The organism is Aeromonas sp. Lyrl_2 (genome assembly GCF_051948815.1).
GTDB classification, from domain to species: Bacteria; Pseudomonadota; Gammaproteobacteria; order Enterobacterales; family Aeromonadaceae; genus Aeromonas; species Aeromonas veronii.
Genome location: NZ_JAYJLJ010000005.1, coordinates 114,639 through 172,309 on the forward strand (window position 1 = coordinate 114,639; position 57,671 = coordinate 172,309).

At 60.7% G+C, this 57,671-nt stretch carries 52 protein-coding genes (1 of these 52 only partly in view); 42 read left to right on the forward strand and 10 right to left on the reverse strand.

Annotation, left to right across the window (positions count from 1 at the left end; genetic code table 11):
• Positions 1-175 precede the first annotated feature (175 nt).
• Entirely contained in the window at positions 176-778 is a 603-nt protein-coding gene (locus tag VF684_RS06060; protein ID WP_005337701.1) for a peroxiredoxin C, read from the reverse strand.
• A gap of 146 nt (positions 779-924) precedes the next feature.
• Between VF684_RS06060 and VF684_RS06065 the strand changes: the two genes are divergently transcribed.
• The 3 genes from VF684_RS06065 (at position 925) to VF684_RS06075 (ending at position 2,966) form a co-directional block, all read left to right on the forward strand.
• Positions 925-1,833, forward strand: coding sequence for a hydrogen peroxide-inducible genes activator (locus VF684_RS06065; RefSeq protein WP_139408883.1), 909 nt, complete (start codon positions 925-927; stop codon positions 1,831-1,833).
• Between the two features lie 195 nt (positions 1,834-2,028).
• Entirely contained in the window at positions 2,029-2,478 is a 450-nt protein-coding gene (locus VF684_RS06070; protein ID WP_234663711.1) for a C40 family peptidase, read from the forward strand.
• Positions 2,479-2,789: 311 nt separating this feature from the next.
• The gene (locus VF684_RS06075; protein ID WP_005337704.1) at positions 2,790-2,966 is read left to right on the forward strand and encodes a hypothetical protein; all 177 of its coding nucleotides are present in this window, start codon (positions 2,790-2,792) and stop codon (positions 2,964-2,966) included.
• Between the two features lie 168 nt (positions 2,967-3,134).
• Here the strand turns inward: VF684_RS06075 and dsdC are convergent, their stop codons facing one another.
• Positions 3,135-4,079, reverse strand: coding sequence for a DNA-binding transcriptional regulator DsdC (dsdC, locus tag VF684_RS06080; protein ID WP_128835412.1), 945 nt, complete (start codon positions 4,077-4,079; stop codon positions 3,135-3,137).
• A gap of 223 nt (positions 4,080-4,302) precedes the next feature.
• Here dsdC and dsdX point away from each other — a divergent pair, with 223 nt between their 5' ends.
• The 3 genes from dsdX (at position 4,303) to VF684_RS06095 (ending at position 7,473) form a co-directional block, all read left to right on the forward strand.
• Positions 4,303-5,640 carry a D-serine transporter DsdX gene (gene dsdX / locus VF684_RS06085; RefSeq protein WP_139439877.1) on the forward strand — a complete coding sequence of 446 codons (1,338 nt, stop codon included), beginning with the start codon at positions 4,303-4,305 and terminating at the stop codon, positions 5,638-5,640.
• A 16-nt stretch (positions 5,641-5,656) separates the two neighbouring features.
• Positions 5,657-6,988, forward strand: a complete 1,332-nt coding sequence (locus tag VF684_RS06090) for a D-serine ammonia-lyase (RefSeq protein ID WP_376898616.1) — start codon at positions 5,657-5,659, stop codon at positions 6,986-6,988.
• A gap of 308 nt (positions 6,989-7,296) precedes the next feature.
• Positions 7,297-7,473 (forward strand): hypothetical protein, encoded by a 177-nt coding sequence (locus VF684_RS06095; protein ID WP_005337712.1) that lies wholly within the window; start codon positions 7,297-7,299, stop codon positions 7,471-7,473.
• Between the two features lie 72 nt (positions 7,474-7,545).
• Here the strand turns inward: VF684_RS06095 and icd are convergent, their stop codons facing one another.
• Positions 7,546-8,799 carry an NADP-dependent isocitrate dehydrogenase gene (icd, locus tag VF684_RS06100; RefSeq protein ID WP_005347179.1) on the reverse strand — a complete coding sequence of 418 codons (1,254 nt, stop codon included), beginning with the start codon at positions 8,797-8,799 and terminating at the stop codon, positions 7,546-7,548.
• A gap of 156 nt (positions 8,800-8,955) precedes the next feature.
• The gene (locus tag VF684_RS06105) at positions 8,956-9,831 is read right to left on the reverse strand and encodes a helix-turn-helix transcriptional regulator (protein ID WP_162516068.1); all 876 of its coding nucleotides are present in this window, start codon (positions 9,829-9,831) and stop codon (positions 8,956-8,958) included.
• Positions 9,832-9,960: 129 nt separating this feature from the next.
• Between VF684_RS06105 and manA the strand changes: the two genes are divergently transcribed.
• From manA to VF684_RS06125, 4 genes are all read left to right on the forward strand, one after another.
• Positions 9,961-11,160 (forward strand): mannose-6-phosphate isomerase, class I, encoded by a 1,200-nt coding sequence (gene manA / locus VF684_RS06110; protein ID WP_376898618.1) that lies wholly within the window; start codon positions 9,961-9,963, stop codon positions 11,158-11,160.
• Between the two features lie 503 nt (positions 11,161-11,663).
• Positions 11,664-13,556, forward strand: coding sequence for a PTS fructose transporter subunit EIIC (locus VF684_RS06115; RefSeq protein ID WP_376898620.1), 1,893 nt, complete (start codon positions 11,664-11,666; stop codon positions 13,554-13,556).
• A 233-nt stretch (positions 13,557-13,789) separates the two neighbouring features.
• Positions 13,790-14,542 carry a DNA/RNA non-specific endonuclease gene (locus VF684_RS06120; RefSeq protein WP_005353183.1) on the forward strand — a complete coding sequence of 251 codons (753 nt, stop codon included), beginning with the start codon at positions 13,790-13,792 and terminating at the stop codon, positions 14,540-14,542.
• A gap of 299 nt (positions 14,543-14,841) precedes the next feature.
• Positions 14,842-15,945 (forward strand): YdcF family protein, encoded by a 1,104-nt coding sequence (locus VF684_RS06125; RefSeq protein WP_058058856.1) that lies wholly within the window; start codon positions 14,842-14,844, stop codon positions 15,943-15,945.
• 82 nt (positions 15,946-16,027) lie between these two features.
• Here the strand turns inward: VF684_RS06125 and VF684_RS06130 are convergent, their stop codons facing one another.
• Positions 16,028-16,402 carry a DUF805 domain-containing protein gene (locus tag VF684_RS06130; RefSeq protein ID WP_005337730.1) on the reverse strand — a complete coding sequence of 125 codons (375 nt, stop codon included), beginning with the start codon at positions 16,400-16,402 and terminating at the stop codon, positions 16,028-16,030.
• Between the two features lie 367 nt (positions 16,403-16,769).
• Here VF684_RS06130 and VF684_RS06135 point away from each other — a divergent pair, with 367 nt between their 5' ends.
• Both VF684_RS06135 and VF684_RS06140 read left to right on the forward strand, forming a co-directional pair.
• The gene (locus tag VF684_RS06135) at positions 16,770-18,695 is read left to right on the forward strand and encodes an NAD(P)-binding protein (protein WP_236272112.1); all 1,926 of its coding nucleotides are present in this window, start codon (positions 16,770-16,772) and stop codon (positions 18,693-18,695) included.
• The gene (locus VF684_RS06140; RefSeq protein WP_376898623.1) at positions 18,692-19,897 is read left to right on the forward strand and encodes a c-type cytochrome; all 1,206 of its coding nucleotides are present in this window, start codon (positions 18,692-18,694) and stop codon (positions 19,895-19,897) included. Before VF684_RS06135 ends, VF684_RS06140 begins: the two co-directional genes overlap by 4 nt.
• A gap of 88 nt (positions 19,898-19,985) precedes the next feature.
• On the opposite strand, the gene VF684_RS06145 is transcribed toward VF684_RS06140, so the two are convergent.
• From VF684_RS06145 to VF684_RS06155, 3 genes are all read right to left on the reverse strand, one after another.
• Positions 19,986-20,321 (reverse strand): DUF3634 family protein, encoded by a 336-nt coding sequence (locus VF684_RS06145; RefSeq protein ID WP_058058867.1) that lies wholly within the window; start codon positions 20,319-20,321, stop codon positions 19,986-19,988.
• Positions 20,322-20,427: 106 nt separating this feature from the next.
• Positions 20,428-21,396, reverse strand: a complete 969-nt coding sequence (locus tag VF684_RS06150; protein ID WP_376898625.1) for a nucleoside hydrolase — start codon at positions 21,394-21,396, stop codon at positions 20,428-20,430.
• Between the two features lie 222 nt (positions 21,397-21,618).
• Entirely contained in the window at positions 21,619-21,912 is a 294-nt protein-coding gene (locus VF684_RS06155; protein ID WP_005353197.1) for a hypothetical protein, read from the reverse strand.
• A gap of 212 nt (positions 21,913-22,124) precedes the next feature.
• On the opposite strand from VF684_RS06155, the gene VF684_RS06160 reads away from it, so the two are divergent.
• The 14 genes from VF684_RS06160 (at position 22,125) to VF684_RS06225 (ending at position 36,357) form a co-directional block, all read left to right on the forward strand.
• The gene (locus VF684_RS06160; RefSeq protein ID WP_376898627.1) at positions 22,125-23,570 is read left to right on the forward strand and encodes a coniferyl aldehyde dehydrogenase; all 1,446 of its coding nucleotides are present in this window, start codon (positions 22,125-22,127) and stop codon (positions 23,568-23,570) included.
• An 11-nt stretch (positions 23,571-23,581) separates the two neighbouring features.
• The gene (locus VF684_RS06165) at positions 23,582-24,202 is read left to right on the forward strand and encodes a TetR/AcrR family transcriptional regulator (protein WP_201945934.1); all 621 of its coding nucleotides are present in this window, start codon (positions 23,582-23,584) and stop codon (positions 24,200-24,202) included.
• On the forward strand, positions 24,183-24,701 hold the full coding sequence (locus VF684_RS06170) for a hypothetical protein (protein ID WP_201945932.1): 519 nt from the start codon (positions 24,183-24,185) through the stop codon (positions 24,699-24,701). Before VF684_RS06165 ends, VF684_RS06170 begins: the two co-directional genes overlap by 20 nt.
• A gap of 18 nt (positions 24,702-24,719) precedes the next feature.
• Positions 24,720-25,904, forward strand: a complete 1,185-nt coding sequence (locus VF684_RS06175) for an iron-containing alcohol dehydrogenase (RefSeq protein ID WP_201945930.1) — start codon at positions 24,720-24,722, stop codon at positions 25,902-25,904.
• A 204-nt stretch (positions 25,905-26,108) separates the two neighbouring features.
• Entirely contained in the window at positions 26,109-26,369 is a 261-nt protein-coding gene (locus tag VF684_RS06180) for a GNAT family N-acetyltransferase (protein WP_005337747.1), read from the forward strand.
• Positions 26,356-26,946: a nucleotidyltransferase family protein gene (locus VF684_RS06185; protein ID WP_201945929.1), complete on the forward strand. Its 591-nt coding sequence runs from the start codon at positions 26,356-26,358 to the stop codon at positions 26,944-26,946. The genes VF684_RS06180 and VF684_RS06185 overlap by 14 nt, the downstream gene beginning before the upstream one ends.
• 71 nt (positions 26,947-27,017) lie before the next feature.
• Positions 27,018-28,841: a SulP family inorganic anion transporter gene (locus VF684_RS06190; protein ID WP_021230679.1), complete on the forward strand. Its 1,824-nt coding sequence runs from the start codon at positions 27,018-27,020 to the stop codon at positions 28,839-28,841.
• 121 nt (positions 28,842-28,962) lie between these two features.
• A complete protein-coding gene (locus VF684_RS06195) occupies positions 28,963-30,324 on the forward strand; it encodes an MATE family efflux transporter (RefSeq protein WP_376898630.1) in 1,362 nt (453 codons plus the stop codon).
• Positions 30,321-30,932: a hypothetical protein gene (locus tag VF684_RS06200; protein ID WP_376898631.1), complete on the forward strand. Its 612-nt coding sequence runs from the start codon at positions 30,321-30,323 to the stop codon at positions 30,930-30,932. Before VF684_RS06195 ends, VF684_RS06200 begins: the two co-directional genes overlap by 4 nt.
• 276 nt (positions 30,933-31,208) lie before the next feature.
• Positions 31,209-31,424, forward strand: coding sequence for a YdcH family protein (locus VF684_RS06205; RefSeq protein WP_005337763.1), 216 nt, complete (start codon positions 31,209-31,211; stop codon positions 31,422-31,424).
• A 162-nt stretch (positions 31,425-31,586) separates the two neighbouring features.
• The gene (locus VF684_RS06210) at positions 31,587-32,780 is read left to right on the forward strand and encodes a sugar ABC transporter substrate-binding protein (RefSeq protein WP_139439893.1); all 1,194 of its coding nucleotides are present in this window, start codon (positions 31,587-31,589) and stop codon (positions 32,778-32,780) included.
• Complete coding sequence (locus VF684_RS06215) at positions 32,777-34,915, forward strand: diguanylate cyclase domain-containing protein (RefSeq protein ID WP_139439894.1); 2,139 nt, start codon at positions 32,777-32,779, stop codon at positions 34,913-34,915. Before VF684_RS06210 ends, VF684_RS06215 begins: the two co-directional genes overlap by 4 nt.
• Before the next feature lie 139 nt (positions 34,916-35,054).
• Positions 35,055-35,714 (forward strand): YceH family protein, encoded by a 660-nt coding sequence (locus VF684_RS06220; RefSeq protein ID WP_005337766.1) that lies wholly within the window; start codon positions 35,055-35,057, stop codon positions 35,712-35,714.
• Positions 35,715-35,799: 85 nt separating this feature from the next.
• Positions 35,800-36,357: a HutD family protein gene (locus VF684_RS06225; protein WP_139439895.1), complete on the forward strand. Its 558-nt coding sequence runs from the start codon at positions 35,800-35,802 to the stop codon at positions 36,355-36,357.
• Positions 36,358-36,472: 115 nt separating this feature from the next.
• Here the strand turns inward: VF684_RS06225 and azu are convergent, their stop codons facing one another.
• The gene (azu, locus tag VF684_RS06230) at positions 36,473-36,913 is read right to left on the reverse strand and encodes an azurin (protein ID WP_005337768.1); all 441 of its coding nucleotides are present in this window, start codon (positions 36,911-36,913) and stop codon (positions 36,473-36,475) included.
• 335 nt (positions 36,914-37,248) lie between these two features.
• Between azu and VF684_RS06235 the strand changes: the two genes are divergently transcribed.
• The 16 genes from VF684_RS06235 to VF684_RS06310 all read left to right on the forward strand — a co-directional run bounded on the left by VF684_RS06235 (position 37,249) and on the right by VF684_RS06310 (position 56,831).
• On the forward strand, positions 37,249-38,295 hold the full coding sequence (locus VF684_RS06235) for an FAD:protein FMN transferase (protein ID WP_201912274.1): 1,047 nt from the start codon (positions 37,249-37,251) through the stop codon (positions 38,293-38,295).
• A 159-nt stretch (positions 38,296-38,454) separates the two neighbouring features.
• Complete coding sequence (locus tag VF684_RS06240; RefSeq protein WP_164536450.1) at positions 38,455-40,101, forward strand: tetratricopeptide repeat-containing response regulator; 1,647 nt, start codon at positions 38,455-38,457, stop codon at positions 40,099-40,101.
• Positions 40,102-40,167: 66 nt separating this feature from the next.
• Positions 40,168-41,130, forward strand: coding sequence for an ion channel (locus VF684_RS06245; protein ID WP_069555464.1), 963 nt, complete (start codon positions 40,168-40,170; stop codon positions 41,128-41,130).
• Positions 41,131-41,244: 114 nt separating this feature from the next.
• A complete protein-coding gene (gene xthA, locus VF684_RS06250) occupies positions 41,245-42,051 on the forward strand; it encodes an exodeoxyribonuclease III (protein WP_376898634.1) in 807 nt (268 codons plus the stop codon).
• Between the two features lie 134 nt (positions 42,052-42,185).
• A complete protein-coding gene (locus VF684_RS06255) occupies positions 42,186-42,617 on the forward strand; it encodes a PPC domain-containing DNA-binding protein (RefSeq protein ID WP_108541988.1) in 432 nt (143 codons plus the stop codon).
• Positions 42,618-42,625: 8 nt separating this feature from the next.
• Entirely contained in the window at positions 42,626-43,204 is a 579-nt protein-coding gene (locus VF684_RS06260) for an ECF transporter S component (RefSeq protein ID WP_139439898.1), read from the forward strand.
• Complete coding sequence (locus VF684_RS06265) at positions 43,204-43,905, forward strand: energy-coupling factor transporter transmembrane component T (RefSeq protein ID WP_107682297.1); 702 nt, start codon at positions 43,204-43,206, stop codon at positions 43,903-43,905. The genes VF684_RS06260 and VF684_RS06265 overlap by 1 nt, the downstream gene beginning before the upstream one ends.
• Positions 43,902-44,720, forward strand: coding sequence for an energy-coupling factor ABC transporter ATP-binding protein (locus VF684_RS06270; protein ID WP_139439900.1), 819 nt, complete (start codon positions 43,902-43,904; stop codon positions 44,718-44,720). The genes VF684_RS06265 and VF684_RS06270 overlap by 4 nt, the downstream gene beginning before the upstream one ends.
• Positions 44,707-45,459: an energy-coupling factor ABC transporter ATP-binding protein gene (locus VF684_RS06275; protein ID WP_139439901.1), complete on the forward strand. Its 753-nt coding sequence runs from the start codon at positions 44,707-44,709 to the stop codon at positions 45,457-45,459. Before VF684_RS06270 ends, VF684_RS06275 begins: the two co-directional genes overlap by 14 nt.
• A gap of 205 nt (positions 45,460-45,664) precedes the next feature.
• On the forward strand, positions 45,665-46,864 hold the full coding sequence (locus VF684_RS06280; RefSeq protein WP_139439916.1) for an efflux RND transporter periplasmic adaptor subunit: 1,200 nt from the start codon (positions 45,665-45,667) through the stop codon (positions 46,862-46,864).
• A 9-nt stretch (positions 46,865-46,873) separates the two neighbouring features.
• Positions 46,874-49,996, forward strand: coding sequence for an efflux RND transporter permease subunit (locus VF684_RS06285; protein ID WP_376898637.1), 3,123 nt, complete (start codon positions 46,874-46,876; stop codon positions 49,994-49,996).
• A gap of 104 nt (positions 49,997-50,100) precedes the next feature.
• Entirely contained in the window at positions 50,101-50,853 is a 753-nt protein-coding gene (locus VF684_RS06290; RefSeq protein WP_107682293.1) for a substrate-binding periplasmic protein, read from the forward strand.
• A 57-nt stretch (positions 50,854-50,910) separates the two neighbouring features.
• Positions 50,911-51,411, forward strand: coding sequence for a hypothetical protein (locus VF684_RS06295; RefSeq protein ID WP_107682292.1), 501 nt, complete (start codon positions 50,911-50,913; stop codon positions 51,409-51,411).
• 296 nt (positions 51,412-51,707) lie between these two features.
• Entirely contained in the window at positions 51,708-53,231 is a 1,524-nt protein-coding gene (locus tag VF684_RS06300; protein ID WP_376898639.1) for an efflux RND transporter periplasmic adaptor subunit, read from the forward strand.
• A 73-nt stretch (positions 53,232-53,304) separates the two neighbouring features.
• The gene (locus VF684_RS06305) at positions 53,305-56,433 is read left to right on the forward strand and encodes an efflux RND transporter permease subunit (RefSeq protein WP_376898641.1); all 3,129 of its coding nucleotides are present in this window, start codon (positions 53,305-53,307) and stop codon (positions 56,431-56,433) included.
• A gap of 44 nt (positions 56,434-56,477) precedes the next feature.
• Positions 56,478-56,831: a copper-binding protein gene (locus tag VF684_RS06310; protein WP_151287267.1), complete on the forward strand. Its 354-nt coding sequence runs from the start codon at positions 56,478-56,480 to the stop codon at positions 56,829-56,831.
• Positions 56,832-56,949: 118 nt separating this feature from the next.
• On the opposite strand, the gene VF684_RS06315 is transcribed toward VF684_RS06310, so the two are convergent.
• Positions 56,950-57,671 carry the 3' portion of an ABC transporter substrate-binding protein gene (locus VF684_RS06315; protein WP_376900324.1) on the reverse strand. The gene runs 196 nt beyond the window's last position, so the window shows 722 of its 918 coding nt (coding positions 197-918); its start codon lies beyond the right edge, outside the window; it ends in the stop codon at positions 56,950-56,952.

The window sequence follows — 57,671 nt, forward strand, 5'->3', positions numbered from 1 at the left end:
GCCATAGGGGTCAACATCTCATCCCGAAACGACGAGTACGCCAGCGAACGGCAGCTTGGAATAACGAGGGGCTAAGGGCGAGAAGAGTGTGACCGCTATGTCAGGTGATAGGTGAATCGCAGGTATAAAAAAACCGGCGCCAAGGCGCCGGTTCTTCACGCAGAGTGCGACCCGATTACAGGGAGTCAGCATTCTCGGACAGGTACTTGGCAACGCCATCCGGAGAGGCTTGCATACCTTTTTTGCCTTTTTCCCACTGAGCCGGGCACACTTCGCCGTGCTCTTCGTGGAATTGCAGGGCATCAACCATGCGCAGCATCTCGTCGATGTTGCGGCCCAGCGGCAGATCGTTGACCACCTGGTGACGAACGACACCGTTCTTGTCGATCAGGAAGGAGCCACGGAACGCCACACCAGCTTCCGGATGTTCAACGTCATAGGCTTTGCAGATTTCGTGTTTCACGTCGGCGATCAGCGGGTACTTGACCTGACCGATACCGCCATCTTCCACTTTGGTATTGCGCCATGCGTTGTGGGAGAACTGGGAATCGATGGAAACACCGATCACTTCCACACCACGCTTCTGGAACTCTTCATAACGGTGATCAAAGGCAATCAGCTCGGACGGGCAGACGAAGGTAAAATCGAGCGGATAGAAGAAGACAACGGCAGCTTTGCCTTTGATGTGGGATGACAGGTTGAATGAATCAACGATCTCGCCATTACCCAGAACAGCAGCGGCGGTAAAATCGGGTGCGGGACGGCCTACCAATACCATATTCAATTCCTCTTTATGTGAAGTGAACAATCCGGTGAGGATTGGGCTACCTAGAGCCAAGTCCATCTAATTCAAGCGACAAACTATAGACCCGGTGGTAGATTAGTTAAATCAAATTAAATAGATAGCATCAATCGGGTTTTTCTATGCAACGTTGGCCCAGCCTCAAACAGCTGCAATATCTGGTCGCTCTCGATGAGCACAAGAACTTCAACCGCGCCGCCAAGGCCTGTCATGTCAGCCAGTCGACCCTGAGTACCGGGATCCAGACGCTGGAGGACATGATGAACCTGCAACTGGTGGAGCGGGACCACAAGAGCTTCATTATGACCCCGGTCGGCATGGAAATCGTCGAGCGCGCTCGCAATTTGCTCTCCGATGCTCGGGATCTGATGGAGCTCGGGCAACATCAGGGCGGCGTGATGCAGGGGACGGTACGTCTGGGCTGCATTCCCACCATCGCCCCCTTCCTGCTGAGCAAGCTGCTCAAAGAGTGCAGCAAGACCTATCCTGACCTCGAATTGTTGCTGCGCGAAGACACCACCAGCAATCTGCTCAAGCAGCTGGAACAGGGTCAGCTCGATCTGCTGATCCTCGCCCTGCCCATCGAGATCGGCGGTTTTCACTGCAAGACCGTCGGCCAGGATCCGTTCCACATGGTGATGCCCGCCAGCATGGCGGCCGGTCTGCATACCCCGTTCGACTACAAGGAGCTGCCCAACCAGAGCATCTTCCTGCTGGAGCGGGAGCACTGCCTCACCGAACATGCGGTGAGCGCCTGTCGCCTGCGGGACAAGAGCAAGATCAACCCGTTCGCCGCCACCAGCCTGCACACCCTGGTGCAGATGGTGGAAGCGGGTCTCGGCACCACCTTCCTTCCGCAGATGGCCATCGATGCCGGCATTCTTGCCAACTCCGATCTGGTGGCCATCCCGCTGCCGGGAGAGACCCCCTATCGCGAGATCGGTCTGGTCTGGCGCCCCAGTACCACCCGGGTGCAGACCTTCTACAAGCTGGCCGAGCTGCTGACCCCGCTGGTCAGCCACTGCAAGTGACAACAAACGCCAGCCCTCGGGCTGGCGTTTTTCAATCCCCCGCCACATTTTTCCCTCCAGAGACTAGGTATGAAGCCAGATCCCTGTTTATGATGGAAAAGTTGTCGCGCCAGCGCCTGTAGCCAAAACGGTGTGGCAGAAACTGGCGCGCGATGAATGTCTCGTTTGGTAGATCCGTCCGTGGAGAGAGCCCCGATGTATCGCACGCTGCTGCTATCCCTGCTGACTCTGTTGCTGGCCGCCTGCTCCAGCACGCCGGAGCCGCCTCCGGCCCCCCGGCAGAGCAGTGCCTTTGATGGTTTCTACCAGCAGTGGCACGGTGTCCCCTACCGGATGGGCGGTGCCAGCCGCGCCGGGCTCGACTGCTCCGCTTTTACCCAGCTAGCCTACAGTCAGGTGCTGGGCTTCAACCTGCCAAGAACCACCGAATCCCAGGCCAGCATTGGCAAACCGGTGGATCGCTACCGGCTGCAACACGGGGATCTGGTCTTCTTCAAGACCGGCTGGCAGCAGTACCATGTGGGGGTCTACACCGGTGCCGGCGAGTTTATCCACGCCTCCACCAGCAAGGGGGTGATCCGCTCGCGCCTCGACAACGTCTACTGGAACAGCCGCTACTGGCAGGCGCGTCGGGTGACCCAGTAACGGCTCACACGCCTGCTCGTGGCACAAGTTGCGTGCCGATACTCTCCGTCAATCCCTGTCGTTATGTCGGGACACTCAGCCCATGCTTATAACTCAATTGGCCCCAAAGCCTGCATATCACACCATTTTGTGATAAGGTGGTGGCCAATTTTTAACACTTTCGCCGCTTTCTCATACGCTCTCTGTCCTGATTAACAACAAGCGAGGCGATAACAAGCAGCGCGCGGCGAAAGTGGAGTGTGGCGCAACACTGCCGGACGGGTGTCCCACAGCTGCAGTATCAAGGGTTAAATAGATAAGGAGATCGTGCAATGAAACAGTATCAAAGCTGGCTGGGGCAATACCTGATGAGTCGCCGTGACGGTGACCACGCCATGGCATGCGAGATGGCGAGTTCCATCTGCGAGTTCTGGCAGCAGCAGGGTGATGAAAACGAACTGGACAAGTGGCAGCAGATTTACCAGAACCATCTGGAAAAGACCACCTGATCCCGACCGTTTCCTTGCTGCCAGCCACCCGGTGTTGGCAGCAAGGCCACTCGCGACCAACCACTATCAGCCAACCCCTCTCCCCCTATTTTCCCGCTACGTTAAACCGCTACCTTCGTTCACTCGCGCTTTACCATCTTCATTTTGCTCTTGCGCACCGGCCTCTGTTCATTCCATCTCGGCAGCCATTTCCTGCGCCCAGTCGATAAAGGCCTGGATCTTGGGACACGCCCGATTGGGCAGGGTCGCCATGTAATAACGCTGCTCGCACTTGATCTCCAGCCCGGCAAAAGGGGCCACCAGCTCGTTGCGTGCCAGTCGCTTGCTCACCAGATTCTTGCGCCCCATGGCGATCCCGGCGTGATTCATGGCGGCGATGATGGCGAGATCCGAGCGATCAAAACCCATGCTCAGCTGGCATGCCTCGAGGCTGACCCCGGCGTGGCGAGCCCAGCAGCTCCATTCGTCGGTATCCGAGTCAAATCCCCATGCCTGCCGATCATGGAGCAGACGGCACAAGGACAAGTTGGCGGGATTGCCGACAAGCCCGTGCTGCTCGGCATATTCCGGGCTGCAGACCGGCAGCATGTACTCATCCATCAGCGGGTGGATGGCAAGCCGCTCCGGGCTCTTCTCATCGAAATAGAGGGTCAAATCGATGCCATAACCATGCAGGTTGATGGTCTCGTTGCCGGTGATGATATTGAGCTCGATCTGCGGATGCAGGCGGGAGAAATCCGCCAGCCTGGGCACCAGCCAGCACTGGGCGATGGAGGGACGCGAATAGATGGTCAGGGTACCGGAGAGCTCCTGATTCTTGATCTCCAGGATCTCCTGATTGATGAACTCCAGTGAGGATTTGAGCGCCCAGAACACCCGCTGCCCATCCGCCGTCAGTACCACCTTGCGGTGGAAACGCTCAAAGAGCTTGAACCCCAGCTCCTCTTCCAACGCGCTGATCCGGTGACTCACGGCACTGGGACTCAGCGACAGCTCATCGGCCGCCATGGCAAAGGATCCGTGGCGGGCGGCCGCCTCGAAGGTGTGCAGCTTGGCCAGCTGGTAGCCACTCAGCAGCTTGTTGCGCGATATGTAATTATCCCCGTTATACATTCATACCCCTCTTCGCAATGGCCGCCGATGATACACCCACCGGCCACCTTCAGGATGAAACCAAAAGACCCAAAGAGTGTGATTTCGATAAATTGTGACCAATGTAGCGCCTTTGCATCATCTCATTTCATCCAAGTGGTCGATTTCATCATTTGTCAGCCCCACCTCATTTTCATTCAATAAGCGCATAAACAATCACACACAACAGATGTCGAGGCGCAGTATGAGTTCAGAGGTATGGGTCATCGCTACCTTGCTAAGTAGCATCGTTCTTATCGTGGTCACCATAGTGAAGGGCAAGGTGCATCCTTTCCTTGCCCTGCTGCTGGCAAGCTTCTATGTGGGCACCCTGATGGGGATGGAGCCCCTCAAGATGGTCAGCGCCATGGAAGCGGGCATTGGCGGCACGCTAGGCTTTCTCGCCGCCGTCATCGGTCTTGGCACCATACTCGGCAAGATGATGGAGGTGTCGGGGGCTGCAGAGCGCATCGGTCTCACCCTGCAAAGATGCCGCTGGCTCTCGCCTCAGGTCATCATGGTACTGGTCGGTCTGGTGTGCGGCATCACCCTCTTTGTCGAAGTGGGGGTGGTGCTACTCATTCCGCTCGCCTTCTCCATCGCCCGCAAGACCAGAACCTCGCTGCTGACCCTGGCCATTCCGCTCTGCACCGCCCTGATGGCCGTGCACTGCATAGTGCCGCCCCACCCTGCTGCCCTCTATGTCACCAATCAGTTGGGCGCCGATGTGGGTTCTGTCATCGTCTATGGTCTGGCGGTCGGCCTCTTTGCCTCGCTTATCGGCGGCCCGCTGTTCCTCAAACTGCTGGGCAACCGGCTCCCTTTCAAGGAGGTGCCCGCTGCCTTTGCCGACATCAAGGCTCGCGATGAAGCAACTCTCCCGACCTTAAGCGCCTCGCTCTTTACCGTGCTGCTGCCCATCCTGCTGATGCTGGCCAAGACGGTCGCCGAGCTCAATATGGAGCACGCCAGCCACCTCTACACCGTGCTGGAGTTTATCGGCAACCCCATCACCGCCATGTTTATCGCCGCCTTCACCGCCTACTACGTGCTGGGGATCCGCCAGCAGATGAAGATGGAAGGGCTGCTCAACAAGACCGAGGAGTGCTTCTCCTCCATCGCCAATATCCTGCTCATTATCGGAGCGGGCGGCGCCTTCAACGGCGTACTCAAGGCGAGTGGGCTGGGCGATAGTCTGGCCACTATCCTCTCACAGCTGGATATGCACCCCATTCTGCTCGCCTGGCTGGTGGCTATCGTGCTACACGCCGCCGTGGGCTCCGCTACCGTTGCCATGATGGGCGCCACCGCTATCGTCTCCCCCATCATGGTGCACTACCCGGATATCAGCCCGGAGATCATGACCCTGGCCATCGGCTCCGGCGCTATTGGCTTCACCATGGTGACCGATTCCCTGTTCTGGCTGGTCAAGCAGTATTGCGGCGCCACCCTGAACGAAACGCTCAAGTACTACACCACCGCCACCTTTGTTGCCTCCCTGATGGCGCTGGCCGGTACCTTCCTGCTCTCCTTTATCGTGTAACAAGACCGAGAACACTATGAAAAACATCGACGTCCAACAGCTCACAGCGCAATTTCCACTGGTGCAATCCCTGATCGCGCTTGAGCCAGTCACCTGGTTCAACCCCAACACCACCACTCTGGCTGCCGGTCTGCCCTATGTGGGGCTCAATAACAACAATGTGGCGGACGCTTCCGCTCGGCTGGCCCGCTTCGCCCCCTACATGTGCGAAGCCTTCCCCGAGACCCGCGCCAGCAACGGTATTCTGGAGTCCGAGATCGCCGCTATTCCGGCGATGCAGGCTACGCTCAACCAGCGCTACGGGGTTGAGGTCACCGGTCGACTGCTGCTGAAAAAAGATAGTCACCTGCCCATCTCCGGCTCCATCAAGGCGCGAGGCGGTATCTACGAGGTGCTGACTCACGCCGAACAGTTGGCGATCAAGGCGGGACTGCTCTGCGAAGAGGATGACTACCGCAAACTGTTCAGCGACGAGTTTCGCCAGTTCTTCAGCCAGTACAGCATCGCAGTGGGGTCCACTGGCAACCTTGGCATGTCCATCGGCATCATGAGCGCCAAGCTGGGCTTTACCGTTACCGTCCACATGTCAGCCGATGCGCGGGAGTGGAAGAAGCGCAAGCTGCGCGAGCACGGTGTCATCGTGGTCGAATATGCCGAGGATTACGGGGTGGCGGTGGAACAGGGGCGCAAAGAGGCCGAGCGCGATCCCAACTGCTTCTTTATCGACGACGAGAACTCCCGCACCCTGTTCCTCGGCTACTCGGTTGCGGGCGAGCGGGTGAAAGCGCAGTTCGACCAGATGGGCATCAAGGTGGATGCCGACCACCCGCTGTTCGTCTACCTCCCCTGCGGCGTGGGTGGCGGCCCGGGCGGCGTGGCCTTTGGTCTCAAGCTCGCGTTCGGAGACAACGTCCACTGCTTCTTCGCCGAGCCCACTCACTCCCCCTGCATGTTGCTGGGGGTCCACACCGGATTGCATGATGCCATTGCGGTGCAGGATCTGGGCATCGATAACCTCACCGCAGCCGACGGCCTCGCTGTAGGTCGCGCCTCCGGCTTCGTCGGCCGCACCATGGAACGACTGCTCGATGGCTTCTACACCCTGAACGATCAGGAGATGTATGACCTGCTCGGACTGCTGGCGCGCGATGAGCAGATCACACTCGAGCCCTCCGCTCTGGCTGGTATGGCTGGCCCGTGGCGGGTGGCAGCCAATCCCGAGTGGCTCACCGGGCGCGGTTGCGATGCCGCAACCATGGCACAGGCAACCCATCTTGTGTGGGCCACCGGCGGTGGCATGGTGCCCGCCGAAGAGATGGCAAAGTACCTGGCCAGCGCCAAGATCTAGGCTTTTTTGCCACTTTTATCTGCAAATCAACCCGCCATCACGGCGGGTTTTCTGTTTTGGGAACAAGGGGATGGGGCAGTTCTGTCGCAATCCATGGCGACAATTTCCCCAAGTTGGTCAGTTTGTGCTAAAATGGCGCTCATTTTTTGACATCTCGCGTCACGTTCGCCGCCAGATGGCCCATCGGGCTCTCTGCCCGGGTCGTGACTTTGCACCATCATGCCTGATGATGTTCTCCCCAGGATGAGCCGACAGGCTCCCGTCAAGGTGGGCACCCTCAAGGGCACATGAGATAAGGAGATCGGGTAATGAAACAATATCAAAGCTGGCTGGGAGATTATCTGATGAGTCGACGTGACGGAGATCATGCGATGGCTTCGGAACTTGCCAACACCATCTGCGCCTTCTGGAAGGCCCAGGGTGATGAAGCAGAAACCAGCAAATGGCAGCAACGCTATCAGCAACACGTAGAGCAGGCGCAATAAGCCCCTTCACTCTTTCGCGATAAAAAAACCGGCGCACATGGCGCCGGTTTTGCGTTTCTGGCAAGCAGCAGATTACATCTGGTCGATCATGTCCTGAGCAAACTGGGAGCAGGAGCGCAGGGTGGCCCCTTCCATCAGACGCTCGAAGTCATAGGTGACGGTCTTGTTGCGGATCGCCGCTTCCATCCCCTTGATGATGAGATCGGCCGCTTCGACCCAGCCCATGTGGCGCAGCATCATCTCGGCGGAGAGGATCAGGGAGCCCGGGTTGACCTTGTCCTGACCGGCATACTTCGGCGCAGTACCGTGGGTCGCTTCGAACAGGGCCACGCCGTCACCGATGTTGGCACCCGGCGCGATACCGATACCGCCTACCTGAGCGGCCAGCGCGTCGGAGATGTAGTCGCCGTTGAGGTTCATACAGGCGATGACATCATACTCGGCCGGACGCAGCAGGATCTGCTGCAAGAAGGCATCGGCGATGACATCCTTGATGACGATGGTCTTGCCGGTTTTCGGGTTCTTGAAGGAGCACCAGGGGCCGCCGTCGATCAGCTGGGCACCGTACTCGTTCTGAGCCAGAGCATAGCCCCAATCCTTGAAGGCACCTTCGGTGAACTTCATGATGTTGCCCTTGTGCACCAGGGTCACGGAGTCGCGATCGTTGTCGATGGCGTACTCGATGGCGGCACGCACCAGACGCTCGGTACCGGCTTTGGACATCGGCTTGATGCCGATCCCGCAGGACTCGGGGAAGCGAATTTTCTTCACGCCCATCTCGTTTTGCAGGAAGGCGATCACCTTGTTCGCTTCGGCACTGTCGGCCTTCCACTCGATACCGGCGTAGATGTCTTCAGCGTTTTCGCGGAAGATCACCATGTCGGTCAGATCAGGACGTTTCACCGGGCTCGGGGTGCCGTCGTAGTAACGCACCGGGCGCAGGCAGATGTAGAGATCCAGCTCCTGACGCAGGGCCACGTTGAGGGAGCGAATACCGCCACCGACCGGAGTAGTCAGCGGGCCCTTGATGGCCACGCAATATTCACGAATGAAATCCAGGGTTTCGGCCGGCAGCCAGGCACCTTCGCCATAGACATGAGTCGATTTCTCGCCGGTATAGATCTCCATCCAGGCGATCTTGCGCTCGCCCTTGTAGGCTTTCTCGACCGCAGCATTCACCACATTCAACATGGCCGGGGTTACGTCAACACCGATGCCATCCCCTTCAATAAACGGAATGATCGGATGGTTGGGAACCTGCAGCTTGCCGTTGGCATCGACTGTGATTTTCTGACCCTGGGTCGGGATTACTACTTTGCTTTCCATCGGCATCTCCTAACTTCCGTTTGTTATCAACTTGTTTGTTGCGCGCGGCCATCTTAGCCCATTCATTTTCATAATAAAACGACAAGAAAGCATGTCAGACCAAAGAGGTAGCCACCCGCCAGTGCGCCGTCACCACGCCTTCCCGACCCAGCCCCGTTATCCCTCCAGCTCGCTGGCCACCGCCTGCGGCTGACTCAGGGAACGATACTGGGAAGGGGTCAAGCCGGTCTTCTGTTTGAACACCCGGCAGAAGTAGTTCACGTCACTGTAACCGCAGCGACTGGCCACCTCTTCAAGACGAAAGCGGTACTTTTTCAGCATGAATTTGGCCCGATCGATCCGCACCCAGCTGATGTAATCGGCAAGGCGCATATGACCCTGCTCGCGGAACAGGTGGGAGAGATGGCTGGCTGAAACGTTGAAGCGGTGGGCAATGGAGTCACGGGTGATGGGACGGTGAAAGTTCTCCTGGATATAGATGCAGATCCCGTGAAAGAGCTCTGCCCCCCGTGGCCGATCCGTGGCGGACTCCAGCAACAGCTGACGGGCACTCGCCAGCAGGGCCTGCAGCAGGTGATCATCGGTGGGGGAGCGACCAGGATCCTCGGTCAGTACGTTCAGCGCCGCCAAAATGTGTTCGATCACATGGCCCGCCCGCGCCATGATGCTGTGCTTTTGCACATCGAAGAAATCGGGATCTTCACGGCGCTTGCTCACCAGACTGAACCCCAGCTGGCGTTTACCAAACAGCAGGCTCAGCACCGAGCAGTCGGTGGTCCAAAGCGGCTTGTTCCAGCCGTTGGGGGGAATGTAGAGCGCCTGCCCCGGCAATACGCTGATCTCTCTGACCCCCTCCTCCTTGTCCCAAATTTGGTTGAGATACTCGCCACTAAAGACCAGCTCGAGGCGGGGAAAGTTGACCTGATAGCTGAAACTGGGAGGCACCCCCTGTTCACTGGCAAACCAGATTTGGTCAAATGGAACCTGTTCGCTCAGGGCTCCGTCGAGCAGTTGGCTGAAGATGAGAGACATGGTGATCCTGATCAAGAGAGAGGCAAGCGGTTGCGGCACGCACGACCGCCCATGTTATAGTCCGGTCCACAGCAGTAATGCCACCCTTTTCTGCACCCGATTTTCTTCAAACTAGACGAGGCGTCCCTTATGAGCAGTAGCGATCTGCCCTCCTTTCTGTTGATGCAAAACCCGATTCAAGGCTATGACTGGGGCAGTCATGACTCCCTCACCACCCTGTTTGGCATTCCCAACCCACAAGGCAAACCCCAGGCCGAGCTCTGGATGGGCGCCCACCCCAACGGCTGCTCCGAGGTGACGCTGGCGGGCAGTGTGCAAAAGCTCTCTTCGGTGATCGACAAGGCTCCGGCCGCCGCGCTGGGTGAGGCCACCTTCGCCCGTTTTGGCAGCCTGCCGTTCCTGTTCAAGGTGTTGTGTGCCGAGAAGGCTCTCTCCATTCAGGTGCACCCGAGCAAGGCTCAGGCCGAAGCGGGCTTTGCCAAAGAGGAGGCCACAGGCATCGATATCAAGGCGAGCAATCGCAACTACAAGGACCCGAACCACAAGCCCGAGCTGGTGTTTGCCCTCACCCCCTATCAGGCGATGAACGGCTTTCGCGCCATTCCCGCCATTCTGGCACTGTTCGAGCGGGTCAATCTGGCGGCCATCACCGATCTGACCGCAGCCCTTGCCGCCAGCCAGAATGAAGCGGGCCTGCAGCACTTCTTCCACCAGCTGCTGGTACTGGAAGGGGCGCGCAAGGAGGAGGCGCTGGCAGGGCTGCTAACCTATGCCGCCGCCCATCAGGATGAGGAGACGTTTGCCCTCATCACCAGTCTGGCGGCCCAGTACCCGGAAGATGTGGGCCTCTTCTCGCCGCTGTTGCTCAACGTGGTGACCCTCCAACCCGGTCAGGCGATGTTCCTCGATGCCTGTACCCCGCACGCCTATGTGCGCGGCACGGGTCTCGAGATCATGGCCAACTCCGACAACGTGCTGCGCGCCGGCCTCACCCCCAAATACATCGATGTGGCAGAGCTTTTGGATTGCACCCGCTGCTTGCCCAAGCCGGACGACCAGATCCTGCTGTCCCCCCGCTGTGATGGTGCGGTACAGCACTTCGACGTGCCGGTACCTGACTTCACTTTCAGCATCTACCCGGCAGGCGAGCACCAGCTCACCACCGCCAGCGCCGAGATCCTGTTTGCCATCGATGCAACCGTGCTCCTCAAGCGCGGCGATGAGACGCTGCGTCTCGAGAAGGGCAAGTCCGCCTTTATCCCGGCCACCACCGGCAGCTACCAGCTGCTGGCCGAAGGGCGGGTCGCCCGCGCCGGCAACCGCTGCTAACGAGCACATCCCGGGCGATGCCCCCACCCGAACATGCGCAAGGGCCATCAATGATGGCCCTTGTTTTTTATCCCCATCCATCCCCTTTCATCGCTTCACAACACGGTTGACCAGACTCTCAGAGTTATCTCCCTCCCAATTAATGACAATAAAATCACTTGAGGCGCCTGCTATTTGCCAACCAGCTCACACTATTGACCCATAACAAATCACACAAATATCCATTCCATCACAGAAAACTCATCATCGACTTGGACACTCAGATAAGATTTTGCACGAACAAAACCAAAATAAGCGATTGATATTAAATGATTAAATTCATGTTCACATAGAGTTTAATCATCACACCAAAACGAGATGAGAGTCACAGCTCATTCTTGCCAGCACAAAAATCCAGTAAACGGCACATTTGTCCGATTTCGGCACCGCGCCAACGGGAGAACAATATCCAGGTCAATTGTTCCCCCCATCATGCGGCTCGGCAACGGAGCCAGGAGAGTAATATGTTACCCACCATGACCAACGGCAGACTCATCTGCCTGGAGTTGAAGGCCACCAGCAAGGAGGCCCTGTTCGACGAGATGGCACAGATGCTGGCTCGCGATGGCGCCGTGTCTGATCAACAGCAATTCGTCAAGGATATCTGGGCCCGCGAACAGCTGGACTGCACCGGCTTCGAGCAGGGTGTCGCCCTGCCCCACGCCAAGAGCAAGGCGGTCAGTCGTCCGGCCATTGCCATCGGTGTCAGCCGCCAAGGTATCGAGTACGGCGCCGAAGATGGCAAACCGACCCAGCTGATCTTCATGATTGCCTCCCCGGATGGCGGCGCCAACCACCACATCGAAGTGCTGGCGGAGCTCTCTACCCGTCTGCTGGAACCCGGTTTTATCGAGCAGATGAAGGCGGCCACCACTGTCGAGCAAGCCCTGACCCTGCTCAAGCAAGGCCCGAAAATGGAAAAACCGGCGGCAGCCGCCAAATCGGCTGCCACTGCTCCGGTTGAACCCACCGATCGCACCTTCAAGGATCGCCTCAATACCATGAAGCAGCACCTGCTGTTTGGTACTTCCCACATGATCCCCTTCATCGTGGCGGGCGGTGTGCTGCTCTCCCTGTCAGTGATGATGAGCGGCAAGGGCGCCGTGCCGGAAGCGGGCTTCCTCAAAGACATGGCCACCATGGGTATCGCCGGTCTGACTCTGTTTACTGCCGTACTGGGTGGCTACATCGCCTACTCGCTGGCTGACAAGCCGGGCCTGGCCCCGGGCATGATCGGCTCCTGGATTGCCGTTCAGCACTATCAAACCGGTTTCCTCGGCGCCATTCTGGTGGGCTTTATCGCAGGTTTCGTGGTCAATCAGCTCAAACGGATCAAGCTGCCTGACTCAATGACCTCCCTTGGTTCGATCTTCATCTATCCGCTGATCGGTACCTTCCTGGTGTGTGGCATCGTGATGTGGGGGATCGGTGCCCCGATCGCCGCCATGATGGAAGGGATGAACCACTGGCTCTCCAGCATGGCGGGCTCAGGTAAAGTGATGCTAGGTGCCATTCTGGGTGGTATGACCGCCTTCGATATGGGCGGCCCGGTCAACAAGGTTGCTACCCTGTTTGCCCAGACTCAGGTCAACACCCAGCCCTGGCTGATGGGCGGTGTCGGCATCGCCATCTGTGTGCCGCCGCTCGGTATGGCACTGGCGACCTTTATGTCTCCGAAGCGTTACAAGAAAGAGGAGCGTGAATCCGGCAAAGCGGCCGCCATCATGGGCATGATCGGTATCAGTGAAGGTGCCATCCCGTTTGCCGCTGCTGACCCCATGCGTGTTATCCCGGCCATCGTCGCAGGCGGCATCGTCGGCAACATCACCGGCTTCATGATGCACAGTATCAACCACGCCCCCTGGGGTGGCTGGATTGTCCTGCCGGTTGTTGAAGGCAAGATGGGCTACATCCTGGGTACCATCCTCGGCGCCCTGACCACTGCCATCATCGTCAACCTGCTGAAAAAGCCAGTGAGCGAAGAAGATGACGTCACTACCACCCAAACCAGCTTCGAAGTCATTGAAGCGGAAGGGGAAGCAGACGTACTGGCCATCACTGCCTGCCCGTCTGGCGTGGCCCACACCTTCCTCGCCGCCAAGAGCCTGCAGAAGGCCGCTGCCCAGCAGGGGATCAAGATCAAGGTCGAGACCCAGGGCGCCAACGGCATCATCAACCGCATTACCGCCAAGGATGTCGCCAACGCCCGCTGCGTCATCTTCGCCCACGACGTGGCTATCAAGAACCGCGAGCGCTTCACCGATATCGAGGTCATCGACGTGAAGACCAAGGAGGCGATCCACAATCCGGAAGCACTGCTGGCCCGCACGCTGGGCAACAAGGCAAACGCCGCCTGATAGCAGTCAGACCAACCAGCACCAGGGGCCCATCGCGGGCCCCTTTTCGTTGTCTGCCGAGCAACCGCACATCATCCCACCGACCAAGCCACTGATTTAAAACATATTAACCAGTCACATCACGGATCTTGGCGAGCCGTCACAGAACGGTGACGTGTAAAAAAACAGCAATTGAAGCGCTGGTCAGATCTCATGTCAAATGGCTCCGCCTACTAAACTGGAGCATCACAAAAATGATAAAAATCAATAAATTGGTTCTGGCTGTTACCCTCACCCTCACTGCCACCCCCTTGCTGGCCGCCCATTGGGAGTGCGGTGAGCACGTGCGCTTTGGTCTGCCCTCCGAATCGGATCAGAAGCTCTGCCGTGAAGGGTATGCCGTCGGCTACAACTACGACTACAAGGTGGCGGACTGGGTCTCCTACCGAATGACCGCCCAGAGCGCACAGGGCACAGTGCCCCGCAAGGATGCCTTCGCCGAGGACAGGGAGATCCCGGTTGCCTACCGCGCCACCCTCTCCGACTACAAGGGCTCGGGCTACGACCGTGGCCATCAGGCCCCAGCGGGGGACATGAAATCGAACAAGAACACCATGAAAGAGAGCTTCCTGCTGAGCAACATGACACCTCAGATCGGGGTGCTCAACCAGAAGGCGTGGCGCGTGCTGGAGGACAAGGTGAACAAGTGGGCGGTTTCCCGCAAGGATGTGCAGGTGATCACCGGCCCCATCTTTACCGGCTCTGAAGAGTCCATTGGTCAGGGTGTGGCGATCCCGAGCGCCTACTACAAGATCGTGATGGACCCGGCCAGACTGCAGGCCATCGCCTTTATCATGCCGCAGGAAGAGGTGCCCATCAGCCAGATCGCCGACTACCGGGTCTCGGTACGTGAGGTGGAGGAGCAGACCCAACTCAACTTCTTCAGCGATATGCCCGAAGAGCAGCAAGAGACGCTGGAAGCTCGCGTCTCCCCGATGTGGAACTGACCGCGAACACTCGCCAACAGATGGATTGACACCCCATCTGTCTTGCATCGCAACAGAGGGAGGGGGAGTCACGCTCCCCCTGTCCCTTTCAGATGGCAGCTGACCCGTTGCGGCCATTTTTGCGGCCACTGGTGTGGCATCACCCGACGACCCGCCCCGACTCACAGTTTGCCACGCCGTTAGCTGCTATATTGCCCTCTCTTTGGCACTAACAGACTGAATTGACGCACATTTGCCTCGTCGCATCGGCCCGCAAACCGGAGCCCACGGCGCGATTCAGCCCGACAGAGGACCTTTTGATGAAACAGACCCTTCTTGCCCTCACCCTCGGCGGCCTGCTGGCGCTCTCGCCCCTCGCCCTGCAAGCGGCCGAGAGCTCGATGCAAATGGAGCACGACCTCAATACCCTGGTCAGCAAACGCCAGGCGGTGGACATGTTGCTCGGCGAAGCGCTGCAAATCTACAAGTCGCCAGCCAAAATCTCCCACGCCGGTTTTACCGCCAAGATGCCGAGCAATATGGAGCTGGTGACCGAGCGGCTGCTGGCCGCCTACCAGCTTGAACCCTACCGCACCGACCTGCTCATCTCGGCGGCCAACGCCCAGATCTACAACGGCAACCTGAGCCGCGCCATCACCTTGCTGGAGCAGGCGCAAGCCGTCGCCCCCGATGATCTCGACATCAACAGCTATCTCGCCATCTGGCAGCTGGTAAAGGGTAACAAGGAGGCTTCCCGCAGCTATCTGGCGAAAGTGGCGGATCGCAACGGCGGCCGCGCCGCCGATCTGGAGGAGATCATCGCCCGGGTGCAGCGGATCACCGCCGCCCCGCTGCAGACCGAACTGACCGAGGATCAGGTCAAGGCCAGCAGGGAGGGCAAACGCGCCATCGTCACCCTGGGCTACGCCCTCAATCCCGACGGCAGCATGGACAAGATCCTGCTGGGCCGTCTGCAAACCACCCTTGATCTGGCCAAAGCCGACCCGGAAGCGCTGCTCATCCTGACCGGCGGCGTGCCCCAGAACCGCCAGACCGAGGGCAAGCTGATGGCTGACTGGCTGGCCAACCACGGCATCGACCGCAGCCGCCTGATTGAAGAGAACTACGCCACCAGCACGGTGGACAACGCCCTCTACAGCGCCTATGCCCTCGCCCGCCACCAGATTGACTATGCGGTGCTGGTAAGCTCCGCCAGCCATGTACGCCGCGGCCAGACGGTGCTGGAAATCGCCTGCGACCAGATTGGTCCGGCCAACATCAAGGTGGCGAGCGTCAGCTACCCCGACAAACCCCTCGAGGAGCTGGCCACCCCGAGCGAGAGCGAGCTGCTCGGCATCTACCGCGACGCCCTGCGCACCTACGGCATGTGGAGCTACCGCTCCGCCCCGCTGATTGAGCGTTGATCGGCCATCAACACGAAAAAGAGAGGGAGGCGTGATGCCTCCCTCTCTTTTTATTGACCGATGATTGGCCAAGCCGCGCCCGTTAGCTGACGATAAAGCCCTGCGAGGGGGCCGCTTTGGGATCGTCACCGAAGCGGTTTGGCCCCTGCTGACCGTTGCAAACCATAAAGTAGATAAGCACCAGGGTGCCGATAATGGGGATAAGCCCGAGCAGCAGCCACCAAGCGCTGCGGTCGGTATCGTGCAGACGACGGGCCGCCACCGCCAGCGATGGCAGCAGCACCGCCAGCGAATAGATGGAGCTGATCAGCTCATTGTCGCCGCCGATCAGCTTGTCCACCATGCCGAGCAGCAGCATGACGATGACGTTGCACAGCACGAACATCCAGTATTCGGTGCGACGGGCCCGCCCGCTGAATACCGCATATTGCTTGAGGACCGAGATGTACCAGTTCATTGCGCCTCCTGAGTGGCCTTTATGCCTATGAATAAAAAAGAGAGTCGATAAAACAAGTAGTTAAGAGCTTAGCGCGATCATCCCCCCGAGTCGACAATGATGCCCGAACGTCTCCCAAACTAATCAGCTGCGGCAATCATTGACCGACCGAGCCGGAAGATAATTTGCCCTGCGACAGGGCAAATCCCCCCCATCAGCGCATCACTCTCGTCACAAGCAGGAAAATGGTGCTTAATAATCCATTAGCAATCGTATGGACTCAGCGTGAGGATAGCGGTAGATTCGGCGCCCAATCCTGAACAGGGTCTGTGTCTCCCCCCCATAATGAATCCACTTATTCATTACTTCTCCTAACACAGGGATAGCCATGAGTATTACACGCAGAGATTTTCTCAACGGCGTTGCCATCACCATTGCGGCAGGCGTAGCCCCCATCAATCTGCTCAAGGCTGCCGAAGGCGGCAGCGCGCTGGCGGATAAAACCCTAGCCTACCCGCCCGCCCTCACCGGCCTGCGCGGCAACCACCCGGGCTCTTTCGAACCGGCCCACAGCATCGCCCGTGACGGCAAGCAGTATGATTTTGCCAATATTCCCCTAGAGGGAGAGTACGATCTGGTGATCGTCGGCGCCGGGATCAGCGGTCTGGCCGCCGCCTGCTTCTATCAACAACTGCTCGGCGCGGATAAAAAGATCCTGCTGCTCGACAACCACGACGACTTCGGCGGCCACGCCAAGCGCAACGAGTTCACTACCCCCGATGGCCTGCGTCTGGGTTACGGCGGCAGTGAGTCCCTGCAATCACCGCGTTCGGTCTACAGCCCGGTGGCGCTCGGTCTGCTCAAGGCGCTGGAGGTCAACATCGACGAGCTGGCTGCCGGTTTCCAGCAGACCTTCTATCCGGATCTGGGGCTAAGCCGCGGCGTCTATTTCGACGAGAAGCACTTTGGCGTCAACAAGATAGTGAACGGCGATCCGGGCCACAACGTGGCGGACGATATCCCGCGCGATCGCCTGAACGGCCGGCCACTGGCAGAGTTTATCGGTGACTTCCCCCTCGATGATGCCGACAAGGCCGCCCTGTTGGCCCTGCACGAATCAAAGATCGACTACCTGAGCGGCATGACCCGCGAGCAGCAGGATGAGTGGGTAACCCGCAACAGCTACACCACCTTCCTGCGCGATAAAGTGGGCCTGAGCGAGCGGGCGATCACTTACTTCCAGCAGCGCACCAACGACTTCCAGGCGGTCGGCATCGACGCCACCGCCTGCGCCGATGCGCGCCTCTGCGCATTGCCGGGTTTCGACGGCCTCAATCTGACGCCGCTGGATGCCGAGGAGCAGGCGGAGCTGGACGATCCCTACATCTTCCACTTCCCCGATGGCAACGCCGGTCTCACCCGCCTGATGGTGCGCAAGCTCATTCCGCAGGTGGCGCCGGGTCACACCATGCAGGATGTGGTGCTGGCCAAGTTTGACTACGGCAAGCTCGACCTGCCGGAGCACAAGGTGCAACTGCGCCTTGGCAGCACGGCGTTGCAGGCCAAAAACGTGCGCCTCGCCGACGGCAAGCTGGTGGTGGATGTCACCTACATCAAGGAGGGGAAACTGCACCGGGTGCGGGCCAAGCAGTCGATCATGGCTGGCTACAACATGATGATCCCCTACATGGTGCCCGAGATGCCGGAGCCCCAGAAGGAGGCGCTGCGCCAAAATGCCAAGGCGCCGCTGGTCTACACCAAGGTGGTGATCAAGAACTGGCAAGCCTTCGTCAAGCTGGGGGTGCACGAGGTCTACTCCCCCGCCGCACCCTACAGCCGGGTCAAGCTCGACTATCCGGTCAGCATGGGTGGCTACGAGCATCCCAAGAGCCCGGATCAGCCGATGTGCCTGCACATGGTCTATGTGCCGACCCTGCCGGGCAGCGGTCTGTCGGCCCGCGAACAGTCCCGCAAGGGGCGCGCCATGATCCTCGGCATGCCGTTCGAGCAGCATGAACAGATGATCCGCGAACAGCTGCAGGGGATGCTCGGCAGCGCCGGTTTCAACCATGAGCAGGACATCCTCGCCATCACGGTCAACCGCTGGTCTCACGGCTACTCCTATGTCACCAACACCCTGTTTGATGACGAAGCGCAGTGCGAAAAATGGATTGAACTGGGTCGCCAACCGATCGGCAACATCACCATCGCCAACTCGGATGCAGGCTGGAGCCCCTACGCCCACGCCGCCATCGACGAAGCGTGGCGCGCCGTCAACGAGCTGGTTGCCATGAGCAAGGGAGGTGCCCAATGAGCCGCGCCCTGTCACTGACCGCCAGCGCCCTGCTGCTGGCCCTGCCCGCCCTTGCCGCCAACGCAGCCCCCGCCATGTCTGCGGGGGAATACGTGGCCAAGCTGGGCGATTGCGCTGCCTGTCACACCAGCGAAACCAGCAAGCCGCTGGCGGGCGGCAAAGGGTTCCCGACCCCCATCGGCACCGTATTTGCCACCAACATTACCCCCGACAAGACCCACGGTATCGGCAACTACAGCCTGCCGGAGTTCATCAAGGTGATGCGCGAAGGGGTGGCCCGCGATGGGCATCGCCTCTATCCGGCCATGCCCTACACCGCCTACGCCAAGATGAGCGATAAAGATCTCGAAGATCTCTATCACTACCTGATGAAGGAGGTGCAACCGCTGGCCATCGCCAACAAGGAGAGCGACATCCCTTGGCCGCTCAACATGCGCTGGCCGCTGATGGGCTGGAACTGGATCTACCACGATGACAGCCGCTTCACCCCGGTCGCAGGCAAAAGCGAAGAGTGGAACCGTGGCGCCTATCTGGTGCAGGGCGCCGGTCACTGCGGCAGCTGCCACACTCCGCGCGGGTTTGGCATGCAGGAGAAAGCGCTGACCGAGGCGGATCCCGTCTACCTGAGCGGGGCGGCGCTCGATGGCTGGTATGCCCCCGATATTCGCGGCAGCCGTTACAGCAAGCAGGCGCTGATCGATCTGCTGAAAACCGGCCGCAGCCAGCATGAAGCGGTCGCAGGCCCCATGGGGGAAGTGATCACTCACAGCAGCCAGTATTTCAGCGACGCCGATCTGGCCAGCATCGCCACCTATCTGACCGATCTGAAAGATGAACCGGTGGCGGAGAAAGGGGCCCGTGCCTATGCCAGTGCCAGCGGCAAGGCGGACTACGCCATGTACTGCTCCACCTGTCACGGGGTCAACGGCCAGGGGAATGACCACGTCATCCCCTCGCTGGTCAACAACCGCACCGTGCTGGCGAGCGATCCGTCGAGCCTGATCAACGTGCTGCTGCACGGCGCCGAAACACCGGTCACCCACGGCCATCTGGGTTACCACATGCCGGGCTATGGCTGGACCATGGATGATGAGCGGCTCGCCGAGCTGGTCAACACCCTGCGCGCCTCCTGGGGCAATGAAGGCACCGCCGTCAAGGCGGCAGCGGTCAAGGCCCAGCGCGAGCTGCACGGCAAGGAGTAAGGGCTGTCAGCTCTCTCTTGGCCAAGTGCCATAAAAAACGGGCCTCCACTGGAGGCCCGTTTGCTATTGATGAACCAGGTTCCGGTGCTTATCCCTTGCGGGATTTTGGCCCCGGCAGTGGCGCCGTTGGCTGGCGGTAATCGCCATAGGGGAAGATATTGCGAAACCGCTGGGCCACCCGCTCGGGGATGGATCGGGAGAAGATCAGCTTGACGCCATCGCCATCGCGCTGCCCCACAATGCGACCGCGCACCGTGTCGTGACGCAGGATCTGCTTGGCATGCTCAATAAAGGCGGGTGACACCTTGCCCTGCTTGACCACTACCTTGCCGGGAGCAAGGCGGATCTCGAACAGGGCGCCACGCCCCAGCTTCATCAACCACCAGATCAGCGCAATCGCCACTATCAAGGAAATCCAGGCCATCTTCATCCCTCCCAAGCTCTTGATATCAGGCAGTATAAGCGGCCGTGCGTTCCGATTGTTTGGCGCCGATCACAGCCCCCGCCTCAACGCAATAGCGCCTCTTTGCTCAGCAATCCTTGCCCCAGCCCACCAGCGTCTCGCGATAGAGCGCCAGCAAGGCTTCATCGCGCACCGCCACCCCGACCTGCTGCGGACGATAGGCTGCCCAATCATCGTGGGAGTGGCGTTTGCCATCGAACTTTTGCAGGGTGTGGCCGATGGCCGGGCCGCTGGTAATCACCCGCACCGGCCCCTCGCGCAGGGTAAAGAGGGTCGGGTCAATGACATAGGCGATGGCGGATGGATCGTGAACGTGGCAACCAGAGAGCCCCAGCTTCTCGGAGTAGAAGCGCAGGTAGAAGCGGCTGACATCCCACAGGAAGCGGCCCGGCTCCCCCGCCTTGTCCCTGAGCTCATCCAGATAGGCGCTGCTGAAGAAGCTCTGCTGAGTCACATCCAGCCCGATGATCACTACCGGCCAATCGGCGGTAAAGACCCGGTCGGCGGCATCGGGATCGTCGTGGATATTGGCTTCGGCATAGGGGGTGACGTTGCCGCGATGGCCGTTGACGCCAAAGGCTCCTCCCATCACTACCACCTGTTTCACCAGCGAGACAATCTGGGGCGCCTGTTGCAGCGCCAGCGCCAGATTGGTCAGCGGGCCGATAGTGACGAGGGTGATCTCCCCCGGCGCGGCTTTCACCGCCTCGACTATGTACTGCCATGCGGGACGGGGATCCGGAGCGATAGTCACCTCCCCCGCCTCCATGTCGCCAAAGCCGCTCGGGCCGTGGACTATGGTGGTGGGGCCGACCGGCTCGCGCAGCAGCGGGGCGGCAGCGCCTTTGGCCACATCCGCCTTCATGCCGTACTTCTGCTTGAGCCAGAGGGCGTTGCGGGTGCCATTGTCGATAGTGGCGTTACCAAAAACAGTGGTGATGGCGAGCAGCTCGATGGCGGGATGGGCCTCGGCAAACAGGATGGCCATGGCATCGTCGATACCCGGGTCGGTATCCAGAATGATTTTATGGGTCATGAGAAATTCCTACGGTGACAAACCCTGCGACAAAAGGGAGAGTCTACCCGGCTAACGGCCCCGTATCCCGGCATGGGATCACAGAGCGGGCCTTTGCTCTCGGCAACGACACGCTGCTGGCGACAATCTGCACAAGAAACGGCGCGGCCCTGTTGCCAGCGCCGCGCCCTTTATCGTTGTTCGTTATCTGCTATCTGGCAGTGATCTGCCTTACTCCGACCCTCAGTGCTTGCGGTGCCAGCGCGGTGAGGTCGCCTTCTCCCCCCAGGGGGTGACGCAGGGGAGCAGCGCCCCTTCAATCACCATCTCGCTGCCTGCCAGCGCCTCGGCGATCTTCTGGTGCAGCACCCGCAGTACCTTGCCCTCGTGCTCGGCCAGAGAGTGGCCCGCGGCAAAGAATTCCGGCTGATATTGCAGTGCCAGCTTCTGGGCGAATTCGTAGGTGTTGAAGCAATCCGGCATCCGCTCAACCACATCTTCAAGCCGGGCCAACAAGCTGTTCAGTTCCCTGGTCATAGTGCTCTCTCCGTGTAGGTTAATAGCCAAAAACTACCCCTTATTAGATAAGTCACCAACGAGCAAACCACAAAAGTGTGGGGAGACACACAGTTCTCTCTTGCGTCCGGCTCATGGTGAACGGCAGACAGCTTGCCAGCTTTACATTCCGGTAACAAACGGCTAGATTTAGACCGACTAATCAGTCGGTCATTTTTCATGCGGAGAACAACATGGGTGCGGCGCAGCTTCAACACACTCCTGAGGATATCCTCGCCATCAAATTGTCCCTGCCGGATCAGCTGGCGCGGCTCAAGCGGGCGAGTCTGGCTCACCCCATGCCAACCCTGGCCGAGCGCCGGGCGCAGCTGACCAAACTCAAACAGGCATTGCTCGCCCACAAGGGGCAGCTGTGCAAGGCGCTGGCAGCAGATTATGGCCAGCGCAGCCACTACGACAGCCTGATTGCCGATGTGCTGCCCTGCATCATGCAGATCAACTACACCCAGAAGCGGCTCAAACGCTGGATGCAGCCCCACCGCCGCCACACCGGCCTGCTGCTGGCCCCCGCCAAAGTAGAGGTGCACTTCCAGCCACTCGGGGTAGTCGGCATTATCGTGCCGTGGAACTTTCCGGTGATGCTGAGCCTTGGCCCCCTTATCACCGCCATCGCGGCGGGCAACCGGGCGATGCTGAAACTCTCCGAGTTCACCCCCCATACCAATGCCGTGCTGCGCACCATGCTCACCAGCGTGTTTGACGAAAACGAGATCGCCATCATCGAGGGGGATGCACAGATGGCGGCGGCGTTCAGCTCACTGCCGTTCGATCACCTGCTCTTTACCGGCTCCACCATGGTGGGCAAGCTGGTGATGGCCGCCGCCGCGCCCCAGCTCACCCCCCTCACCCTTGAGCTGGGGGGCAAGAGCCCTTGTCTCATCGCCCCCGACATGCCGATCGCCACTGCGGTCGAGCGGATGATCTTCGGCAAGAGCCTCAACGCCGGACAGATCTGCGTCGCCCCCGACTATGTGCTGCTGCCCCGTAGCGAGGTGGATAACTTTATCGCCGCCTATCGCCGCCACTTCAGCAAGCTCTACCCGCAGGGGCTCAATAGTGCCGACTACGGCGCCATCATCAACGACCGCCAGTATCAGCGCCTCGTCAGCTGGCTGGATGAAGCCGAGCAGGCGGGTGCCCAGCTCCACCCCTGTGGTAGTCCGGCCCGCGATGACCAGCGTCGCCTGCTGGTGCCCCACCTGCTGACCGGGGTGCCGGGTCAGTGTCAGGTGATGCAGCAGGAGATCTTCGGGCCAGTGCTGCCGCTCATTCCCTACGACACCCTGGAGGAGGCACTCGCCTATGTGGCTGAGCGGCCCCGCCCGCTGGCCCTCTATCTGATGAGCTTCGATCCCGAGTTGCAGGCACGGGTGACCCGGGAGACCCACTCCGGCGGCATGGCGATCAACGAGAGCCTGTTTCAGGTGGCGGCCGACGATGTGCCGTTCGGCGGCATCGGCGCCTCCGGCATGGGCCACTACCACGGCCACGAGGGGTTCCTCACCTTCTCCAAGGCGAAAACCGTGCTGACCCGCGGCAAGTTCACCACCGGCTCCCTGATCCATCCCCCCTACCACAGCTGGATCCAGAAGCTGATGATGGCCTTCTTCCTGCGCTGATGGAGATGACCATGAACCAGGCTATCCCGCAGCCACAAACCATGACCGACAAGCGCCGCCAGATCCTGGATGCCGCCCTCGCCCTCTGCGCCGAAGATGGCCTGCAGGGGGCTGCCACAGCTCGAATCGCCAAGGCAGCCGGGGTGGCCAACGGCACTCTGTTCCACCACTTTCCGAGCAAGGAGGCGCTGATCCTCGCCCTCTATCAGGATGTGAAAACCCGGATGGGGAGCGCCATCCATGAAGCAGATCCCACCCTGCCGCTGTACGACCAGACCCGCCACTACTGGCAGCTGGCGATGAGATGGATGCTGGCGCATCCCAATGAGCTCAAATTCGTGCTCGGCTTCTTTCACTCCCCGCTGCTGGCCAGACCGGCCCGCAGCCAGATCCTGAACGATGCCCTGCGCTTTCTGCCTGCCCTGCTGGCAAAGGGGCAGGCCAGCGGCGAGCTGATGCAGGCTCCCGCACCACTGTTGCTGGAGGTGTGTCAGGGCCAGTTCCTCGCCTGCGCATCACTGTTTGTCGATCAACCGGAGCTGGGAGAGGACGACTACTGGCAAGCCAGTGCCTTTGCCCTCTTCTGGTCAGCCATCTCAGGAGCCAACCCCTATGACAACTCCGACCGTTGAATCTCTGGCCGCACTTGGCCGCCGCCTCTGGATCACCACACTGCTCTGGATGGTGGGTCGTACCCTCTGCCGCGCCGCCCGCACCGATGAGGCGGTACGCCGCGAATTGGCGCCGTTGCCGGACGGGCTGGCAATCCGCCTCGAAGTAGGCGGCATCGGATACGCCATGAACATGCACAAGCAGGGTGGGCGCTGGTATCCCGGTGCGCCAGTCGCCCCCCATGCCACCATCCATCCGCTGCGGGTGCGCTTCAAGCACCCCAATATCGCCTTTCGCGCCCTGAGCTTTCGGCTCGGGGTCAATCAGGCGTTCAGTGAAAACCGGCTGCTGGTGGAGGGAGACCTGACCGTTGCCATGCATCTGGTACGGGGGCTTGAGCAGTTGCAGTCCCTGATCCTGCCCGCCTTTATCGCGCGGCCTCTGCTGCGCCACTATCCAGCCCCGACCAACAAGATCGGCCGGGCCTGCAACATCTATCTGGGTCTGGTGACCGGCTAACGCGCAAGGAGCCTTGAAATGAGCCGCTATTACGATTTTTTCTGCCCGGTCAAACTGCTGGCCGGTGAACAGGCGCTGGAGCAACTGGCCAGCGAGCTGGCCAGCCTCGGGGCCCGCCGCCCGCTGCTGCTGACCGACAAGGGGGTCAATGCCACCGGCCTTGCCACCCTGCTGGCCAATGTGCTGGCCGAGGGGGAGCTGCCGGTCGCCGCCATCTGGGACGAGATCCCGGCCGACTCTTCCACCGCCGTGGTGGAGCGGATCGCCAAACGCTATCGCGAGCTCGACTGCGACAGTCTGGTGGCACTGGGGGGCGGCTCGGTCATCGACACCGCCAAGGCGGTCAACATTCTCACTTCCATGGGGGGTGAACACCTGCTCGACTACTCGGGCGCCGGTTGCCTGACCCGTCCCCTCAAGCCGCTGGCGGTGGTGCCCACCACGGCGGGCACAGGATCAGAAGTGACATTGGTTGCAGTGATCAAGGATGAGGCGAGCGGGCGCAAGGTGCCCTTCACCTCCCCCTTCCTGCTGCCCCAGCTGGCGGTGCTCGACCCGCGCCTGACCCAGGGACTGCCCCTCAATATCACCGCCGCTACCGCCATGGACGCCATGACCCACGCCATCGAGGCCTTTATCGGTACCGCCAAGAACCCGGTGAGCGATGCACTGGCCCTGATGGCGGTGGAGAAGATCGCCAGCGCCCTGCCGCAAATCATCCACGACCCGCAAAACAAACAGCTGCGGCTGCAACTGGCGGAAGGCTCCACGCTGGCTGGCATGGCATTCTCCAACTCCATGGTGGGGCTGGTGCACGCCCTCGGCCACAGTCTGGGAGCCCGCTGCCATCTGCCCCACGGGCTGTGCATGAACCTCTTTTTGCCGACCGTGCTCGACTACAACCGCCCCGAGGTGGATAGCGAGTTGGCCCGGCTGCTGTTGCCGCTGGTGGGGGCAGAGCGCTTTGCTGCCACCCCGGCCCATCAGCGAGCAGAGGCAACCATCACAGCCATTCGCACCCTGCGCGACACCTTGTGGCAAGCGGTCAAGCTGCCGCGCACCATGAGCGAGGCAGGGGTAAGCGATCGCTCGCTACTGACCGAGATCCGCGATCTGGCGATCAACGACGGTGCCCTGCTGTTCAATCGCAAAGATGCCGACCGTGAGCAGTTACTCACCCTGCTGGAGCGAGCCTGGGCCTGATCCCGACCTCTTTGCTAACACTCTTGTGTTGACACTAACGCGGTGCCCGACTCACCATCGGGCACCTTGATCTGCATCGCGATATCGATGTGCCCCCTGTCAAAGGGGGATGATATTGACCACGGGCTCTCATTATCTGTTCTATACCTTGGCTAACAGTTATGTTGTGCCGAGAGACTCAACTTTATGCCAGAGGTGCCCACCATGAGCGACATCATCCATCAGGCCAACCAGCAACAGTTCATCTGTATGGTGGAGGGGAAAGAGTCGAGACTGCGCTACCGGCGGCTCGATGCCAAGACCATCGACGCCTACAGCACCTTCGTACCCCCCGAGCTGCGGGTGCAGGGGATTGCCGATCAGCTGGCGCGCGCCTTCTTCAACTGGACTCAGGCGGAGGGGCTCACTATAGTGCCGAGCTGCCGCTACATTGATGTCTGGTTACGCCGCAATGCCAACAACTGAACCTCTGAACTCCGCCCTCGAACAGCAATTCCAAGCCAAAACAGAAGCCCTGCTGCGGGCCGATCCGCAGCGGATGGCCTGCCTGCAAGCCGCGGCCGAGCTCAATCTGCCCGACTGGGCGCTGGGAGCAGGCTTTATCCGCAATCTCATCTGGGATCACCTTCACCACAAGGCGGTGCCCACCCCGCTCAACGATATCGACCTTATCTATCTCGATAAAACCGATCCGCAAGGGCTGGCCGAGACGGCGCATGAAACCTGGCTGGCAAAGCGGCTGCCAGGTCAGCAGTGGGAAGTGCGCAATCAGGCCCGCATGCACACGCGGCAGCTGGTGGCGCCGTTTGCCAGCAGCCTTGAGGCGCTCAGCCACTGGGTCGAAGTGCCCACCTGCATCGGCGTGCGCCTCACCCGAGATGGCGAGTTCGAGTGGCTTGCCCCCTACGGCTTTACCATCAACTGGTCGCTGCAAGTGAGTGCCAACCCCAGATGTCGTCAGGACAAACAGATTTTTACCCAGCGCATCAAGGAGAAACGCTGGCAGGCTATCTGGCCTGACCTTCAGGTAAACTGGCCATAACCTGATTGCAATCTTTCGATAACCTTGGGCACACTAGGGGAAAAGCTGGTTGTAACTCAATGGGTTAAATAATGCGCGACTTCTTCTCTCTCGAACGCTGGCTACCGGGCCTCGCCGCCCTGCTGCATTACCAGCGCGCCTGGTTGATGCCAGATCTTCGCGCCGGACTCTCGGTGGCGGCCGTGGCGCTGCCCGTCGCCATCGCCTATGCCGAGCTTGCCGGGGTGGGTGCCATCGTCGGTCTCTACTCCTGCATCCTGCCCATGCTGGTCTACGCCCTGTTTGGCACCTCCCGCCAGCTGATTGTCGGCCCCGATGCCGCCACCTGCGCGGTCATTGCCGCCGTGGTGACGCCGCTGGCCGCAGGCGACCCCACCCGTCACTGGCAACTGGTGATGACCATGACCGCCATGACCGGCTTCTGGTGCCTGATTGCCAGCCGCTTCAAGCTGGGAGTGCTGGCGGACTTTCTCTCCCGACCCATCCTGATGGGGCTGCTCAATGGTGTGGCCATCACCATCATGGTGGGCCAGCTCTCCAAGATCTTCGGCTTCACTTTCAGCGAACGTTACCTCATCGAGCGGATCGCCAGCGGGGCCACCTATATCACCCAGACCCATCTGCCGACCCTGGCCATGAGTCTGGTGGCTCTGCTCACCCTGCTGCTGGCCAAGCGCTACAAACCGGCATGGCCCTCCTCCATGGTGGCCATGGTGGTGACCGCTGCGCTGGTGTGGGGCTTTAATCTCGGCCAGTTTGATATCGCCACCCTGGGGACGGTGGGCTCCGGCCTGCCCGCCTTCCAGATGCCGGAATTTCCCCCCGGCCTGATGCGGGAGCTGGTGCTGCCAGCCCTTAACCTCGCCATGGTGAGCTTCGTCTCCATGATGCTGACCGCCCGCAGCTTTGCCGCCAAAAACGGTTATGAGATAGACGCGGACAAGGAGTTTCGGGCCCTCGGTATGGCGAACCTCGCCTCCGCGGTCTCACAGGGTTTTGCCATCAGCGGCGCGGATTCACGCACCGCGGTCAACGACGCCAACGGCGGCAAGAGCCAGCTGGTCTCCATCATCGCTGCGGCGGTGATAGCCCTCATCACCTTCTATCTGACGGCGCCGCTCAAATATATTCCCACCGCCGCCCTCGGGGTGGTGCTGGTGATGGCCTCCCTGTCGCTCACCGATTTTCGCGGTCTTTGGGCCCTGCGCCACTCCGATCGCTCCGCCTTCTGGCTGGCGCTGGTCACCTTTATCAGCGTGCTCACCATGGGGGTGATCCCGGGGATCACCCTCGCCGTGTTGCTGGGGCTGTTCCAGTTCCTGCGCAATGTGATGCGCCCCACCGACCAGCTGCTTGGCATGGATGACGAGGGGGTAGTACGTACACTGGGGGACAACGAACAGGCCAAGGCGATCCCGGGTATTCTGGTCTATCGCTTCAACTCACCGCTCACCTACTTCAATGCCCCCTATTTCAAGCGGCGGGTGCTGGCCCTGCTGGTGCAGGATCCCCGAGCCCCCAAGTGTCTGGTGATCGATGCAGTCGCCTGCTTCACCCATCAGGACATCAGCGTGATGAGCATGGTGGGAGAGCTGCACAAAGAGCTGAAACGGCGCGGCATCCATATGGTGATGGCGGGTCGCCACGGTCAGATGACTCACTGGTTAAAGCAGGCGGGCGTGCGGGTAGGCGATGAGGGGATCATCCTCTGCCCCGATATGTATCAGGCGCTGCGCCTGACCCGCTGCTATCGCGAGCCGGTGTTCAAGGATGATGCGGTGGTGGAGAGCACCACAGATGCCATCCGCTCCAACTGGCCGCAGGATGATGCCCTGCCCGACTCGGCGCGCCTCACCTTGCCAAGCGAACAGGAGGCGGGCGCCACGCCTGCCTGATCCCTTGGCCTGCGCCCCTGGCCGGTGCAATCCTGCACAAGGATTGCACCGGCCTTGGCCTTGGTGTTAAATGCGCCCCCAGAGGGCACTCCCCCGTGCCCTCCCAGCTGTTGGACATGCCATGCAATCTCAATCCCACGCAGGCCCGGGCACCCTCTTTGCGCTGACCTGGCCGCTCTTTATCGATCTCGCCCTGCACTTTCTGACCGGCGCACTCAATACCTTCATGGTGGGTCACGTCTCCTATCAGGGAGTGGCCGCGCTGGCGGTCGGCAATCAGGTGTTCGATCTCGCCATCACATTGTTCAGCTTCGTCAGTATCGGTACCAGCGTGGTGATCACCCAGTATCTGGGGGCCGGCGATCGGGAGAAGAGTCGGGTGGTGATCCACACCGCTATCGGCTTCAACCTGCTGATCGGTCTGGTGGCAGCCATCGGCGTGATGGCAGGCGCCAGCACCATGCTGGCGCTGATGAACCTGCTTGCCAATCTGATGAGCGACGGGACGCTTTACTTGCAGATCATCGGTCTCTGCCTGTTGCCGGAGGCCGCAGCCCTCTGTCTGGCAGCCACCCTGCGCGCTCACGGCCACACCCGTCAGGCGATGTATGTGACCCTCATCGTCAACCTCATCACCTTCGTCGGCAACCTGCTGCTGCTCTACGGCTGGTTCGGCCTGCCCCAACTGGGGGTCGCTGGCGTGGCCATCAGCACGGTCGCGGGCCGACTGATCGGCGTGGTGCTGCTAGTGTGGCTGGTCGCCCGCAAGACCGGCATTCGGCTGGTGGTGCGCGATATCGTCCACCCCAGTAGGGAGATGCTGGGCAAGGTACTCCATATCGGCCTGCCGGCGGCAGGGGAGAACCTCTCCTGGATGCTGCAGTTTATGGTGGTGACAGCCTTTGTCGGACTGCTGGGTGACAAGGCGCTGGCGACCCAGTCCTACTTCTTTCAGATCTGCCTGTTTATCCTGCTGTTTGGCCTCTCCATCGGCCTTGGCAACGAGATCATCATCGGCCATCTGGCGGGGGCCAGGCAGTTCGATCGCGCCTATCAGCAGCTGCTCAAGAGCCTCAAGCTGGGGTTGGCAGTTACCTGCGTCATCGCCGTGGCGGCTGCCCTCAATGGCCGTACCATCATCAGCCTCTTTACCGATAATGCCGACATCATCACCCAGGTGGCGCAACTGTTTCTTATCAGCCTAATCCTCGAACCCGGCCGCACCTTCAATCTGGTGGTGATCAACGCCCTGCGGGCCACCGGGGATGCCCGTTTCCCCCTCTACATGGCGTTGCTCTCCATGTGGGGAATTGCCGTGCCACTCTCCTATTTCCTCGGTATCATGCAGGGTTATGGACTGGTCGGTATCTGGCTGGCGCTGGCCTGCGACGAGTGGGTGCGCGGTCTGGCCATGTTCTGGCGCTGGCGCAGTCGTCGCTGGCAAAACAAAATTCTTGTTGAAACAAAAGCGGAATCACAATGAAGAAGATAGGACTCTTGCTGGCTGCCATCCTGCTCAGCCCCCTGGCCATGGCGCAAACTGCCCCTGCCGCTCCCAAGGCTCAAGCCACCCAGACCTGGTATGTGGCCCCCATCGCCATCGATGAAACCAGCGACGCCCAGAAGGCGCTGACCAAGGACTTCATGGCCCAGATGATCAAGACCATCAAGATCAACGAGTACCAGACCGGCAAGGCCGTAGGCAACACCAAAAAGCCCAAGTGGCTGATCCGCACCAAGCTGATCCCCGCCAGCAACGAGCCGCTGGTCGGCAAGAAGCACCCGCAGGGTCTCACCTACGGCAAGGGCAATCCGACCCAGGAGATCGTCGGCGAGCTGTTAATGAACGGCACCCTGGTGGCCCACATCGGCCAGGGCTGGCGCGAGCCTATCGTCCCGGGCACGCCGGTGGCTGACAAACTCTCCATCGCCAACTATCGCTACGCCATCGGGGATCAGGCCAAGTCGGCGGATCTGGAGGAGCTGGCCGCCCAGATTGGCTTTGAGGCGGGCAAGGTGATCCATCGCGACGGCAAGCCGCTGCCCGAGAAGAAAAAGAAAAAAGAGCTGGCGGACGAAGAGAAAGAGTAACGTTGCCTGCATCCATAAAAAGGGGCCACTCGGCCCCTTTTTTGATCCTGCACCCTCACGCCAACACTGCCCCTGTTGTGAGTTGTCGCACAGTTTGGCTCACCATTCAGATTGATAAATCACTTATCTTGTTTTGATTCAACAAGTTATAAATATTCCGCCGAATACTCCAAATCATTGCCCCCAAATCCGATCAGGATCACATTTATCCCCGGCACTAAGGGGTAGCTTTGGTCTTACAGGCACAATCAAACGAAACCAAGGAGGCTCCATTACATGTTCCCAGAGTACAGAGAACTCATCTCGAAACTGAAGAGCAGTGATGTCCATTTCCAGAAGAAGTTTGACTTGCACAACGACCTGGATGCGGAGATTAGAAAGTTGGAAAAGCATCACGCCAGCGACTATAGCGCCGAGGTGAGAGATCTGAAAAAACAGAAACTCAAACTGAAAGAGGAGATATACGACATCCTCAAACAACATCCACAATAGATGCCTCGAAGAATATGCGGATAAGCAATTTATCCCCCAGCCCGGCCCACGCGCCGGGCTTTTTGTTGTTTCAGTCAATTAGTTGACACCCGAGCCTACCGTTCTTGCCGGTAGTTTGTTACATTTTTCCCTTGGAATTCAGGGAATAACGGTGATGATAACATGAGCAGAAAACGATCTTTTTATCATCTCTTGCTGCTTTGCCTGTTCGCATTGAGCCACCCGCTGCAGGCTCAGGAGCCTGAACTGGAGCTGTGGCACTCCCAGCAAGCCGGTTACGTGATCGACGACGTGATCGCCCGCTTCAATCAGGAGGGGAACCACAGAGTGCGGGTCACCCAGATTGAGCCGGGCAAGATCAAGGCGGATCTCCTGCTGGCAGCTCAGGCCAGGGGGCTGCCCGACCTGATGCTAATCCCCTCCGATTTTATCGGCCTCTATCGCCAGATGACCCTCGCTCCCCTCCCGGCCGAGTGGTTTTCCCCCGCGCTGATGGCCAGCGCCTTGCGTTATGTCACCCTGGATAGGCAACGCTGGGGCATGCCCATGATGCAGGGCAACCATCTGATGCTGTTTTACAACAAGGCGCTGGTCTCGACTCCGGTGACCTATTGGCAGCAACTGACTGCTATCACCCCGGCCCTCAAGGCCAAGGGGGTCTACCCCGTCAGCTGGCCCTATCACGACATGTACTACTTCGCCGCCTTTTTACACACCTTTGGCGGCTCGCCGGTGACCGAAGGGCGCATCACCCTCGACAGCCCGGCCATGGTGCAGGCGCTGGAGGCCTACCGCACCGTCGCCAGCGAACAGTGGGTCGATCCCGAGTGCGACTATGACACCGCCCTCGCCCGCTTCAATGAGGGCAAGAGCGCCTACCTCATCAATGGGGACTGGGCGTTCAATGATCTGGTGAAGAACATGGGGGATAAGCTGGGCGTCGCCCTGCTGCCCCGCTGGCAAAGCCATCCCATGCACTCCATGAGCGGCGCCTACGTGATGGGAGCTTCCCGCTGGGCGATGGACGATGAGGATCGGCAACCCGTCATCAAGGCATTGATGGCCTTTATCCAGCGTCAGGATATTCAGCAGTTCATCTATCATCAGGGGGCGCTGCTACCGGTCAATCAGCAGGCTTTTACCGCCATCAGCCGCCGTCCCATGCCTCAGGAAAAAGTGCTGCTGGAACAGTTCACCCTCAGCACCCCCATGCCCTCCGACAGCGCCATGTCCATCACCTGGCAAGCGATGGAGAAAGGGTTCGAGCGCTTTAAAGAAGGGATCAGTGCCGCCGACACCGCCCGCTATATGCAGCAGCTGGCCGATCAGCAGTACCGGCAGGTCAAAGCACCATGAAACATCGCACCTTTCGGCTCGGCCCGACCCTCATCATCATCCTGTTCACCGTCGCCTTGCTGCCGGCACTGCTGGCCAGCACTGTGCTGCTGATCCGCCAGCACCAGATCATCGCCCAGAGCGAGCAGTCACAGCTGGAGCGGGCCCTCACCAGCATGACCCGCGAGGCCCGCTTTCGCAGCGAGCTGATCGGCACCCAGATCAATCAACTCAGTCAGGATCGGGTGCTCCATCAGGCCCTCGACAACTTTCTCTTCTCCAGCCATGCCCGGCTGGCGCTGGCCACCTTTGTCAAATCCAACAGCCTGATCACCTCGGCCTACCTCATCGATGACAAGGGGTTGGTGGTGGAGTACATCAATGGTCAGGCCTCCCACCTCGAGTCGAGCAACCTGATGCCGCAGCTGATGGCCTGGGGCAAGACCCGCGAGGCAAAACAGGGCAAGCATCTGCTGCTGCCCGTCGATGATCCCGTGCTGGTCGACGACATGGAGCAAAACCGCAGCGGCGGGCTGGCGCTGGTAGCCCCCATCTATCGCAACCACCAGCGAGCAGGGGTGATGCAGACCCCTTCCGGCTTCGTGATGGCCATTCTCCCTTGGCGACAGATGGCCCAGTTGCTGGAGCCCTATCTCAAGGGGAGCGAATATCTGGTGATCTCCCAGGGCGAGAACCGTCTCTACGAAGGGGCTCACCAGAACGCCAACGCCATGGATGACAGGGAGCCAGGCAAGTTGGCGCAGCCCCTGGCCATTGGCTGGTCCCAGCTGGAGCAGGAGATCACCCCCACCATCACCCTCTACAGCTACAGCAATGACAGGGTCAGCGAGCTCAACAAATCCCAACAGCTGCTGACCGTCAGCATCGCCGTCATGTTGCTGCTGGTAGCCATCGGCTGCGTCTGGCTCACCCGCTGGCTCACCCGACCGCTGCGCTCGCTGGCCGCGCTGGTGCGCAGCTATGGCAAGGGCAATTACCAGCAACGGCAGGCGCCGCTGCGCTTTGTGGAGTACGACGAGGTGCGCCAGTTGCTGCAGGAGATGGCCAGCACCATCTCGGATCAGGTGCGGGCGCTCTATCAGCAAAATGAACAGCTGCAGCAGGCCAATAGCGAGAAAGAGGCCTTCAACCAGCGGCTGCTCGACTTCAACGACGAACTGGAGCAAGAGGTCGCCTCGCAAACGACCGCCCTGCGCTCGGCCCTGAGCCGGGAGGAGCGCAGCCGCCATATCCTGCAATCCTGGTTGCAGTTCGGTCTGCATCAGCAGCTGGATATCGATATTGCCGAGCTGGCCAGCTCCGCCCTGTTGCAGCTCTCGCAGCTCTATCCCGGCCACCGCTGGGGGCTGGTGATCCGCCGCGATGACCAGCCTCACTACTCCCTGACCCAGGGGGTCGATGCCCCCTTGCGGGATGCCCTGCAGGAGAAACTGGCTCAACTGATGGATGAGGAGGTCAAACACTCCGAATGCCAGTGGGATAACGCACTCTGGAAGATCATGACCCTGCCCGGCAGCCAAAGCGGCGTGCTGTTTGGCTATCTGATGGTGAGCGCCGAAGGGCTGGAGTCCGAAGACAGGGCCATCTTGCGGCTGTTTGCCAAGCAGTTGGCGGTGGGCATCGAGGGGCGTCTCTTCACCGACGAGCTGGCGCGGGTCGCCCGCACCGACAACCTCACCGGGCTGCCCAACCGGCAGGCGTTCGAAGAGGCCTTCCATCACTATCAGGCGGTGCTGGCGCGCCATCCCGAACGTCACCTCGCCCTCTTCATGCTCGATCTCAACGGCCTCAAGCGTATCAACGACCAGTATGGGCACGAGGCTGGCGACGCCCTGCTGATCCAGATGGCTCGCCAGCTACGCACCCTCTGCCGTCAGGACGAGAAGATTTTCCGCATCGGCGGCGACGAGTTCGTGCTGCTGGCGGAGGCGGATCACCTCGCCAGTCAGCAGCTGGCAGGCAGGTTGGAGGCAAGCCAGCAGCACGCCATCGTGCAGCATGGGGAGCACAGCTTCCCGCTGCGTTTTGCCATCGGCTGGAGCAGCAGCGACCAGACCCCGCTGGCGGAGCTGAGCCGGGTGGCTGACGACGCCATGTATGCCAATAAGGCGCGCTTCTATCAGGGGCAGCGATAAAAAGCAGAGGCCTCTGGCGTTGGCGAGCCTTTCGCCAACGCCCTGATCAGCTCGCAAAAATGGTGCGCAACGCTAGACGCGGCGTGGACCATGACTAAGATAGGGGCTCTTGATGTCTCGATTTGGAAGGGAGTAGGAAATGGAGTTAGTACTTGGCCCACTGGAAGCCCGCGTCATCGGCTGTCTGATTGAAAAAGAGATCTGCACCCCGGATCAATATCCCCTCTCCCTTAATGCACTGGTCAACGCTTGCAACCAGAAGAGCAACCGCGAGCCGGTGCTGGAGCTCTCCGAGCTCGATATCCGCGCCGTGGTGGACGAGCTGATCCGCAAGCGGCTGGTGGTCAACACTGCAGGCTTCAACGCCCGGGTGCCCCGCTATCAGCACAGATTCTGTAACACCGAATTTGGCGAGCTGAAATTCAGTGCCCAGGAGCTTGGCATCGTCTGCGAACTGCTGCTGCGCGGCCCGCAAACCCCGGGGGAGCTGCGCTCCCGTACCAACCGCCTCTGCAGCTTCGATGATGTCACCGAGGTGGATGCGGTGCTGACCCAGCTTATCGAGCGTGGCCCCTACGTGGTCAAGCTGCCACGCGAGCCGGGCAAGCGCGAATCCCGCTACGCCCACCTGTTTAGCGGCGAAGTGGATATTCAGGCGATGATGGATGCCGCTCCCGCCGCGGCCTATGCCTCCCCTGCCGCCGACCGTCTGAGCGAGCTGGAGCTGGAAGTGAGCGAGCTCAAGAGCCGTCTCGCCGCCATGGAAGCACGGCTGGCTGCGCTGGATGGTCAGGGCTGATCGCCTTTACCATCGCCAATCTCTATCAGGGAGCCGGGGCTGATGTCCCCGGCTCCCTGCGTTTTTTTATCGTGAGGAAGTGCCCGTGATCACCCTGATTAAAGAGTCTGACCACCAGAAGATGCCCTGGAAAAACCAGCAGGGCACCACCAGCCAGATCCTCATCTTCCCCAAGGGGAGCAGCCTTGCCAAACTCGACTTTGACTATCGACTGAGCTCGGCCCCCATCAAGAGCGCGGGCCCCTTCTCCCCCTTTCCTGGCTATCAGCGCATTTTGCTGCCGGTGAGCGGGGCAGGCTTTGTGCTCAACGGCCACCCCTACGCCACCTTCGAGGCGGCGCACTTTAGCGGCGATGAGGAGACCCACTGCGAGTTGCTGAAAAAAGAGGTGACCGATCTGGGGCTTATCTACCATCCGGACCGCATCAGCGCCAACGTGCGGGTGCTGAACCTCCCCTTTCCGCTGACCCTTACCCTCGAGCCAGAGAAGACCTACCTCTGTCACCTGCTGAGCGGCCAGCTGGCCGTGCAGGGCAAAGAGGTGGCTATCAACGAGACGCTGGTGGTGACCGGTGAAGAGAGCATTCACTTCGAATGCCAGAAGAAGACCGCCATCGCCTTCTTTACCCTGCAGGCCAAATAGCGCAAAAGTCGGCGGTGTGCAGTCATGCCAGGCCACACACAGACAGCAGAGATGAAAAAGCCGGGCAATCCCGGCTTTTTCTATTCAGGCGACCGGCTCGATGCCGGTAACCGCCTTAGTTGACCTTGAAGGAGCCCTTCATCATGGCGAAGTGGCCGGGGAAGGAGCAGAAGAAGGTGAGATCCTTGCCCGCCAGACCGTCGGTCTTGAAAGTGACGCTGCTACTCTCGCCGCCGCCGATCAGCTTGGTGTGAGCCAGCACACGGGGATCATCCTTGGGCAGATAGCCGTTCTCGGCCCCGGCGCTCATCCCGGCAGTTGCCACGGTCTGATAGTCGGCGGTGCTGGCCAGCACCCAGTTGTGACCCATGGCGGTCACGGGCAGCTTGCCGGTATGGTTCAGGGTGACCGTCACCTCCTTGCAGGTGGCCGGCACGCTCATCTCTTTGAGGTTGTACTGCATGGCATCATTGCCTTCGATGACCAGTGCACACTCATCCGCCAGCACGGGGGCAGCCAGGGTACTCAGAAACAGCAGGGTAATCGCCTTTTTCATCATCTTCTCCTTTGATTGGCAATGGATGGCAACGACTTGGCGGATACGGTGAACGCTTCGCAAAGATGCCGTCTAAATCGACCTTCATTTTACTCAATTGTCTTCAATCGGCTATGGCTTTTGGCCAAAGCTGCGGGCCAGGTCACCAGACGGTGCTCTACTCGCCACTATCTCCCTCACGGATGGACGATACGACCCGCTCCCGCCACAGGTTCAAAACTGTTTAATTTTTTCTGCTCTTTTCCCTCCGATTGCCCCTATCAGGGCTCGCCCGGCGGGCGCCCCTTGGCTAAGCTAGCGCCCCGATATGAACCTTCTCCAGATGAGAGCGCCGGATGAATGCAATAACCCCTGTGGCAGCCCTGCGCGGCCTGCTGCTGACCCTGCTGCTGGCGCTGGCCGGCTGCCAGCCCACCCCGCCTGCCCAGACCCGTATTCAGGGCAAGACCATGGGCACCTACTATGTGGTGACCCTGAGCGATAGCTATCCCGGTGGGGAGCCCTCCCTCAAAAGCGACGTAGAGAGCCTGCTGGCCCGGATGAACAAGGAGATCTCCACCTACGATCCGGGCTCGCTCATCTCCCGTTTCAATCAAGGGCCCGCCAACACCCCGTTTGCCATCCCGCCGGCCATGGCCATCATAGTCCAGCAGGGGATGGATGCCGGTAAGCTGACCGACGGCAAGCTGGATGTGACCGTGGGGCCTCTGGTCAATCTGTGGGGCTTTGGCCCGGACAAACGGCCGGTCAAGCGGCCCGATGAGGCGGCCATCGCCGCCGCCCGCCACAAGGTGGGGATCGACAAGCTGACCCTGACCTCGCAGGGTGATCACTTCCTGCTCGAAAAAACGATCCCGGATCTCTATCTCGACCTCTCTACTCTCGGCGAAGGGGCGGCATCGGATGAAATCGCCGCCCTGCTCGAAGGCAAGGGGGTACACAACTACCTGATCGAAGTGGCCGGTGCGGTGCGCAGTAAGGGCAACAACAGCAAGAGCTCGCCATGGAAAGTGGCCATCGTCGAACCCTCCGATCAGCCGGGGGCGTTTTCCGATATCGTCATCCCCAACGGCATGGCGCTCAGCACCGCGGGCAGCTATCGCAACTACTACGAGCTGGATGGCCAGCGTTACTCCCATATCATCGACCCCGCCACCGGCCAGCCGGTCACCCACAAGCTGGTCTCCGCCAGCGTCATCACCCCGACCGCACTGGAGGCCGATGCCCTCGATACCGCGCTGATGGTGATGGGGCCTGAAGCGGGGATGGCATTTGCCAAACAGCACCAGCTGGCGGTCTATCTCATCATCAAGACCGAACAGGGGTTCAAGGCCGAGTACACGCCGCAATTTGCTCCCTATCTGGCAGAGAAAAAACGGTGAGTTCAAGGCCCTGGCAATAGGGCCTTTTTCTTTCACTCATCGCGGGCAAAAGGCGGACAAACGGAGATGGTTCGCAATCGACAACTTGGCCAATTGCCTCTTCGGGCGCTTTGGTGGCACACTTTCTCCCATCAGCCCGCAGCGCCTCGACCCAGACAGATGCACACACCTGAACAAGAGCCAGAAAAAAAGAGCCCAGCCAAGCCACAACGCATTCTGATGGTCAATGAGCAGCGCTCGTTTCAGGTGATGATGAAGGCGATGCTGCTCAATCTGGGTATCAGCAACATTACCTACTCCAATACCGCCGAGGATGCGCGGCGCCGCTGCCAGAAGGGCAGTTTCGACATCTATCTCATCGATTACGATCTCGGGGTTGGCGAGAATGGCCGCCAGTTGCTCGAGAGCCTGCGCGACAAAGACCTGATCCCGCCCCAAAGCGTGGTGATCATGGTGAGTGGCGACAGCTCCCGCGCCATGGTACTGAGCGCACTGGAAGCCGAGCCCGACGAATACCTGATGAAGCCCTTCTCTCAGGAGCAGTTCTCGTTTCGCTTGAAGCGTGCCCTCGCCCGGCGCAACGCCCTGGCCAGCGTCTTTACCGCGCTGGCTGATGACAATCTGGCAGCCCTCATTACCGCCTGTGCCGAGCGGGCCGATGCGGTGCCCCGTTTTGCCAACTACTGCCGCTGCCTGCAGGCCGATACCCACCTCAAGCTGGGTCAGGCGCAGGAGGCGCGCTCTTTAATGCGCCAGCTGCTGGCCGGGCAGGAGAACAGCTGGGCCCGCCTGACGCTGGGCAAGGCCTGCAACACCCTGGGGCTCCACGAAGAGGCGGTCAGCCATCTGCAGGCGACCCTCAAAAATACCCCGCTGATGGTGGAGGCCCACCTCTGGCTGGCAGAATCCCTGCTGGCCCTTGGCAATGACGAGCAGGCGCAGCAGGAGCTCAGACGGGCGGTGGATATCTCCCCCCAGTCGGTGCAACTCTCCCGCCGGCTGGCGGAGGTGTGCCTGCAGCGCCACGACTACGCCCAGGCCAAGGATGTGCTGATGTCGCTGATCGACCTGTCGCGCAACTCCATTCACCGCACGCCCCATTATCTGGGGGCCTATATCCAGACCCTGACCCTCTACGCCCTCAATAGCAACGACAGCTACCACATCGCCAACCTGCAAAAGCAGGTCAATTCAGCCCTGTCGCGCATCCGCGATTCGCTGATGATGTCGGAGTTCAACTACCCGGTATTCGAGCAGATCTGTCAGGCCCGGGTGCAGATTGCGCTGGGGGAGCTGCTCAAGGGCAAGAAGATGCTCTATCGCGCCAACCAGAACTGGCTCGATGAGCCTGCCACCATGCCCCCCGCCCTGCTTGGCGAAACCATCCTAGCCCTCTATCAGCTCGGCGAGTTCGAATATGCCGAAAGCCTGCAAGGGCTGCTGGCGGAGGACGAAGATCGGCTGCTCACCACCTGCATTCAGGCAACCCGGGATGACAAGACGGTGCTGGAGCGGCGTCAGCGCTACCAGCAGCTCAACGATCTGGGGATCAAGGCCTATCAGAGCGGCGAGCTGGAGCAGGCCCTAGGCCATTTCCGCGAGGCCCTGCGCCGCGCCCCCGCCAATACCGGTGCGGCTCTCAACAAGATCCAGGTGCTGCTGCAACTGATGCAGAAAAACCGCAAGAGTCCGGAATTTGGTGCCGAGTGCAAGGACACCCTGGACGTGCTCGACGGTATCCCCCTCAACCCGGCCCAGCAGGAGCGTTTTCGCAAGCTGCGTCAGGAGTTCAACCAGTTCAGCTAAGACGCCGCCGCGCCCCCCTTTCCCCGCCTATGCTGAAACCAGTTCGGCAATGCGAGGGAAACGAAGATGGCGATGTGTCGTTATCTGGTGGCCGATGGCCGCCACTGCAGTGAAGAGGCTGGCGAGCACGATCTCTGCCACTGGCATGATCCCCACCATACCCATCAGGAAGCCCGCAGCGCCGAGGCGCTTGAACAGTACGTTCGCGCTGGCGGACTCTGCCACGGCCTGCAGCTGTCACGGGCCAATCTGGCGGGCCTCAATCTGGTCAACAAGGAGTCCGATCAGGGATTTTTGCTGGAGCAGTGCAACCTCTATCGCGCCAACCTGCGCGGTGGTCACCTCTACGGCCTGCGCATGAAGGGCGGCAGCCTGATGAAAGCCGATCTCAGTGATGCCAACCTCCAGTGCGCTACCCTCGATGACGTCAACCTGCTCGGCATCCGCTGGCACAACACCCGGCTCGACAACATGCAGACCGGCAAACGGGTGATGCAGGATCGCAAGGGGCGCCGCGAACGGGATCCCAAACAGGCGCGAATCTGGTTCAAGGAGGCGGAAGAGACCTACCGGGATCTGCGCAAAGCCTCCGAGGCGCAGGGGATCTTCACCATGTCCGGCAACTATATCCAGCAGGAGCTCACCATGCGCCGCCTGCAACTGCCGTTCTGGTCGACCCAGCGTTTTACCTCCTGGGTGGTCGATCTCTTCTGCGGCTATGGCGAGGCCCCGATGCGGGTGGTGCTCTTCTCGTTGCTGCTCATCTTTATCTGCAGCATTTTTTACTTCTTCTGCGGACTGCATTTTCAGGGCGAGCACCTCATCTACCAGCCCGGTGCCCCTCTCGAGCAAAATGCCATCTTCCTGCTCGAATGCCTCTACTACAGCGTGGTCACCTTCACCACATTGGGGTACGGCGACTTCACTCCGGTCGGTCTCTCCAGGATCTTCGCCGCCTTCGAGGCCTTCACCGGCAGCTTTACGCTGGCGCTGTTTGTGGTGGTATTCGTCAAAAAGATGACCCGCTGACACCTCTGCCCACCCCGCGGTGCCTGCCACTGACGCAGGCCCGCGCCAAACTTGCATCCACCGCCGATTCCTAGTCCAATAGCCACTTATAAAAATGACATGAGCATCCCGGACATGAAGATCATCTCTTTCAATATCAACGGCCTGCGCGCCCGTCTGCACCAGCTGCAAGCCATCATCGACAAGCACCAACCCGATGTAATCGGCCTGCAAGAGATCAAGGTGCACGATGAAGCCTTCCCGCTGGCCGATGTGGAGGCCATGGGCTATCACGTGGAGTTTCACGGCCAGAAGGCCCACTACGGGGTGGCCATCATGAGCAAGCAGAAGCCGGTCAAGGTGGAGAAAGGCTTCCCCACCGATAATGAAGAGGCCCAGCGCCGGATGATCATGGCCACCTTCGAACGTGAAGACGGCTCTCTCATCAAGGTGATGAACGGCTACTTCCCGCAGGGTGAAAGTCAGGATCACGAGACCAAGTTCCCGGCCAAGCAGAAGTTCTACGAGGATCTGCAGCACTACCTCGAGACCAACCACACCCCGGACGAGCAGCTGGTGCTGATCGGGGATATGAATATCTCCCCCACCGATCTCGACATCGGCATCGGCGAGGCGAACCGCAAACGCTGGCTGCGGGATGGCAAGTGCTCCTTCCTGCCCATCGAGCGCGAATGGATGGAGCGGCTGAAAGGGTTTGGCCTCACCGACACCTTCCGCGCCACCAACCCCACCGAGTGCGAGCGTTTCTCCTGGTTTGACTACCGCTCCAAGGGCTTTGACGAGAACCGCGGCCTGCGCATCGACCTCATCATGGCCTCCGACGCCCTCAAGGACAAGGTGACCGAGACCGGTATCGACTACGAGCTGCGCGGCATCGAGAAACCCTCCGACCACGCCCCCATCTGGGCCTGCTTCGCCTGATGTAGCGCCGGATGCCGCAATGATATCGCCAATCTGTGAAGTGGCTCGCGGTTGCCTGCGATAAAAGGGCGTAAACAGCCTATCCAGACAAGGTGCCTCAGGGCACCTTCTTTTTGCAGCAAGGAGTGCCAGCAGTGACCCCAACTCACCTTCCTCTCTCCCCCGCCCGTTTTCTGGCCCTGCGCCTGCTGCCGGGGGAGGATCTTATCGCCGGATTGCGCACCCAAATGGCCCGACACGGCCTGCAGGCGGCCTGGATCACCGGGGCGGTCGGCAGCCTGACCCACGCCAACCTGCGCTATGCCGCCCAGCCCGATGGCACCCTGCTGGAGGGGGCCTTCGAGGTGATCGCCCTTGGCGGCACCCTGGATCCGGAGTGCGAACACCTGCATCTCTCCATCTCTGACAAACAGGGATTGATGCGCGGCGGCCACGTGCTGCCCGGTTGCCGGGTGCGCACCACCCTCGAACTGGTAGTCGGAGAGCTGGAGGCGTACCGTTTTGGCCGTGCCCCCTGCCCCCAATCCGGTTATGAAGAGCTGCTCATTACCCCCAGAACCTTGTGAGGATCACTATGTCCGTCAGTAAACTCTCCAGCTACAACCTAGCTTTTATGGTCATCTGCATCGCCATCAACATGGTGGCGGGACAGGCCGCTTCCATGCTCAAGCTGCCCATCTTCCTCGACTCCATCGGGACTGTGCTCTGCGCCATTCTGGCGGGCCCCTGGATGGCAGTCGCCACCGGTCTGCTCACCAACCTGCTGTGGGGACTGCTCACCGGCCCCATCGCCACGGCCTTTGCCCCGGTCGCCATGATGATTGGCCTCAGTGCCGGTCTGCTGGCACGGGCCGGCTGGTTCAACAATCTGCCCAAGGTGGTAGTGAGCAGCGTGGTGATCACCCTGGCGCTCACCCTGGTGGCCATTCCTATCCGCTCCTACCTGTTTGGTGGCGCCACCGGCAGCGGTGCTGATTTCGTGGTTGCCTACCTGCACGCCATGGGGAGCGATCTGCAGGAGTCGGTCGCCGTCACCGTGCTGGGTACCAACCTGCTGGATAAACTGCTGACCGTGCTGATCGCCTGGGGTCTGGTACGCCGCCTGCCGCAGCGCACCCTGCGCCACTTCCCGCAGATGGCCGCCGTGCGCTGATGCACCCGTTTACCTCCCTCGCACTCTGGCTCTGGTTTTCGGTCACGGCCAGCGTGCTGCCGCCCCCCTGGCTCTGGGGCTGGAGCCTGCTGCCGCTACTTGTTCTGGTGCTGCTGCCGGGTGCCCGCGCCCGGCTCAAGCTGGTGCTGGCGGTAATGCTGCCGCTGGGGCTGGGGCTCTATCTGGTGCACGGCCCCTGGTTGCGGATCCTGCTCGGCATGCCAGCGGTTCCAGCCAGCGAAGCGTTTCCCATTCTGCCCTTCTGGTGCCGGCTGCTCGCCTGTCTGGCCAGCGCCCAACTCTGGCTCTGGGCGGTCTCGACCGAGCGGTTTGTTCATGCGCTCTTTGCCAGCCGGCTGCCCATCGCCCTCTCCTACCTCTGCTGCGGCCCGCTGCTGCTCAAGGAGCAGCTTGGCCACCAGCTGCGCGCTATCAGGGAGGCCCAGCTAGCCCGCGGCGTGCCCTTTGACGGCAATCCGCTGTCCCGGCTCAAGGCCACGCTCCCGCTGCTCTCGCCGCTGGTCGGACAGGCATTGAGCGAGCTGGCCACCCGCAGCATGGCGCTGGATCTGCGCGGCTTTCGCAGCCAGCCAACTCGCACCCGCATGACGGAGATCCCGCAGCAACGTTATGAGCCGCTACTGCGCTATCTGCTGCTGTTGCTGGTAGTGCTGGAGATTGTCTGGAGGTGGTGGCCATGATCTCGCTGCAAGGGTTGGCCATCGGCCATACGGCCCACCCTGACCACTTTCAACTGGGCCCACTCGATATCGAGCTGAAAGAGGGCGAATGGCTGGCCATCCTGGGTGGCAATGGAGCAGGCAAATCCCTGCTGGCCCAGCTGCTGGCGGGAGGCTGGTCCCAGCTGCACCTCGACACGCTGACGGGAGAGGGCGTCATTCTCGGGCAGCCCCATGATAGCGGCCAGCTCAATCACCATGCGGCTGTGCGTCAGTGGGTACAGCAATCTCCCTACCTGCAATTATCCGGCTGCTGCTTTTCGGTCGCCGATGAGGTGGCCTTTGGCCCGGCCAATCTCGGGTTGCAGCCCGATGAGGTCAGCCGGCGGGTATCCGATGCCATGGTGCTCTGTCACTGCGAGGCGCTGACAGCCCGCCATCCCCTCGACCTGTCGGGAGGAGAGGCACAGCGCGTGGTGCTGGCCTGTGCCCTGGCGATGGATCCCAAGCTGTTGATCCTCGATCAGGCCTTTAGCCGTCTGACCCCGGCGGCAACCCAAACCATGCTGCGCCAGATCCGCCGCTACAGCGAGGAAAGCGGCTGCAGCGTCATCTTGCTGGAACAGCGGCTTTTTCCGGCCGCTCACTTCTGCGAGCGATTCCTGCTGCTCGACCATGGCCGCCAACTGGCCTGCGGTGAGCTGGGCGAGGTGCTGCCCCATTTGCCCGGACGGGTGATCCTGCCGGACTCCCTGCGCGAGACGCTACAGGTGCGCGACCCGCGCCATCACCCCTACCCCTTGGCCATGTTGCGGGAGTTTTATGCTGAGCTTTGACCACCTCTGCTTCTCATGGGCACCGGACAATCCCTGCCTGCACGACATCACATTGCAGATTGCCAGTGGGGAGCAGGTCGCCATCGTCGGGGATAACGGCGCAGGCAAGTCAACCCTGCTGCGACTGGCGGCGGGTCTGCTGGCCCCCACCTCGGGCACGGTTAGCTGGCAACAGCAGGCGCTCTGCAAGCTGCGGGCACTGGCCCGTGCCAGTCAAATCGGCTTTCTGTTTCAGGAGTCTGAGCGTCAGCTGTTTCACAGTCGGGTCGAGGATGAAATCGCCTTTGGCCTGCGCCTGCAGAAACTGCCGCGCGAGGAGATCCGGCTGCGGGTCGCCACAGCTCTGGAAGAGTGCGAGCTGACAAAGTGGGCGGCCTCCCATCCACTCGATCTCGATACCGGTCAGCGGCGTATGGTGGCGGTGGCCTGCCTCCATGCCATGCAGCCCGCCTTGCTGCTGCTCGACGAACCGAGCCGGGATTTCGATCCCCGCTGGCTGGCCATTCTGGAACGCTGGCTGGCCAGCGAGCGAGCGAAGGGCACCACCATAGTGGCCATCAGTCACGACGCCGAATTTGTCAGACGCAACTTCACTACCCTGATCGAGCTGAAAGCAGGGCGTCTGGTTGGCCACGGCCACACCTGCGAGCGACTTTCTGCCCTCAATGGCTATCACCAAGACGAGAAGAGCAGTGCCTTGCTGTTGGCTGCCATGGCCCGGGCTGAACATTCCCGATGAGTCCCGCCCAAATCGGAAAAGTCAGACTTTTTTCGTCAATCGGCAACCCTAATTGCCACTTTGAGAAGGTTGTGTTCAAGGTTGCCGCCCTATCATCTCCCATTCCAATCATAAATAAGTTGTTTTTTTAATCATGAAGTTAATGATGTATATGGAGAAACATGCTGAACGCAGCAGCCGAAATCGATCCAACAGGAGTGTGATGATGAAGGTGCCCAATGCCGGAAGAGAGGTTTACAAACGCAGCTTGCTGACCCTGGCGCTGATCAGTGGTCTGAGCGCCTGTGGCGGCGAGACGACCCAGACGGCACAGAGCATGCCCGCCGTCCCTGTGGTGGTCGCCGAGGTCAAGCTGACCGATGTGCCGCTCACCACCGAGATGGTGGGAGAGACCGCCGGTTTTCGCGAGATCGATGTGCGCTCCCGGGTCAGTGGCATCCTGCTCAAGCGCACTTATGTGGAAGGCCAGCCGGTTAACGCCGGTCAGGAGCTGTTTTTGATTGACCCTGAGCCCTACAAGGTGGCGCTGGAGCAGGCCAAAGGGACTTTGGCTCAGGAGCAGGCCCGTCTAAACAAGGCCCGTGCCGATCGGGATCGCATCATTCCCCTCTTCAAGCGTCAGGTGGTGAGTCGCAAGGACTATGACGACACCATCGCCAACTATGAAGCGGCCATCGCCAGCCATCAGGCCGCTCAGGCCAAGGTGAAAGAGGCGGAGCTCAACCTCAGCTACACCCAGGTGACCGCCCCCATCAACGGCATGGCGAGCAAGAGCTCCCAGTCCGAGGGGAGCCTTATCTCCACCAGCGGCGACAACGGCCTGCTCACTACCATCACCCAGTTTGATCCGCTCTACGTCAACTTCTCCTACTCGGAGCAGGATCGCCTCAACTTCGAAAACTCGGTAAAGAAAGGGGTGATTGAGGCGAAGGATGCCACCACCTGGCGCACCCATATCCGTCTGGCCGATGGCTCCCTCTACCCGGAGGCGGGCAAGCTCAACTTCTCCGACAACCGGGTCGATCCCCAGACCGGCACCATCCGTGCCCGTGCCATCTTCGACAACAAGGACGGCGTACTACTGCCCGGCCAGTTTGTCCGCATGACCATCGATCTGGGCCTGCGCAAAAACGCCATCGTGGTGCCGCCGCGCGCCATCGTCCAGTCCCAGGCTGACCGCATGGTGATGGTGGTCGATGCCGACAACAAGGTGGTGCCCCGTCCGGTGACCCTGGGCGCGGCAGTCGACTCCGGCGTGCTGATCGAGAGCGGCCTGCAGGCTGGTGAGCGCTATATCGTCGAAGGCTTGATGAAGGCTCGCCCCGGCGCCGTGGTAAAACCTGTCTCTGCCGACGAGATGAAGGCGATCACCGGCAAGGTGGTCAGCCAGTCTGCGGCCAAGTAAGGAGCCCGTATGTTTTCCAAGTTCTTCATAGAACGCCCCATCTTCGCCAGCGTGATTTCGATCATTATCGTGCTGGGCGGTTTGGCGGCGATGCGGGCGCTCCCCATCGAGCAATATCCCCAGATCACCCCGCCTGTGGTCTCGGTCACGGCGTTTTATCCGGGCGCAACCCCAGAGGTGATCTCCCAGACCGTGGCAGCGCCGCTAGAGCAGCAGATCAACGGCGTCGAGCGGATGATCTACATGCAATCGGGGTCAGCCTCCAACGGCCAGATGAACCTCAACGTCTACTTCGAGATCGGCACAGATCCGGATCAGGCCACCATCAACGTCAACAACCGGGTCTCGGCCGCCATGGCCCAGCTGCCGGAAGAGGTGAAAAAACAGGGGGTGACAGTCAAGAAGAAATCGACCTCCATCCTGCAGGTGGTCACCCTCCAGTCACCAAACGGCTCGTTTGATACCACCTATCTGTCGAACTACGCCCTGCTCAACATCATCGACGAGCTCAAGCGGATTCCCGGCATCGGTGATACCACCTTGTTTGGCGGTACCGACTATGCGATGCGTATCTGGCTGCGGCCGGATCGACTGGCCCAGCTCGAGCTCACCCCGAGCGACGTGATTGGCGCCATTCGAGAACAGAACACCCAGTTCGCGGCGGGCAAGATCGGAGCCCAACCCACCACGGCACCCATCGACTTCACCTACACGGTGCAGACCAAGGGGCGCCTTGAGGATGTGAAGGAGTTCCAGAACATCATCGTCCGCTCCATGCCCGATGGCTCCAAGATCCGGGTCCGCGATGTCGCCCGGGTCGAGCTGGGGGGCAAGGATTATGACCTGGTCGCCCGCGCCAACGGCAAACCGGCCATCGGTATTGCCACCTATCTGCAACCGGGCGCCAACGCCGTCGCGGTTGCCGATGCGGTACATGCCACCATGGAGCGACTCAAGGAGCGCTTCCCGCAGGATATCGAGTACCAGATCCCCTACGACACCACCGAGTTCGTGAAGATCTCCATCGAAGAGGTGGTACACACCCTGTTCGAGGCGATCGTGCTGGTGTTCGTGGTGGTCTATCTGTTCCTGCAGAACTTCCGCGCCACCCTGATCCCCTGTATCGCGGTGCCGGTGTCGCTCATCGGGACCTTCGCCGGCATGCTGGTGCTCGGTTTCTCCATCAACCTGCTGACCCTGTTCGGCATGGTGCTTGCCATCGGCATCGTGGTGGATGACGCCATCGTGGTGCTCGAGAACGTCGAGCGGATCATGCAGGAGAAGAAGTGCTCCGCCAAGGAGGCTGCCATCCTCGCCATGCAGGAGGTCTCCGGTCCGGTGGTCGCCATCGTGCTGGTGCTCTGCGCCGTATTCCTGCCGGTCGCCTTTATGGGCGGCATGACGGGGGTGATGTACAAACAGTTCGCCATCACGGTCGCGGTCTCGGTCGCCATCTCAGGTCTGGTGGCACTGACTCTCTCTCCGGCCCTCTGTGCCGTGTTGCTCAAGGAGGGACATCACAAACCGGCCCGCTTCTTCGTCTGGTTCAACGAAAAATTTGACCAGCTGACCCGCGGCTATGTGCGGGGTGTGGCCTTCCTCAACCGTCGGGTGGGGGTCGCCTTTGCCATTATCGCCGTGCTGATCCTCTCCATCTACGGCCTCTTCCTGAAAGTGCCGGGCGAACTGGTACCGAACGAAGATCAGGGCTACCTCATCTCCGCCGTCATGCTGCCGGATGCCGCCGCGATGAGCCGGACCCAGGCGGTGGCGGATCAGTTCGACAAGATCGCCATGGCCAACCCCCATGTGAAAGATGTGATCACCTTCTCGGGCTTTGACATTCTCTCCAATGCCATCATCAGCAACAGCGGCATGACCTTCATTACCCTGAAGGACTGGAGCGAGCGTCAGGGGGTCGGACAGGACTCCTTCTCGCTGGCCAAGACCTTCCAGGGCTTGAGCCTGATGGGGCTGGCGGATGGCTTTGTCGCCTCCTTCAACCCGCCTCCCATTCAGGGGATGTCCACCACAGGTGGCCTTGAGGCCTATCTGCAAAACCGTGGCACCGGCAACGCCCAGGCCTTCTCCGGCGAAGTGCAACGCTTCCTCGACGCGGCCAAGGCGCGCCCGGAGTTTGCCAGCGTCACCAGCACCTACCGCGCCAACGTGCCGCAGGTCTATCTCGACCTGGATCGCGAAAAAGCCAAGGCGCTTGGGCTGCCGATCAACGCGGTGTTCGACACCATGCAGGCCACCTTCGGCCAGGTCTATGTCAACGACTTCAACCAGTTCGGCCGTACCTACCGGGTGCAGTTGCAATCCGAGGCAGACTATCGCGCCAAGAAGAGCGACATCCGCAACGTCTATGTCCGCTCCGACAAGGGGGAGATGATCCCGCTCAGCAGTCTGGTGACGGTGCGTGATGCCACCGGCCCCGAACTGGTCGAACGCTTCAACATCTTCCAGGCCGCCAAGATCATGGCCCAGCCCGCCCCGGGCTACAGCTCGGGTCAAGCCATCGCCGCGCTGGAAGAGGTCGCCAATGAGGCTCTTGGCAACGACGCCAAGCTGGAGTGGACCGGCTCTGCCTATCAGGAGAAAGCGGCCGCAGGCAGCGCAGGCATGGCCTTTGGTTTCGGTATCGTGATGATCTTCCTCATTCTGGCCGCCCAGTATGAACGCTGGAGCCTGCCGTTTGCGGTGATCACCGCGGTACCGTTCGCCCTGTTTGGCGCCCTGCTCGCCACCTGGCTGGTGGGGCTGACCAACAACGTCTACTTCCAGATCGGGCTGGTGACCCTGGTCGGCCTTGCCGCCAAGAACGCCATCCTGATCGTGGAGTTCGCGGTGATGAAGCACGAAGAGGGAATGAGCCTCATCGAGTCGGCACTGGAGGCGGCGCGCCTGCGTTTCCGTCCCATCGTGATGACCTCGCTCGCCTTCATCCTCGGCTGTGTGCCGCTGGTCACCTCCAGCGGGGCCGGCGCGGCAAGCCGTCACGCCCTCGGCTGGCCGGTCATCGGCGGCATGCTGGCCGCCACCTTTATCGCCATCTTCTTTATCCCGCTCTTCTTCCGCCTCATCATGAGAGGATCGGAAAAGCGCGCCAAGCAGCAACGCTCTACCTAGGCGTTCCACCGATAACAAACTACCCCCGCCCGTGCGGGGGTATTTTTTTGTCTGCGGTGTGCTTCAATGACACACATCGAGACTTTTTTGCACAGGATCCGGATATGCTGGCTCAGCTCTGGCTCGCGACAACCTTGACGACCACTACCCTCTCCGCCTGTGGTCATCACGATTATCCCCCCTGGAACTGGCTGAGCGATGGCAAGATCATCGGCGTTTGTGCCGAAGTCGTCAGTACCCTCTATCAACGGTTGGGTTTCAATGTGGATCTCTCCTATGTGGGCCCCTGGGCCCGCTGTCAGCAGAAAGTGGCGAAAGGAGAGGTCGACATCAATATCTGTGCGCTGCGCAACGAAGAGAGAGCGCACTACTCCCGCTTTACCCGAACCCCCATGGCCATCAATGACATGGCGGTATTCGTGCGCCAACCCGGCAGCCGCTTGCTGCAACGACGGGAGGACCTGACCGGACTGCGGGGCGCAATGATGATAGGCGTCAGCCTTGGCAGCGAGATGGATGGTTTTTTGCAAGAGAATACCCGCATCTACAGGGTCAACTCCCTCAAGCAGGTATTTGGCCTGCTGGCCAGTGACCGGGTCGACTTCGTTCCTTATGGCCGCTCTTCCGGTCGCCTGTTTCTGAGCGACAATTACCCGGACAGCGGGCTGGCTGATCTGCAGTGGCCACTGCAGCGCGGTGAGCTCTATATTTCTGTTTCACTGCAATCCCCCCATCTTGACACCCTCGAACAACTGGAGCCCATGTTGCAAACGCCCGGCATGAGTCAATGGATAGACCAGTTGCTGGAAAAGTACAGTGACCTCTACCTGCAACAGCAGCGCCAGCAGAAGCCTTGACCTTCTCCTGCGAGCAAGGTTTAGAGTTTGGCAACTTGTTCCCGAAGGATGCCCGGATTGTCACTCACCCAGCTTGCTGCAAGATTGCCCTCTGTTGCTCTGGCCCGGCTATTGCTGGCGCTGCTGCTCGTCTGCAATCTGACTCTCTGCATCAGCTGGCATGGTTCTCCCCTCTCCTCCGAGCCGACCCCAAGCAGCGCCCAATCGATGGTGATGTTCGATTCATCCATGGCGATGGCGGATGGCGATATCTCTCATGCAATGCCCGCGATGGATCACCCGGGCGATGCCATGCCCCTCTCCTGCCATCAGGGAGACGAGAGGTCAGCCATGGGCGATGAGTGCCAGATGCAGACCGGCATCAATGCCCCCTCCTTCGGCGCGATGACTCTGCTTGGGGTACTGGTCGCTCTGCTGCTCTTTCCCTTGCTACTTGGCAACAACGTCGCAGCGTCACTGCTTGATAACTGGTTGCGGGATCCCTTCCTGCGATCGCGCGGTGCTCACCCTCCCTCCTGGCCGCGCCGACATCTGATGCTGTCGGTGTTACGCCACTAGAAAGTCCTTCTCTTGCGGCACAGGCAAGCTTTAACTTGCCCGTTTCCTGCCGCCTTGCCTGACCCTGTGCCCCGGCCAAACCGGTCCGCTCACAGGGAGCCGTGCGCACTGATACAGCTGCGCCCCGTTTGCCGCCAGCCCCTTGGGTGATGCCTTGCACCTCACCCGACCGGCGGCCTGCAAAAGAGAAGACGAATTATGTCACCAGCCCACTTTTCACCGTCCAAGGTTGCTGCCTTTGCGGGCGCCTTATCCTCCTGCACTTTCTGCATGCAGACCCGCGCCGGAGGCCAGTCATGAACAAGACCGTCCTGATGTCGGCCCTGCTACTTGCCCTTGGCGCTGGTGGCGGCTACTGGGCCGCCAAACAGACCTCCGATGGCGCAAGCGCCAAAGAGAAGACGCCCCTTTACTGGGTCAACCCCATGGATCCCCGCGACAAGCGCGACGGCCCGGCCAAGGACAACATGGGGATGGACTTTATCCCCGTCTATGAGGAACAAAAAAACGGCTCACCAGGCACCGTCACCATCAGCCCCGAGATCCAGCAGAACCTGGGGGTGCGGCTGGCTAAGGTCGAGCGACTGCCTATCCACCAGCAGATCGAGACGGTGGGCTATGTCGGGTATGACGAGGATCGGCTGGAGGCGATCAACGCCCGCATGGCGGGCTGGATCCGCACCCTCGCCATCAAGAGCGAGGGGCAGCAGGTGAGCAAGGGGAGCCTTATTTACGAGCTCTACGCGCCGGATCTGGTCAACGCCCAGCACGAATACCTGCTCGCTCTCAACACCGCCAACCCACTGCTGCTGCGCGCCGCCGAGGGCAAGCTCAAGTCCCTGCAGGTACCGGCAGATCAAATCTCAGCCCTCAAACGCACCCGTCAGGTGCAGGAGACGGTGCGTATCTATGCCCCCAGCAGCGGTTATGTCTCCGAACTGAAAGTGCGCGAAGGCCAGTATGTGGAGCCCGCCGCAGCGCTCTTTAACATCAGCACCCTCAAGCAGGTGTGGGTGAGTGCCGAGGTGTTCGAGCGTCAAGCCGCCCAGCTGAAGGTGGGGGATCCGGTCACCATGACTCTCGACTATGCCCCCGGCCGCAGCTGGCAAGGTAAGGTGGATTACCTCTATCCGACCCTCGATGCCGCTACTCGCACCCTCAAGGTGCGGCTGCGCTTTGACAACCCGGACGAGTTTTTGAAACCCAACATGTTTGCCAAGGTGAGCATTCGCACCGGGCAGGGAGAGCCGCAATTGGTGGTGCCGAGCGAAGCGGTGATCCGCACCGGTAGTCAGGATCGGCTGGTGCTGGCGTTGGGGGATGGCAACTTCAAGTCGGTCGCCGTCACTCTCGGCCCCCAGTTTGGCGACAAGGTTGCCATCAAGGCAGGGGTGGAAGCGGGTGACAGCATAGTCAGCTCGGCCCAGTTCCTGCTCGACTCCGAGTCGGCCATCGATTCAGACTTCCAGCGTATGACTGCAGTGCGCCCCGCCCAGGTGTGGACCCAGGGCGAGGTTGAAAGCATCGATCTGGCCAACCGCACCCTGATGGTCTCCCACCAGCCCATCCCCGAGTGGCAGTGGCCCGCCATGGAGATGGAATTCACCGTCGCCGAAGGGGTCGACATCAGCCAGCTGGCCGAGGGGCAGACCCTCCATCTGCAGGTGATGCAGGATGGGGATGAGTACCGCATCACCACCATCCACCAGGAGAGCGCCCCGGCCAACGACGAGGCCGCAGCACCGGCGTCGGAGGAGATGGAAGGCATGGACCATAGCCAGCATCAGATGGCGATGCCCGAGATGGAGAAGAAGTCATGATCCCTGCCATCATTCGCTGCCTAGCAGGCAACCGCTCTCCGCTCTCTCTACTTGGTGAGAAAGGAGTTCAATCATGATCCCCTCGATTATTCGCTGGTCCATCGGCAACCGCTTTCTGGTGCTGTTATTGACCCTCATGCTCACCGCCTGGGGGCTCTGGTCGGTCAAACAGACCCCGGTGGATGCCCTGCCGGATCTCTCCGATGTGCAGGTGATCATCAAAACCGCCTATCCGGGCCAGGCGCCCCAGGTGGTGGAGGATCAGGTCACCTACCCGCTCACCACCGCCATGCTGGCGGTACCGGGGGCCACTACGGTGCGCGGCTACTCCTTCTTCGGCGACTCCTTCGTCTATGTGCTGTTTGACGACAACACCGACCTCTACTGGGCCCGAGCCCGGGTGCTGGAGTATTTGAGTCAGGTGGCCCCCAACCTGCCCGCCTCCGCCCGCCCCCAGCTCGGCCCGGACGCCACCGGGGTGGGCTGGGTCTATCAGTACGCGCTGGTGGACAAAACCGGCAAGCATGACCTCAGCCAGCTCACCTCCCTGCAAAACTGGTTCCTCAAGTACGAGTTGCAGACGGTGGATGGGGTCTCCGAAGTTGCCACAGTCGGCGGCATGGTGCGCCAGTATCAGGTACGGGTCGATCCGGACAAGCTGCGCGCCTACGGCATTCCGCTCTCTCTTATCGAGACCGCCATCAAGCAGGGTAATCAGGAGACAGGCGCCTCCGTCATCGAGATGGCGGAAGCGGAGTACATGGTGCGCTCCAACGGCTATCTGAAAAGCGTCGAGGATCTGAAGCAGATCCCGCTCGGCACCACGGTACGCGGCGCCCCGCTGCTGCTAGGGGATGTGGCGGATGTGGTCACCGGCCCCCAGATGCGGCGCGGCATTGCCGAGCTCAACGGCGAAGGGGAAGTGGTGGGCGGCATCATCGTCATGCGCTACGGCGAGAATGCCCAGCACACCATCGACGGGGTCAAGGCACGGCTGGCGGAGCTCAAGAGTAGCCTGCCGGAAGGAGTAGAGATCGTCACCGTCTACGACCGATCCGACCTTATCCAGCGCGCCATCGACAACCTCTCCGGCAAGCTGCTGGAGGAGTTCGCCGTGGTGGTGCTGGTGTGTCTGGCCTTCCTGTTCCACCTGCGCTCGTCACTGGTGGTGGTCATCACCCTGCCCATCGCCATTCTGGTGGCCTTTATCGTCATGCACCTGCAGGGGATCAACGCCAACATCATGTCGCTCGGGGGCATCGCCATCGCCATCGGCGCCATGGTGGATGGCGCCATCGTGATGATCGAGAACGTCCACAAACACATGGAGCGGGAAGCGCTCACCGACAAGAACCGCTGGCGCATCATCACCGAGGCGAGCATAGAGGTGGGGCCCGCCATCTTCTTCTCCCTGCTCATCATCACCATCAGCTTTCTGCCGGTATTTGCGCTGGAGGCGCAGGAGGGGCGGATGTTCCACCCCCTCGCCTTCACCAAGACCTACGCCATGGCCGCCGCTGCCGGGCTCGCCATCACGCTGGTGCCGGTGATCATGGGCTACTTCATCCGTGGCAAGGTGCTGGCGGAGCAGGCCAACCCGCTCAACCGCTGGCTGAGCCAGGGCTATGTGCCACTGCTCAAGGCCGTACTGGCCCGTCCGAAAACCACCCTGGCTGTCGCCGCCGTGGTGACGGTGGCGGGCTTCTGGCCGCTCAAGTATCTGGGCTCCGAGTTCATACCGCCGCTCGATGAGGGGGACATCATGTATATGCCCACCACCGCGGCCAATATCTCGGTGGGCAAGGCGCGGGAGATTTTGCAGCAGACCGACAAGCTCATTCGTACCGTGCCCGAGGTGCAAAACGTGTTCGGCAAGGCAGGGCGCGCCGAATCGGCCACCGACCCTGCAGATCTGGTGATGATGGAGACCAGCATCCAGCTCAAGCCCCGCGATCAGTGGCGCCCCGGCATGACCCCGGAGAAACTGAAAGAAGAGCTCGACTCCCTTATCCGCTTCCCCGGCCTCACCAACGCTTGGGTGCCCCCCATCAAGACCCGCATCGACATGCTGGCCACCGGCATCAAGACCCCGGTCGGCATCAAGATAGCGGGGCCGGATCTCAAGGTGATCCAGCAGCTCGGCCAACAGCTTGAGCAGATCGTTGGCAAGGTGGAGGGCGCCTCATCGGTCTACGCCGAGCGGGTGGCCGGTGGCCGGTATGTCAAGGTGGACATCGACCGGCTGAAAGCGGCCCGCTACGGCCTCAACATCGCCGACGTGCAGGCGGTGCTCGCCACCGCGGTGGGCGGCATGGAGGTGGGCCAGACCATCGAGGGGCGCGAGCGTTACCCCATCAACCTGCGCTACCCCCAGAGCTATCGCGACTCGGTAGCCAGCCTCGAGCTGCTGCCGGTGGTGACTCCGAGCGGTGCGCGTATCGCGCTGGCGGATGTTGCCCGGGTCTATATCAGCGACGAGGCCCCCATGCTGCGCAGCGAGAATGCACGCCTCAACGGCTGGGTCTACGTCGATATTCGCGGCCGCGATATCGGCTCCTTCGTCGATGAAGCCAAGGCCGAGGTGGGCAAGCAGCTGGTGCTGCCAGCGGGCTACGCCCTCACCTGGTCTGGCCAATACGAGTACATGGAGCGGGCCAAGGCGCGTCTCGCCTACGTGGTGCCGCTCACCATCGCCATCATAGTGCTGCTGCTCTATCTGGCGTTTCGCCGCGTTCAGGAGGTGCTGCTCATTCTCACCACCTTGCCGCTGGCGGTGGTGGGCGGGATCTGGACCCTCTGGCTGCTCGACTTCAACCTCTCGGTGGCGGTCGGGGTGGGCTTTATCGCCCTGGCCGGGGTGGCGGTGGAGACCGGCGTCTTGATGCTGGTCTACCTCAACCACGCCTGGGATGACCTCGTTGCCTGCGGCAAGCCGGACAAGGCGGGCCTGCACCGGGCGGTGATCCAAGGCGCCGCCCTGCGCCTGCGCCCCAAGATGATGACGGTGGTCACCATCATCGCCGGCCTGTTGCCCATCATGTGGAGCCATGGCACCGGATCCGAAGTGATGCAACGCATCGCCGCCCCCATGATTGGCGGCATGGTGAGCGCGCTGGTGCTGACCCTGCTGGTGCTGCCTGCCGCCTACTACCTGTGGCGCAGCCGAAGCCTTGGCAAGAGCGCGAACCCGCAATCCGAATAACCCGATTTCACGATCCATATTGACTGAACGATGAGGAAACCATCATGAACTACAAAACGCTGACCCTGACATTGCTGCTTGGCCTTTCCACCCAGACCAGCCTGCAGGCCGAAGAGATGATGCACCATGAAGGGCACGATATGAGCCAGACGGGTGAGATGAGCGAACAGGGCGCAATGGTGATGACCAAGGGGGTCATTACCCGCCTCGATGAGGGGAGCGGCAAAGTCGGCATCAAGCACGAGGCGATCGAGAATCTCAAGATGCCCGCCATGACCATGGTCTTTCGAGTGGCAGATCCGGCCCAGCTCAAAGGACTCAAGGTGGGGGATGCTATCCACTTTCATGCCGAAAGCCAGAGCGGCAAGCTCACAGTGACAGCCATCCAGCCGCAATAAACGGCTCTGGCTCGCCGAAAAGGTCACGATAGACAGTGACAACGCAAGAGGGAGGCATCAGCCTCCCTCTTCTTTTGCTCAACCTGTTCGTTGGGTCAACCTCTGGTGCGCATTGCACTCAGCTGCGGGTTTCCAGCAACTGCTCCACATCCTCGATCACCTTGAGAGCCGCCTGCGGGCCGCCGCTGGAGGTCCAGAGCGACCCGTCCACGGCGCCAAAGCGCTTGGCCTTGATCACCGGCAGTTGCTGGAACGCCGGGGTCTGCTCCGCCTGACGCATGGCATCCACCGCATCACCGCTGGCGCTCAGAGTGCCGACCACCAGCCAGTCAGCATCCAGCAGGTTGAGGGACTCCAGACTGAGCGCCGGTGAGTGGGGCGCGCCAGTCCCCTGCTGCTTGCTCGGACGCACCAGCCCCATCGACTCCACTACGCTGCTGGCAAAGGTGCCCTGATACATAAAGCTCGGCCCCTTGGGGTTCCAGCGCACTATGCTGATGCTCTCCCCCTGATGCTTGGCCAGCTTGCTGCGAGCCTGAGTCAGCCGCTCGGCATACTGCAGCAAGAAAGTATCCCCTTGCTGGTCGCGGTTGAGGGTGTGGGCGGTGCGGCGGAAGCTATCCTGCCACGGCTCACCCCACTTGCTGGTCACCACGGTCGGCGCGATCTCCCCCAGCAAGGTCAGCAGCTCGGGACGGGTCTGACCTATCAGGATAAGGTCGGGCTCCAGCGCAATCAGCGACTCCAGATTGGGGCTGTCGAGATCGCCGATCACCTGGATCCCCATGCCCGCCTTGTTCAGCAAATAGCGAGGCAAAGTGGGTTGACCACGGCCATTGA

Coding starts and splice junctions, on each gene's coding strand:
- VF684_RS06060 (WP_005337701.1), bottom strand. CDS start 778: ATGGTATTGGTAGGCCGTCCCGCACCCGATTTTACCGCCGCTGCTGTT.
- VF684_RS06065 (WP_139408883.1), top strand. CDS start 925: ATGCAACGTTGGCCCAGCCTCAAACAGCTGCAATATCTGGTCGCTCTC.
- VF684_RS06070 (WP_234663711.1), top strand. CDS start 2,029: ATGTATCGCACGCTGCTGCTATCCCTGCTGACTCTGTTGCTGGCCGCC.
- VF684_RS06075 (WP_005337704.1), top strand. CDS start 2,790: ATGAAACAGTATCAAAGCTGGCTGGGGCAATACCTGATGAGTCGCCGT.
- dsdC (WP_128835412.1), bottom strand. CDS start 4,079: ATGTATAACGGGGATAATTACATATCGCGCAACAAGCTGCTGAGTGGC.
- dsdX (WP_139439877.1), top strand. CDS start 4,303: ATGAGTTCAGAGGTATGGGTCATCGCTACCTTGCTAAGTAGCATCGTT.
- VF684_RS06090 (WP_376898616.1), top strand. CDS start 5,657: ATGAAAAACATCGACGTCCAACAGCTCACAGCGCAATTTCCACTGGTG.
- VF684_RS06095 (WP_005337712.1), top strand. CDS start 7,297: ATGAAACAATATCAAAGCTGGCTGGGAGATTATCTGATGAGTCGACGT.
- icd (WP_005347179.1), bottom strand. CDS start 8,799: ATGGAAAGCAAAGTAGTAATCCCGACCCAGGGTCAGAAAATCACAGTC.
- VF684_RS06105 (WP_162516068.1), bottom strand. CDS start 9,831: ATGTCTCTCATCTTCAGCCAACTGCTCGACGGAGCCCTGAGCGAACAG.
- manA (WP_376898618.1), top strand. CDS start 9,961: ATGAGCAGTAGCGATCTGCCCTCCTTTCTGTTGATGCAAAACCCGATT.
- VF684_RS06115 (WP_376898620.1), top strand. CDS start 11,664: ATGTTACCCACCATGACCAACGGCAGACTCATCTGCCTGGAGTTGAAG.
- VF684_RS06120 (WP_005353183.1), top strand. CDS start 13,790: ATGATAAAAATCAATAAATTGGTTCTGGCTGTTACCCTCACCCTCACT.
- VF684_RS06125 (WP_058058856.1), top strand. CDS start 14,842: ATGAAACAGACCCTTCTTGCCCTCACCCTCGGCGGCCTGCTGGCGCTC.
- VF684_RS06130 (WP_005337730.1), bottom strand. CDS start 16,402: ATGAACTGGTACATCTCGGTCCTCAAGCAATATGCGGTATTCAGCGGG.
- VF684_RS06135 (WP_236272112.1), top strand. CDS start 16,770: ATGAGTATTACACGCAGAGATTTTCTCAACGGCGTTGCCATCACCATT.
- VF684_RS06140 (WP_376898623.1), top strand. CDS start 18,692: ATGAGCCGCGCCCTGTCACTGACCGCCAGCGCCCTGCTGCTGGCCCTG.
- VF684_RS06145 (WP_058058867.1), bottom strand. CDS start 20,321: ATGGCCTGGATTTCCTTGATAGTGGCGATTGCGCTGATCTGGTGGTTG.
- VF684_RS06150 (WP_376898625.1), bottom strand. CDS start 21,396: ATGACCCATAAAATCATTCTGGATACCGACCCGGGTATCGACGATGCC.
- VF684_RS06155 (WP_005353197.1), bottom strand. CDS start 21,912: ATGACCAGGGAACTGAACAGCTTGTTGGCCCGGCTTGAAGATGTGGTT.
- VF684_RS06160 (WP_376898627.1), top strand. CDS start 22,125: ATGGGTGCGGCGCAGCTTCAACACACTCCTGAGGATATCCTCGCCATC.
- VF684_RS06165 (WP_201945934.1), top strand. CDS start 23,582: ATGAACCAGGCTATCCCGCAGCCACAAACCATGACCGACAAGCGCCGC.
- VF684_RS06170 (WP_201945932.1), top strand. CDS start 24,183: ATGACAACTCCGACCGTTGAATCTCTGGCCGCACTTGGCCGCCGCCTC.
- VF684_RS06175 (WP_201945930.1), top strand. CDS start 24,720: ATGAGCCGCTATTACGATTTTTTCTGCCCGGTCAAACTGCTGGCCGGT.
- VF684_RS06180 (WP_005337747.1), top strand. CDS start 26,109: ATGAGCGACATCATCCATCAGGCCAACCAGCAACAGTTCATCTGTATG.
- VF684_RS06185 (WP_201945929.1), top strand. CDS start 26,356: ATGCCAACAACTGAACCTCTGAACTCCGCCCTCGAACAGCAATTCCAA.
- VF684_RS06190 (WP_021230679.1), top strand. CDS start 27,018: ATGCGCGACTTCTTCTCTCTCGAACGCTGGCTACCGGGCCTCGCCGCC.
- VF684_RS06195 (WP_376898630.1), top strand. CDS start 28,963: ATGCAATCTCAATCCCACGCAGGCCCGGGCACCCTCTTTGCGCTGACC.
- VF684_RS06200 (WP_376898631.1), top strand. CDS start 30,321: ATGAAGAAGATAGGACTCTTGCTGGCTGCCATCCTGCTCAGCCCCCTG.
- VF684_RS06205 (WP_005337763.1), top strand. CDS start 31,209: ATGTTCCCAGAGTACAGAGAACTCATCTCGAAACTGAAGAGCAGTGAT.
- VF684_RS06210 (WP_139439893.1), top strand. CDS start 31,587: ATGAGCAGAAAACGATCTTTTTATCATCTCTTGCTGCTTTGCCTGTTC.
- VF684_RS06215 (WP_139439894.1), top strand. CDS start 32,777: ATGAAACATCGCACCTTTCGGCTCGGCCCGACCCTCATCATCATCCTG.
- VF684_RS06220 (WP_005337766.1), top strand. CDS start 35,055: ATGGAGTTAGTACTTGGCCCACTGGAAGCCCGCGTCATCGGCTGTCTG.
- azu (WP_005337768.1), bottom strand. CDS start 36,913: ATGAAAAAGGCGATTACCCTGCTGTTTCTGAGTACCCTGGCTGCCCCC.
- VF684_RS06235 (WP_201912274.1), top strand. CDS start 37,249: ATGAATGCAATAACCCCTGTGGCAGCCCTGCGCGGCCTGCTGCTGACC.
- VF684_RS06240 (WP_164536450.1), top strand. CDS start 38,455: ATGCACACACCTGAACAAGAGCCAGAAAAAAAGAGCCCAGCCAAGCCA.
- VF684_RS06245 (WP_069555464.1), top strand. CDS start 40,168: ATGGCGATGTGTCGTTATCTGGTGGCCGATGGCCGCCACTGCAGTGAA.
- xthA (WP_376898634.1), top strand. CDS start 41,245: ATGAAGATCATCTCTTTCAATATCAACGGCCTGCGCGCCCGTCTGCAC.
- VF684_RS06260 (WP_139439898.1), top strand. CDS start 42,626: ATGTCCGTCAGTAAACTCTCCAGCTACAACCTAGCTTTTATGGTCATC.
- VF684_RS06265 (WP_107682297.1), top strand. CDS start 43,204: ATGCACCCGTTTACCTCCCTCGCACTCTGGCTCTGGTTTTCGGTCACG.
- VF684_RS06270 (WP_139439900.1), top strand. CDS start 43,902: ATGATCTCGCTGCAAGGGTTGGCCATCGGCCATACGGCCCACCCTGAC.
- VF684_RS06275 (WP_139439901.1), top strand. CDS start 44,707: ATGCTGAGCTTTGACCACCTCTGCTTCTCATGGGCACCGGACAATCCC.
- VF684_RS06280 (WP_139439916.1), top strand. CDS start 45,665: ATGAAGGTGCCCAATGCCGGAAGAGAGGTTTACAAACGCAGCTTGCTG.
- VF684_RS06285 (WP_376898637.1), top strand. CDS start 46,874: ATGTTTTCCAAGTTCTTCATAGAACGCCCCATCTTCGCCAGCGTGATT.
- VF684_RS06290 (WP_107682293.1), top strand. CDS start 50,101: ATGCTGGCTCAGCTCTGGCTCGCGACAACCTTGACGACCACTACCCTC.
- VF684_RS06300 (WP_376898639.1), top strand. CDS start 51,708: ATGAACAAGACCGTCCTGATGTCGGCCCTGCTACTTGCCCTTGGCGCT.
- VF684_RS06305 (WP_376898641.1), top strand. CDS start 53,305: ATGATCCCCTCGATTATTCGCTGGTCCATCGGCAACCGCTTTCTGGTG.
- VF684_RS06310 (WP_151287267.1), top strand. CDS start 56,478: ATGAACTACAAAACGCTGACCCTGACATTGCTGCTTGGCCTTTCCACC.